Here is a 57,671-nt window from a genome sequence, read left to right on the forward strand (position 1 = left end):
CGTACAAAAGTCCGGCGCCGGCATGTACGCCGACGGCTTGAAGCATTCGCTGGAGCTGCCCTACCAAACCTTCGAAGACCAACGCAGTGGCGAGACGCTCGGCATCTTACAAAAGGTGCGCATCGATTCCGAAAAGTTCATCACCTCGTTCATCAACGTATTGTTCTCGGCGATGGTGGCCATGGTCTTTGTCGTGATCTACTCGCTTACCGTGAGCGTAAAAGTGACACTGGTATATTTCGCCGCCATTCCCATCATTGCCCTCACCAGCTGGGCACTGAGCCGCAAGATCAAAGCCGTGCAAAAAGACATCGTCAAGGAAACCACGGCGCTGGCCGGCTCCACCACGGAGTCGCTGCGGAACATCGAGCTCGTGAAGAGCCTCGGGCTCGCCAAGCAGGAGATCGAGCGGCTCAACAACACCACCTTCAAGATCCTCGGCCTGGAGCTTAAAAAAGTAAAGTACGTGCGTGGCATGGCGTTCCTGCAGGGCACGACGGTAAACTTTGTGCGGAGTGTGATGGTCGTGATCCTGCTTATCCTCATCTTCGACAGCGAGCTGTCGGCGGGTAAATATTTTACCTTCCTGTTCTATTCCTTCTTCCTCTTCAACCCGCTGCAAGAGTTGGGCAACGTCATCATGGCGTACCGCGAGGCCGAAGTATCCATGGCGAACTTCCACCGCATCCTCACGCTGCCGAAGGAAGCCAAGCCGCAAAACCCCGTGGAAGTAGGAACGATCCATACGCTGCGGTTTGACAACGTCAGCTTCCAGCACCTTTCCGCCAGTACCCCCGCGTTGAAGAACATATCGTTTGCGGCACACGCCGGCGAGACCATCGCCTTTGTCGGCCCCTCGGGGTCGGGTAAGACGACCCTGGTAAAATTGTTGGTAGGCCTCTATCCGCCGAAAGACGGGGCGATCCTGTACAACACCGTCTCGGGCAAGGACATCAACCTGGACGCGCTGCGCGAGAAGATCGGTTTCGTGACGCAGGACACTCAACTGTTCTCGGGCACCATTCGCGAGAACCTGCAGTTCGTACGCCCCGGCGCCACCGACGCCGAGTGTATGGATGTGCTGCACAAAGCAGCCTGCCAGTCACTGCTGGCCCGCGCCGACAAGGGCCTCGATACCGTGATCGGTGAAGGCGGCGTGAAAGTTTCCGGCGGCGAGAAGCAACGCCTCTCCATCGCACGGGCCCTGCTGCGCCAGCCGGACATCCTGGTATTCGACGAAGCGACCTCGTCGCTCGACTCGATCACCGAAGAGGAGATCACCGAAACGATCCGCGACGTGTCTACCGTGCGCGACCATATCACGATCCTGATCGCCCACCGCCTGTCGACCATCATGCACGCCGACAAGATCTTTGTACTCGAGCGGGGCAACATCATCGAATCCGGACGGCACGAAGCGCTCTTACGGGAAAAGGGATTATACTACGCAATGTGGCGCCAGCAGATCGGCGAGAAAGATTCCGTCATCGCCGCCGCGCAGGCTTCCTAACCAAAGAGGGCCACCGTTACCGGTGACCCTCCCCTGAATCGAAACACTACTTTCTATGATCAGGGAGTTTTCTTTTTGAGCTTGACGATGATCACACCGTTCTCGCCCCACTTGCCGTACACCGAGGTAGCCGATTCTCCTTTCAACACCTCGATACTTTCGATATCGTCGGGGTTGATATCGGCCGGCATGTCATCGGCCGTCTTCCGGGTATCACCCCGTACGATCACATACAGCGGCTTCGTTGAGCCCGCCTCCGGCCCCGGGCGTACCCGCACCACCACGCGTTGATTGTCGTTCAGGGAGGTGGTGATGGCGCTCTCGGGAATCGGCTCGTCCTTGTGCGCATCGAGCTTGGATTGCTGAGACGGTGTCAGCAGATTTTTGATGGAGATGAGCATCGACAGCCGCATCTTTTTGATCTCCGTTTCCAGCGCCAGGCATTTCTCCAACTGGGCGTTGGCCGCTTTGGTGTCGACGTTGGGCACAGCGATCAACTGCTCCAGCTTGACCATGGCCGCATCGAGATCCCATTTCTTGTTGTTATACCCGGTAAGCACACCGTTGTAGAGTGTCTTGATCTTCTCCACCTGGTCGCTGGAGAGGCCCGCCTCATCCCGGTATTTTAATACCAGCTCGGGCGCATAGAGCTTCTGTTGGAATATATCCTGCGCCGGTACGGATTGAATCGCCGCCAACAGGATGAGCACGATGAACATGTGTTTTTTCATAATTTCTTTTAATCTTTCTGTTTAAAAATCTTCTGACAAATAGCGCGTAGGCGATGTCCACTCCGACAAGCTCTGTTCGGAGGTGTTTACCAGGGAACCCGTGCGTGTCGCCTCCGGTCCGACGACGATCACGATGTCTTTGGGTGGTGTGGTTTGTTCGCTTCCCTTTTGCCGCACCCGGTACAGCACGGCCACCATCGCGATCGTCACTGCAGCCGCCGCGGCATAGCGCAGCGCCGGGGGCCACAAGCGCCTGACCGGCCGGGGCTTCCTGAACGGCGGAACCGGGCGCTGCGCATCGACTTGTTTCATGCCGTCAAAAAAGGATTCGAGTATCTTATCGTCTTCCATGGTCTTGTACCGGGTTGAGTGCAATCAATTCTTTCAGCTGCTTTTTACCGCGATCGTAATGCGTGCGAACGGTACCGAGGCTGATGTCCATCACCGTGCTGATCGCTTCCAGGGTCATGCCGTGGTAGAAGGCCAGCAGCAGCACCTGGGCTTGTCGCGCGGGCAGCTGTCGCAACAGCGCCTCGTAGTCGACGGGCTCGTCGGGCGGCTCGTCGGCGGGTAGTGCCGGGTGGTCGTTGTCACCCGGCTCGTCGACGATGACAAGGTGCTTTTCGCGCAGGATGTCCAGCGCGGTGTACCGGATGACCGCAAACAGCCACGTGCGGAAGCTGGACAGGTTGTTATAGCGGGCCCGCCCCTCCAGGATCTTCACGTATACCTCTTGCAATACGTCCTTGGCCTGCTCGTCGTCATACCGGCAGCACTGCCGCGCCCACAGGTAGGCTTCGCGGTGGTGATCGGCCAGGGATTGCTCAAGCAGCTGTCTTTCCATATAATTTTGTCTGTTAGTCGGCCAACGGGGTGGCTTATATGACACCGGCAACAATTATTTTTTTCCCTGCCGGGAATGAAAATTGCACCGCGAGGATAAAGACCTTTCGCCATGGCCGCGACAAAAGCACCGAAGATAAAGGTAAAGCCCGTCGACAAAAACACCTGGAAGGATTTTGAGGCATTCTTCGAATCCAAAGGCGCCCCCAGCTGGTGCTGGTGCATGGTATGGCGCATGACGAACGAGGAGCTGAAACACAACCATTCCCCTGACCGCAAAGAGTACCTCCGGAAACGCGTCACCGCCAAAACACCCATCGGCCTGCTGGGCTACATCGGCACGGAACCCGTAGCCTGGTGCTCGGTAGCGCCCCGTGCCAGCCACCTCCGCCTCGGCGGTGACGACCGTTTGGAAGACGAAGACGTATGGTCCATCACGTGCTTCTTCGTCAAAAAAGAATATCGGGAACAACGCCTCGTTCCCCAGTTGATCGAACACGCGCGAAAATATGCCCGAAAGCATGGCGCGAAATACATGGAAGCGTATCCTGTAAAACCCAGCTCGCCGAGCTACCGGTTTATGGGCTTTACCAAAACATTTGAAAAGGCTGATTTCGAATTTGTAAAGAAAGCGGGATCGCGCAGGAGTGTGATGGTGCGCAAGGCATAACCATCACTTCCACTCGATCAGCATAAGATAGATCAGTACGCTGATCAACAATACATTATACTCCATACCATTGCGCCCGCCGCCCACAACAAACCAACCTTCGGGGTAGTGCACCAGTATAATGCCCATTACCAGAATAACAATTGTAATAATAGCCGCTATGGCTACATACCGACGAAATAACAACGCCACTGCACACACCACATGTGAAAGCTTGATCGCCCACGCCAGCGGAACGCCTACAGGTGCAAAGCCGATCGCATTAAGATAGTCATTGCCGAAAGATTGCACGCCGCCGTTGAGCATCCCCGGTATGCTGTGCGTAATTAAAATGATGAAGAGCGTGACGCGAAGGATCAGCGTTGAATCGAGGAAGCGTTTGGAAGTCATGGCCGAGGGTTAAGATTGGTAGGCATACTAATATACATCCTCCCGGAACGAATATAAAATTCGATTGTGATTATTGTCGTGAAGACATCGTAATATACCGCATGATACGGCAGGTGATCGCGCCGACAAGCAGGCCCGGCGCCCTACCCTGGCGCCGGTGCTAGTCCGGCAGGCAGGGCTCTGCGAAGCGCAGGCATGCCTGCGGTAGCCAGGAGTAGGCCGGCGCCAGAGGCGTTTCCCAAAAAGTGCGAAACACGCGATGATCGCCCACTAAAATCGGAACCAGCCGCCACCCACAAAGCACTACATAAGCGGTGCACCTCGACATTTCCCGTCTTTACCGACAGTACCATAAAAGTCCCCTGAAAAATCCGGTAAAGTGCCCTTCAACTATGAGAATATCCAATATATATCCAATAGTTTATCAAATATTAACCAATAGATATCCAATAATTATATAGCTATTGGATATCCCTGATAAATAACTTTTTCCTTAAAATTTAAATTATTTAAAAGATAGACAGTATACAGTCTTTTCGTAAATTCGATCTGGACACCGTTACAATTTTGATCGTTGTCTAAAACCCTCTCGTTACTTTGAAAACCAATCGATTATGCCCTTTCTTGAAGGACCATTCGCCTTTACAGGCACACTGGACATGTTCAGCGCCTACCGCATGCGCAACGTCGACGGGATCGTCGTTCGTCGTAAAGGCGGCCCGAGCGGAGAAAAAGTAAAAACCGCCGACAGCTTTAAAAATACGCGTCGTACGATGTCGGAGTTCGGCGGTTGCTCGCGGCACGGCAGTTATGTGCGGAGGGCGTTGCTCCAGATCCGGCACCTGTCGGATTACAATTTTGGTAGCGATATCAACAGCCTCATGCACCAGATCCAGTTGCGCGACGACACCGGCGAATGGGGCCGGCGGCGGATCACACTCTCCGAACATGCGCGCCTGCTGGAAGGTTTCTCCACCACACGAAAAGCCCCGAGCTTCGACTCCATTGTGCGCGCTCCGATATACTATACATTGGACCGGCAAAAACGTTCCGCCCGCGTGAATCTCCCCGAGCTCCTCCGTGATATTAATTATTTTCCGCAGAACAATCACGCCATGTTCCGCCTGATCGTTACGTTAGGCATTGTGCCCGACGTAACATTCGACGTGCCGTCTAAAGAATACCTGCCGCCGACATGGTATAGCCCGGCGTACAACTCCATCAGCGCTTCGACGGATTGGAACCCTTCCCTGGAAGGAATGGCGGGCGCCACGCTGGAGCTCGCCATGAATGTGCTCCCGCCGGACGATTCGTGGACGTTGATGTTATCGATCGGAATTGAATACGGGTCTTTACGCCAGTATGGCACGATCGAAGAAGTGACACGGTTTGGCGCGGCCAGGATCATGGCCTTGCAGGGGAAAGACGGGGCGTCTGAAAAAAGGAACGATGGCGATGATCGACTCGGAAAACGCGAGGGACTTCTGGAGGATGTGGTATCGCCGGCCGACGGTGAACATGCTGCAGAATGTAAAAGCGCACCAGACGATCCGGGCGTGCCCGTCACAGCGTTGCTGCCGGCGGATGAAGCTGCGACACAGTATGTCTATACGTTGAAGGAAGCATCAACCGAAACGCGAGCGGCCAGTACCTATCGGTATGTTGTTCCGGCAGATGGGCGGGAGAACATTGCCTGTATCACCACAACGCAAAATGCCGTATCTTTGTGTGAACCACCTACCGACGTGCCCGCTGCCGCGTACATACCGTGCGACGTGTTAAAACCTTACGTTGCTTCTTTCATGATCTCGGAAGAAGCAGAGACGAAGGAGTATAAAGTATTGCCGGGAACGAATCTTGTCATCGGCTTTCAATACCGGGGGCAGCTGGTCCGTATCCAGGATGCAGCGGTCAACCCACTTTCCACCGCAGGCATTACCGGGTTGCACGATACCCCGCGGATATTCCGGAACGCTGCGCACACAGGCACGGTGCTGGTATATTTCAAAGAGGCAGGCGCCGCGCCGTTCTTTAACATGCCGCTGCACGAGCTGTTTGACGAAAGCGTCTCGCTCGACAATTTTATGCTTCGTTCGGAGCTATTGGTCTTTGAGGAACAACTCGCCGAAGCCAACACAGATCAGGACCGCATCGCGCTGACAGAACGGTTTCTGATCGGCCGCCTGCGCGACACGACGCCCGATAAGCTTGTACTGGCAGCCCTGGCACTTATTCATCAGCACCAGGGAAACTTGCGGATAACAGACCTGGCGGCCCAGCTCAATATCAGCCAGGGCCCGCTGGAGAAACGCTTCCGGCAGGCGGTCGGTACGTCGCCAAAAAAGTTCGCAGCACTGGTGCGCTTCCGGCACGTGTTGAAGAGCTACCACGCGCGGCAGTCGCTTACACACCTGGCGCATGCGGCCGGTTTTTATGACCAGGCCCATTTCATCAAAACCTTCAAATCGTTTACGGGCGAGACGCCCGATACATTCTTCACAGTAGCCAACTAAGAAAAACGATTTTTTACAATCCGCGGACCTTCGCCGCGACGACCTTTACATCGTAAAAAATCAAACATCTATGTTTACGCTCGAACAGATCAACGCCGCGCATGCGAAGGTTAAAAGCGGTGCGGATTTCCCGCGCTACTTTGAAGAACTCAAAGGTATGGGTATAGCCTGGTACGAAACGTCCGTTGCCGACGGTCATACCGTGTACCACGGCGCCGACGGCTATAAAACAACGTCACCGGCGCGCTATGCCTTACGGGCTATTGCCGGGGTCGCCAACCCACGGCAATTCCAGACCGACCTGCGGGCACACCAGCAAGGCAAAACCGATTACTTCACCTTTTGTGGCCAATGTGCCGCCCAGGGCGTGGGCCAGTGGATCGTGCGCATGGACCTGCACACATGCACGTACTACGACCGTCATGCCAATGAGGTTCTGACCGAAGAGATTCCTCGTGTGTAATGCTGTGCGGGATTATCCGCCACGCTTCTCACCGTCCGCCCATCACGGAGTGAAGCCATCCCGCCAACCGTTTCAGACGCGGCGGTGACGGTCTCTGCGATTTCGTTTTGCATACTCCTCGCCCAGGTCGGGCTCTTTGCCGAAGCGAAGGTTTACGAACGGTACGATGCGATTGCCGATGCGGTTGAATAATCCGATCTGCACGACCTTGCCGGTGCGGCAGTTGTTGATGAGTCCTATTTGCAGACCGTGGGCACGCGTGGCATGGTTTACCAGGCCGGCAATGGAAACACCCTTGGTTTGGTATGATTCGTTGAGGAGACCGCTGATCTGTACGCCGCTCATGGTATAGCTAAATCCGGAGAGGCCGTTTATGATGAGGCCTTTGGAAAAGTCTTCGGTGAGTCCGCCGAGGCTGATGGAAACGCCGTGGATATGCGTGCCGTAGCGGGGGTATTGCATCTCCCGGGCAGCCTTGAAGCCATGTCTGGCGAAGAACCCTACGCGACGATTTTTGTCATCCCGGCCTCCGGCGAAGCCAAACATGGTACCCCATAACCCACCGATTATCCCCATCGGGCCAATTTCCAGGTTGAGGCCGTCTACGCGGGTGTACAGCGTATCGGTCAATTCCAGGGAGTGCGCAGATATACCGATCGTGATACCTCTGACGTGCAGGTGATGTTTTTGGGGAGTGAGCGAAAAGCGTCTAACAACTGTTCTGGGAGACTCCTGGGATTGTGCAAGCAGCGGCATTGAGCCCAGCAGCAGGATTACGGCCATAAGTATATGTTTCATGCTATCGATTTGTGTTAAGATACAAAAAAGAGTCGGGACTATTTATCCCGACTCTCTTTCCGCGATCGACGCCGTTATTTTTACCCTGTTATTCGGTCACGGCTTTCCTTCTACTAACAGTTGCCGCATTTTTTCGATCAACGGGTAGGCGGTGCTGGCATTGGTGAAGATGGCGTAGCCCATGTTGGCATCTTTGTATACTTCGAACTGGCAGCGGAAGTCGCCGTTGTTGCCGCCGTGGCCGAAAACCTGACCGAAGGGGGATTCGCGCACTTCCAGGCTCTCGCCCATGTAGACTTTATACTTGCGTGGTTCTTCGCCTTTCTCCAACGGGTAGGGTGAGCGCTCGCTGAGCATGTTTGTGTAGGTGGCGGGTGACAGGCCTTTCTGATTCAGGAGCTGCAGCATGAAGTGGGTGAACTCCAACGCTTCGGTGTGCATGCTGAAGGCCATGCCGGGATGTTCGGGCGGCAGGTCGGACGAGGGTATGTTGTCGAAGTGGCCCGTGGCCACCAGCCGCATCAGGCGGTCGTTGTTGGCGAAGAAGGTGTGGTGCATGTCCAGCGGGTTCAGCACTTCTTCGGTCAGCATCTGTATCGTGCTTTTGCCCGTGATGCTTTTTACAACCATTTGAAGGTATTGAAAGCCTTCGCCGGAATAACCGAATTGGGTGCCGGGGGTAAAGTTGATGATCAGTTTGCCATTGCGCCAGTTGGGGAAACCCGTGCGGTGGGTAATGACATGGCGCGCGGTAATGAGCTTGTACCGGTCGTCGTCCTCGATGTCTTTGAAGGGTAAATATTGATAGAGGGGTTTGTCGAGGTCGATCACGCCGCGCTCGGCGAGGCGTTGTACGGCATAGGCAAAGACGGGTTTGGTGATGGAGGCGGCTTCAAACAGCGTGCTGTCGTTTACGGGCTCGTGTGTCATGCTGTTTTTGGTGCCGTAGATTTTGTGGTATACTACCTTTCCATCTTTTATCAGCGCCAGCGACACGCCGGGGATCTTATAGTACTGCTGGTAGGTTTCGATAAAGTTATCGATCGCCTGGGGTGACTGACTGTCGAAGGTCGTCAACACGCCTTTGGCGGGGATCAGGTCGGGGGCCTCGGCCACGGTGGCACTGATGGGCGGGATCTTTACGGCGCCGTTGGGTTTTACTTTTATATTGGGTTGCGAGGGGATCGTGATGGTGTATACGTGAGACTCTTTGGGAACGTACTTGTCGGCCAGGGCCACGGTGTAGCTCCCCCCTGGCAGTTGGGTGCTGTAGTTCCCGAGGGAGTCGACCGAGGCGGTAATCCAGGTCTGCGCCGACGCGGTGGATGTGAACTTCAATCGTGCCGGTATCTTTATGTTGGCGGCGTTTATCATTTTTACCCGGCCTGATACGGTACCCCCGCGCTCATTCTCCTTCATGAAGATGATATCGCCCAGCGCATGGGAGTTCTGGTATTTTCCGTCGCCTGCGCCCCAGGCATTCCAGCCGAACCCGTCGGCATCTTTATCGAATGCCAGCAGGTCAAACCCCATGGAGCGGCCCGGCTGAATTGCGTCGCCCATGTAAATCCTGAACTCATACATGCGCTTGCTGCCCTTTCGGGTCATCTTTATCTCCGACTTGTCCCAGGCAACTTGCTTCGTGGCAGCATCCCATTTGTTGGCATCGAGATGTTTGAAGGTCTCCGAATAGATATAGGCGTTTACGCCAGAGCCCGTGGCAAGATGATTGACATCGAAACATAGCTGCAGCGCGTCTTGTGTGTTCCAGCCCACCCGGCGTGTCGTGTCTACGACATAGTCGCTGTCGGTGATCTCGATGGCTATATAGAGCGATCTTTCACCCAGGTTGTAGCCGATCATGAAATAACCGGAGAAGTCCTCGGCGTTCTGGGGCTTTACGTCTGCTTGCGCCAGGGCAAGCACATACTGCCTGGTGTCTTTCCAGTCGGCCAAGTCGCCGTCAACCCGGATGTTTTTGAGGGGATATACCAGGGCGCTGGCGCCATTGTGGGCCAGCGTTACACGTGTGCCGACAAGCATGAGCAACAGGCAGCAACCCAGCTGTGCCATTTTTTTCAGGGGGATATAGTTTTTCTCCATGGTGATTAGACCGGTATTTTGTGGAATGGTTACAAATACCCGACCAATAAATTACACGTATACTATCTCATAGAATTTGATCTATAGCATAAGACCGTGTTACAACGACTGTTCAGCGATGGACATTTTTTGTCCGTTTATGGCATGCAAAAGGGCATGACATAAGTGTATAATTATAGGTTTCCCGAATGTATTTCCGGGAAAAATACCGTTTCGTTCCGGACCACTTGCAATTGCACGGGTAATTCCGGAATTTCATATACTTATTAACAAGCCCATCTTTCTGCCATCACCGGTAGATGGATGGGCTTTCTATATTTTAACCCCTACATGTATGGTCAAAAAAACCTCCTCCTCTGCTAAGGGCTCGGCATCCGGCAATGGTGCTGCTGTGGCTCATCCTAAGTATTGTACACTTGTAAACGTACCTCCGAGAACATTCGACGCGGACGTAAGCGCGTTCCGGGCGGCGATGATCCTGGTATCGGACCGCAAATGGGTCAACGGCACCAAGCTGCGGTATTATTTCTTTACCGGCGGCGACGGCTCTCCGGCTTCGTGGAAGGGCGACGCGACGCAAAAGAATGTTGTCAAGGACGCGTTTGCGGTGTGGAAGAAGCAAGGCATCGGCCTGGAGTTCGAAGAGGTCAGTAACAAGGAAGATGCAGAGATCCGCATCGGCTTTATGCGTGGCGACGGTGCGTGGTCGTATGTGGGCCGCGACATCATCGATGTGGCCGGCTCTCCCAACGAGCGAACGATGAACTTCGGCTGGAGCCTTGTCAACGATATCGACACGGCCATTCATGAGATCGGCCACACGCTGGGTGCTCCGCACGAGCACCAAAATCCCAACGCCGGCATCGTGTGGGACGAAGAAGCGGTATATGCCGCCCTTGCTGCGCCGCCCAACAACTGGAGTCGTGAGACGACGTATCACAACATCATCCGCAAATTGCCGGCGAGCGAAGTGGAAGGTTCTACACACGATCCGAATTCGATCATGCACTATCCGTTTGAAGCGGGGTTGATCAAAGAGCCGGTGGCATTCCGGAACGGGATCTTCCCGGCGGGTGGTCTTTCGGCAAAGGATAAGGAGTTCGTGAAAAAGTTTTACCCGCCCCTGGTACCCACCGACTATACGAAGCTGACGGTGGGCAAATCGGCACCGCTCGATATCAAGCCGGGTGAGCAGAAGAATTTTGTTTTTAAACCGACGGTGAACCGGAAGTATAAGATCCAGACGTTTGGCGCGCTGGATACCGTGATGGTATTGTTCGAGCGACAGGGAGGCGAAGAAGTTTATATCGCGGGAGACGACGATAGCGGAACAAACTTAAACTCCAGGCTCCATTTACGCTTGATCAAAGGGCGCGAGTATGTCGTGCGCGTCAGATTATTCTATTCGAGCAGTGAAGGAATGGGATCGTTGATGGTGATCTGATCTATCCCCGGCGCGAGTCTCATCGGTCCTCCATATTGGGGGAGATCGACTCGCGCCAACTAAACATCCTGACTCGTGCGCGTGCACGTTTTGATATTTTTTTTCATGCATCATCTTGCTGATTATCAACGCCCCGGGATCGGTGTCGCTTTATTTATTAATCCATAAGTTTGGTAGGCATTAGAAATGTAATACTTTTGTCTGACCCATTTACCCACCACCTGGGCTCCTAACCCTATTTTTTAAAACGTAACACTCTTTACTTAAAGCAAGTGCAATGGAAAAATTTGTACGAAGGATTTGTATTGTCTTTTTTTTACTCGTGACGACCTATGCCTGGGCACAGGACAGAACAGTGGAAGGGACTGTCGTTGGCAGTGACGGCACACCGTTACCGGGCGCCAACGTTATTGTGAAAGGTACTACCCGCGGTGTTCAAACCGACGCCGACGGTAAGTTTGTCCTGCAAGTGGCCGCGTCGGATGTATTGCTGTTTTCCTATATCGGTTATAAAAGTATCGAAGTGCCGGTCGGAAGTCAATCGACGATCACGGCGACGTTAGAAGATGACGAGGGCAAGCTCGAGGAGATCGTCGTGACGGCCCTGGGTATCAGCAAGGAGAAGAAGTCGCTTGGGTATACCGTGCAAGAGGTAAAATCCAACCAGCTGAGCGAAGCACGCGAGAACAACCTGGTGAATGCGCTCTCGGGCAAAGTGGCCGGGGTGCGTGTCACGAACAGCCAGGGCAACCTGGGCTCATCGCGCATTGTGATCCGGGGTGAGACCTCTATCGCCGGTAACAACCAGCCGTTGTTTGTGGTCGATGGTCTGCCGGTGGATAACTCACAGCTCACCAAGTCCGACGCTTCGCGCGATTTTCCGAATGCCATTTCCGATATCAATACAGAAGACATCGAGTCCATCAGTGTATTGAAAGGCCCCAATGCCGCGGCCCTGTACGGTTCGCGTGCGGCCAACGGCGTGATCATTATCAACACTAAAAAAGGACGCGCGGGCAAACGCGGTCTGGGTATAGCGGTTACTTCGGGCGTTACGTTCGAGCGCCTGCTGGTGCTGCCCGACTATCAGAATGTATACGGCCAGGGAGCCGGCGGCGAGTTCTCGTATGTGGACGGCAAAGGCGGTGGTGTAAACGACGGTGTCGATGAAAGCTGGGGACCGAAAATGGACGGCAGGCTGATCCCGCAATTCTATTCCAACGGTGAGGCTGTACCGTTCTTACCGCACCCCGATAACGTAAAGGATTTCTTTGTCACCGGGCATACGATCAACAACGGTGTCGCTATTTCGGGGGCCAAAGAAGGTTTCGACTATCGTTTCTCGTATAACAACTCCAGGCAGAAAGGCGTTGTGCCCAATACCGATCAGACCAAGAACTCGTTCAGCGTCAATGCCAGCTATACACTGCATCCGAAGGTGACCCTGTCGACGAGCGCAAACTTTATCCGCACGGAGTCGGATAACCTGCCCGGCACGTTTGGCAAGCGGTCTACCAGCACCATGCTGCAGTTCACCTGGTTCGGGCGGCAGGTGGATATCAACCGCCTGAAAGATTATAAGGATGCCGACGGCAACACGTTCAACTGGAACAACAGTTATTACAGCAACCCGTATTGGGTGGCGTATGAAAATACCGTGGGGCAGCGCCGCGATCGGTTCTTTGGCAATGTCAACCTGAACTATAAGATCGTGGAAGGCCTTACCGCCAACTTCCGCACGGGCAACGACCTGTACAACGACCGTCGCAAGATCAGGATAGCCTATGGCACCAACGGTACGCCGTTCGGTTCGTACCAGGAGATCGGCTATGCGGTCAACGAGAACAACACGCAGTTTACCTTAAACTATAAGAAAGACATTACACCCGACTTTAACGTGGATGTGCTGGGTGGTGCCAACTACCAATACCGGTTCCAGGAGGAGAACAACCAGTTCGCGCCACGCCTGGCGGTGAAAGGTGTCTATACGCTAAACAACTCGCGCGACCCGCTGCAGTCTACCAACTTCTACAGCCGCCAAAAGATCTATAGCTTGTTTGCCTCCGGCCAGGTGGGTTTCCGCAATTATGCGTTCCTGAACCTGACGGCCCGCAACGACTGGTCCAGTACGTTGCCCTCTAACAACAACTCCTACTTCTACCCGTCTGTCAACGCCAGCGTTGTGCTGTCGGAAGCACTGGGCTTTGCCAGCAACACGGTGTCGTTTGTAAAAGTACGTGCCGGCTGGTCTAAGGTGGGTAAGGATGCCGATCCGTACCAGCTCATCAATACATATCCTTTTAGCGTTCCCTTTGGCAGCAGTCCGCGCCTGACGGTTTCAGACAAATACCTGAATGCCGACCTGAAGCCCGAAACGACCACCTCGACGGAGGCGGGTGTTGAAGCGAGCTTCCTGGACGATCGGATCAACGTTGACGCCAGTTATTATTTCACGCGCAGTAAGGATCAGATCCTGAACGTAGACGTCAGCCCCAGCACGGGCTATACTTCCAAGCTGATCAACGCCGGCGAGATCGAGAACCGCGGTGTTGAACTGCAGCTTACCGGTGTGCCGGTCATTACGCCCGCGGGCTTCCGCTGGGAGGTGAGTGTAAACTGGGCGAAGAACGTGAGCAAGGTGGTGGAGCTGGATAAAGAAGGATTTTTACAGTCGTATCGCCTGGGCTCTGACGGTGTGGAAGTACGCGCGGGTGTAGGCGAGCCGTACGGTGTGCTGTTCGGTTCGGGCTTCCTGCGCAATGCACAAGGTCAGATCGTGGTGAGCGCCGATGGTACGCCGGCGATCGATCCGAGCAATAAAGTCCTGGGCCGGTTTACACCGAATTGGATCGGCGGGATCAACAACGCCGTGTCGTACAAAGGTGTTAGCCTGAGCTTCCTGGTGGATGTGCGCATGGGTGGCCAGATCTACTCGGGCACACGCTCGACGGGTCTCCAGACCGGCGTGCTGGCCGAAACGTTGAACGGCCGTGATGCCGAACACGGCGGCCTGCCCTACTACTTTGCGGGCGACGATACCGGCACAACCCCCGTGGCGCTGGCCGATCACAACGCTTCCGCGCCGAACGGTGAAATCGTGTATCACGACGGGATCTTGTTTAACGGCGTGACGGCCGACGGCAGCCCCAACACGACGATCGCGCCGGCACCGCTCTATTACAAAACGTTAGCGGTCAACGGTGAGTACAATACGTTTGATGCCACCTTTGTGAAGTTGCGCGAGGTAAAGCTTGGCTATACCATACCGTCTTCGCTCACGCAGCGCGTGGGGCTGCAGTCGGCGACGGTGTCGCTCGTCGGCCGCAACCTGTGGATCATTCACAAAGACGCGCCGCACATCGATCCGGAAACAGCGCTGAGCACCAGCAACGCGCAAGGCCTGGAAGACTTACAGCTGCCGACTACCCGCAGCTATGGCTTTAACATTACGTTGAATTTCTAATTGACGATCTATATGAATACCCGATATATCAAAAAGCTTGTATCCCTTGTCGTTGTCGCGGCACTGGCCGTGGCGTGTGGCGACGATCTGACGGACACCAACGTCAACCCCAACGAGGCCTTGCACCCTCAACCCGACTATTTGCTGACGAATGCGATCAAGGCGTCGGTGGACACGTACTGGGGTGTTGACAACAATATGAACAGCACGTTACTCTTTGTGCAGCACCTGGCCAAGATCCAGTATACCGACCCAGACCGGTATCGGTACACGAACACCAGCTTTGAATCGACCTGGAAGGGTTTCTATTCTGTGGGCCTTGCCGACCTGGCGGAGATCACGACGCTGGCGGAAGAATCCGGTAACGATAACTACAAAGGCGTGGCGCTTATTTTGCGGTCGTGGCTGTTCGCCAGCCTTACAGACCTGTACGGCGCGGTTCCGTACCGGTATGCTATTCAAATCACAGATCAACTGGCACCGGCGTACGATGGTCAGGACGTTGTGTACGGGGGCATCCTGGACGATCTGAAGACTGCGGTGGAACTTCTCGATCCGGAGGGAGACGCTATTGCCGGTGATATTTTATACAACGGAAACATTGCCAACTGGATCAAGTTCGGCAATGCCTTACGCCTGCGGTACGCCTTGCGCATTGCCGACCAGGCGGAAGATAAAGCACGCGAGGTGATCACCGACCTGCAAGGTGAACCGATCATCAGCAGCAACGACGAGCTTGCCCGCCTGGTATATGCCAGCTCGCCGAACCAAAACCCCATCGCGCTGAACTTTGAAACGCGTAACGATTACCGCGTCAGCCGCACGATGGTAGAGACCCTGCGGACGCTGAGCGATCCGCGCCTGCCGGTATTCGCCAGTCCAACGGAGGCCACAACCCCCGAAGTTTATATCGGTGTGCCGAACGGGTTGACGAACGACGCCGCCAGTGACCTCGGGCTGACCAAAACATCGAAGCCGGGTTCTTATTTCCTGCGATCAGACGCTCCGGGCGTCGTGCTGAGCTATTCGGAAGTATTATTCAACCTGGCCGAAGCGGTAGAACGTGAGTTTATGACCGGCGATGCCGAAGCGTTGTACGAACAAGCTATTACGGCGTCGTTGCAACAGTTTGGTGTTACCAACACAACGGTCATCGACGATTACCTGGACCAACCGGCGGTACAATACAACGCGGCGAACTACCGCGAATCGATCGGCACGCAGAAGTGGATTGCGCTGTTCGGTCAGGGCCCGGAGGCCTTCAGCGAGTGGCGTCGCCTGGATTATCCGCAGTTAACGCCCGCGGTGAATGGTGTGCTGGCGGGCAAGATCCCTGTACGGTTTATTTACCCGGGCAGCGAGCAGTCGTTGAATGGGAAGAGCTATCGCGATGCGGTGAATGTGCAGGGCACGGATGCGTTGACTACGCGGTTGTGGTTTGATAAGCAGTAGGAATATAGTCAAGTATAAAAGCCTGGGGTCATGGACTCCAGGCTTTTTTATTGCTGGCGCGGTAAGGCTCATTTCAGCGTTCGCAGCTTCGCGATATCTTCATCCGTTCGGTTGCCATGGATCTCGATCTTTGCGAGCTCATCTTCCATGGCGGTGTATTCCGCCGCCGTCAGCGTAATGGCGGCTGCGCCGAGGTTCTCTTCGATGCGCGCTGCGTTGCGGGAGCCGGGGATGGGTACGATACAATCGCTCTTGTGCAGCATCCAGGCCAGGGAGATCTGTGCCGGGGTGGCGTGCTTGTCTGCTGCAACCTGGCGGATCACTTCCAGCAGGGGCTGGTTGGCGATCATGTTATCCTTGTCGAACCGGGTGATCACGCGGCGGGCGTCCATGCCGGTATATTGTACTTCGGGGTTGACTTTGCCGGATAAAAATCCGTTGGCCAGGGGTGAGAAGGGTACAAAGCCTATGCCCAGTTCTTCGCACACCGGCAGTACATCGTTTTCAAACCTGCGCTCCATGATGGAGTATTCGCTTTGTATGGCCGTGAGCGGTGTGACCGTGTGGGCACGGCGTATCTCTTCGGCGGTTGCCTGCGACTGTCCCCAGCCGAGGATCTTTCCTTCGCGGATGAGCTCGCCCATGCAATACGCCATGTCTTCCACGGGGATGTCTTTGTTCACCCGGTGCTGATAGTACAATTCGACGTGGTCGGTGCCCAGCCGTTTCAGGGAGTTTTCCAGGCGGCTTCTGAGCTCCTGCATCAGTCGTCCGGGGGTGTTATACTCACTGCCTTTTTCTGTCAGCAGGAATTTCGTGGCGATCACCACCTTGTCGCGAATGTCTAGTACCGCCTCTCCTACCAGCTGCTCGTTGGCGCCCATGCCGTATAGTTCTGCGGTGTCGAAGAATGTGCAGCCCAGGTCGTGGGCGCGATGCATCAGGCGGATAGCGTCGTCTTTATCGGGCGCGGTGCCGTAGCCCATGCTGAGGCCCATGCACCCGTAGCCTATGGCGGATACTTCCAGCCCGTTTAGTTTTCTCTTCTTCATATTCTTTGTATGATGTTTATGCATACAAAGCTGCCGCAAAAGGAAAGGTCGCGGGTAAAGAGAATCAAACCAACAAGTATGATTTTCAAACCTTGCCGGTACGAAAGGCCTTGGGCGTTGTGCCGGTCATGCGTTTGAAGTAGTTGTTAAAATAGGTAGGATAATCGAAGCCCAGGCTGTAGGCAATGTCGGCTATGCCCGAGTCGGTGTGCTGGAGGAGTGCCTTGGCTTCGGCGGTGATCCGCTCGGCGATCAGAGCGGACGTGGGCTTGCCGGTCACTTCCTTGATGGAGCGGTTCAGGTAGTTGACGTGTACGGAAAGGCCCTCGGCAAAGTCCTGTGGCGTTCTGCGCTTGAGGGGGGCATCGGCACTTTCGATGGGAAACTGCCTTTCCAGCATTTCCATAAATAAATGCGTGATGCGGGTGGCGGCATTTCCCGGTGTGGGCGGGTGCGGCAAGGGTTGGATCGTGAGCGCTTCGTGTACGATCAGCTCGATGCAGGTCTTTAACAACTCGGACCTTTGTGGGTATTCGCCACGGTAGACGGCCAGCATGCGTTCATAGACGCCCGATATAAATGCAGCCTGCTCGGCGTTGAGGTATACCACCGGCACGGCGCCGGAGCGCATGAGTGGTGAGCCCTGCAATAATCGCTTGCGTTCCCGGCCGGCAATAAAGGCTTCGGAAAAAACACAGGCGTAACCTCTGCGCTCCGCGCGGTGAACGACGGAATGGGGCACGCGCGGGTTGAGCAGGATCAGGCACGTGTCGTTTACCTCGATCGTCTGGTCGCCGTAGGAAATGGTCATGCTGCCGGTGACCAGCACGATCTTGTAAAAATCGCGTCGGCCATGGTTGTGCTGCGGGCTCCTGCCGCCGGAAAACTTATAGACCTTAAAGCCCTTTGTGTTTAAGTCCGACATGTCCAGCGCTGCTCCCGACGATACCGTGCCTTTCGTCATACTACAAAAGTAATAAAATCAAACCTTATTTACCGGCTGATCTTTTACCCGGGACGAACCGGCATCTGTTTCTTTGTCCGTGTAGTCGACGGTAAAAGCCGTCCGTCCTTTGCCAATGCAGGGTGGCTGTTTTGGATGGGAGCGCCGGGTACACGATATGTTACCTGCCGGAATTTAATTACCTTGCCCGGCATGTTTATAACGGCTCACCTGCACGTTGATCGTATAGCACCGGCCGGCTCGTTATGTACAAAACCATAAAAAGACATTTTCCCTATGAGTAACCCTCTGCTACTACCCTACGAAGCACTACGGGCACGCATCGATGCCAAGCTATATAACGACATCGACGTGCTGAGCCACGACCATGTGCTTTTCTTTGAAGGTGATACGCGGCTCACCGAAACGCTGGACAAAGACTGGGCACAATCGCTTCTCCAAACACTGGACGCCGAGGCTTCTGCCGACGACCTGCTCATCGTCGTGAACGGCAATCTCACGGTCGAAGGCGACATCGCCATCGGGGACTACCATCCTTGTTTGCTCGTTATCGGCAACGTGGCCTGCGAAGTGCTTGTCAGCGGCGACGACACGATCTTTATTACCGGCGATGCCCATATTACGCATGCATTTTATGGCTATTACAACGATGGCTCTATCCAGATCGACGGAACCACCCACGTTCCTTATGTGATCAATTCCGATCACAGCTCGGGTATTACGCCTTCGGGGGCTATTCTGATCAACGCTTACAGCGATCATCACGATTTCTTCGACTATGATTATTTGAGCGGGGCTTTACCCGAGGTCGTTGTGCCGGAGGCGCTGAACAAAGGCACGTTTGACGCGTGGAAGTTCATCGAATGGGTCCGTGCGGGGCAATCGCCGTTTGTGGAAGGTGCCAAGCCCATGCGGATAGCAAATGCGGAAGCGCTGGAGAAGCTCGTGTCGGGTACGATCAAAGCGGTGCAGGAACTGGACTGGTCTGACCGGAACGAACGGAAATTTCCCGATGCGATCTTACGGTTACGCTATCTGCGGAAGCTGGATCTTTCGAAGAACCCGATCACGGAACTGCCCGCGGATCTTGACCGGCTCGAAAACCTGGAGGAGCTGCATCTGGAGAGCTGCCGTCTTACGCACCTGCCGGACAGCATCGGCAACCTGAAGAAGCTCCGCGTTCTGACGATGAGTGGCAATCACGATATGACCACCCTGCCCGAGACACTGGCGAACCTGGAGCAGTTAACGGTGCTGAAGGTAAACTATATGCCGTTAAACTTCCCTGCGAGCTTCGCTCGCCTGGATCGGCTGGAGGAGATCAGCCTGTATCAATGTTATACGGACAAGACCCAGCCGGCGCCGTTTCCGGAGTTCATTACGCGGCTGAAGAATTTAAAGCGCCTGGATCTGCGGGAGAACTGGCTTGCCTCCATACCCGAAAGTTTTTTACAGGTTCAGACGTTGGAAGAATTTGTTTGGACCGGTGGACGAACAAAAGCCCCCAACCTCATCGACTACGCGCAGTTCAAAAATCTGAAGAAATTGGTGATCAGCCGGAAATTCGCCGCCTGGAAAGATATTGTCTTTACCATTACATCGCTCGAGCATCTCTCGATCGACCGGAATAAAGAAGATAAACAATACTTCGGCCAGGACATGTTAGACCTCTGGATCGAGATGATGCCCGAACAAGACGAAGAATCACGAAAACATCTCGAGTGGATGCTTGCCCATAAGCAGGCAGAGCCCGACGGCCGTTTCTCCGTTCTCCTCAATCCCGGTATGAAACCGGAAGAGCTGCGCGGCATTTCCAAGCTGGAGAAACTAAAAAGCCTGGATCTTTCCTTTAACCATCTTACCGGGTTGCCGGAGGAGTTTTTTCAGCTGAAGAATCTCGAGTACATCGACTTGCAATACAACAAGTTTACCGATGACGTAAAGGAGCGGATCACCCGTACATTTCCGACGGCAAACATCGTATGGCAATAACGCCTATCGACAGCGCTCCTTAAAACAGGAAAGCCCGTGCATAACGCGGGCAATCCCTTTCATCAACCTGTAAAGTAGAAGTCGGAGCTCAATTCACATTCGGCAATACCAGCAAGGGTACGCGTGTCCGCAAGGCCATTTCGCGGGTGGCGCTGCCTTTCAGGAACAATTCCCAAAAGCCGGCTTTATGGGGTACCATGACCAGCAGGTCGGCGTTCCACGCCTTCAGGCCTTGCGTGATGCCGTTCCCCACGCTGGTGTTTTCGATCACGCTATAGGTGTGGTCCACATCTTCCAGCAGCGTATCCATGACCATGATCTGTTCGCCTACTGCGGCCAGGGCGGGTTCCTTTTTTGTCTCTACGTGGAGGATCTGCAGCTTGGCTTCGAATTTCCGGGTGATTACTTTCAGCAGCTCCAGGTGGTTGTCTTCGCTCAGGTAGGTGTACTCGCAGGCGTATACAATCCTCTTAATGCCTTTGAAGGGAATGTCGTTGGGTACGACCAGTAGCGGGAACTTCAGGCTTCGGATGGCGGCCGTTGTGGTGTTGCCAAACAGCTTGTATTCCAGCAGGCTACTGTCCATGCCCATGACGACGAGGTCTACGGGATGGGTGTCTACATAGTCCTCCAGGGCTTCGACGGTGTCGGCGGTCTTGCTCACGGTGTTAACCTTGATCTGATATTGTAAGCCTGTGACCAGGGCGAGCTCGCGCAAGCGATTTTCATTGTTTCGAATGATGTGGTCGATTGCATCGGGCGTTACCAGGGAATTGCTAACATGTACACTGGGGTGAAAGACATTGAGCAGTACCAGTTCAGCGTTGAATACCCGCGCCAGGCTGGCACCGAACTGGAGCGCATTGTTGGCGGTGGCAGAATAATCGGTGGCGACTACAATCGTTTTCATGGCGAATTGATTTAATGCTTAAATAAACCACCGATCCGCGGGATTGTCCATGACGCTCCTCAGCCTTCCGCCTGACTTTTGTCGGGTTCTTCGCGGAATCCGTAAAAAGCATACAACTTCCCCGAATTCGTGTTACCGGCGGGCACCCGGCGGGCGCCAGATTTGCATCGTAATCAATCACAAAAGAACATGAGCAAGACAATTTTAATCACCGGTGCAAGCAGTGGTATTGGAAAGGCAACTGTCAACCTGTTTCAATCAAAAGGATGGAATGTCATCGCTACCATGCGGAAACCCGAGGCCGACACGGAACTAAATACGTTGCCCCACGTGTTGCTGACCAGGCTCGACGTGCTGGACCTGCAGTCCATCCATAACGCCGTCGCCGAGGGCATCCGGAAGTTTGGAAGGATCGACGCTATATTAAACAACGCCGGGTATGGTGCTTTTGGTACGATCGAATCTTTTTCCCGGGAGAAGATCGTTCGTCAGTTTGATACCAATGTCATCGGGCTTTTAGACGTTACCAAGGCATTACTGCCCCATTTCCGTCAAAACAAAGGTGGCGTGATCATCAATATTTCTTCTATCGGCGGCAAGATGACATTCCCGCTCGGCGCGTTGTACCACGGAACTAAATTCGCTGTGGAGGGGATCTCTGAAGCGTTGAGCTATGAGGTAGCCGAGTTTAACGGCAAAGTAAAGATCATCGAGCCGGGTGCGATCGCCACCGACTTTGCCGGTCGTTCGCTGGATTTCAGCCACGACGAAACACACACCGAGTACCAGCGCATCGTCGGCAACGTATTAACGGGCATGCCGGCATTCTTTGCCAACGCTTCGCCTGCCGGCGTGGTGGCCGAGGTTATTTATACGGCTGCCACCGACGGCTCCAACCGGCTGCGCTACACGGCGGGAGAGGATGCTAAGGCGATCCTGGCGGGCCGCCGGCAAGCCGACGATGAATCTTTTATTCAGGGGATCAAGACGCAATTCGGACTTTAATTTCATGGCGCTATGTCCTGCTAAACCTGGAGGAAAGTTGTTTATCTTTAAGTATAGGGTCGTGGCGCAGGTCACGGCCCGGCTCTTTACAAAGACCAATCCGGATCTATGAGTGTCTTTATTCACATGCCGACGATCTCTGATATGTACAAGTTCTTTCAGCTGGATCGTCCCGTTCTCCATCCGCTTATCGCTGTGGTGGACTTCAGCCAGGTAAACGAGCAGATCGCCGGTGACACCAAGGTATCGACCGATTTCTACGCGCTGATCTGTAAGAACTATAACCGGAACAACGTAAAGTACGGCCGCAAACCGGTTGACTTTCAAAACGGCAGCCTGATCTGCCTGGCGCCCAACCAGGTGCTGGAAATGGATGACGACGAGGAAGAGACGCCGGAGCTGCGAGGCTGGGGATTATTTTTTCATCCTGATCTGATCCGTCCCACTTCGCTGAACGATAAAATGAAGGACTATAATTTCTTTTCGTACGAAGTATCGGAGGCCCTTCATTTGTCAGACAAAGAAAAAAGCACGTTGTACGATTGTATCGTAAAGATCCAAAACGAATTACAGGAGAACATCGATACCCATAGTCAGAATATCATTGTTTCCAACATCGAGCTGCTGCTGAACTACTGTACCCGGTTCTATGGGCGGCAGTTCATCACGCGAAAAAGCTCCCATAATTCCATTGTGGCGCAGGTGGAGAAATTCTTACGTGCGTATTTCAAAAGAGACGACATCCGGGAGCTGGGGTTGCCTACTGTGAAGTATTTAGCCGAACAGGTTCACCTGTCGCCGGGCTACCTGAGCGACCTGCTCAAAAAGGAGACGGGCAAGAATACGCAGGATCACATTCATTTTTATCTGATCGAGGAAGCCAAAAGCATTCTGCTGAGCACCGATAAATCGGTCGGGGAAATAGCCTATTTGTTGGGGTTTGAGTATCCGCAATATTTTAACAAGCTTTTTAAGCAAAAGACAGGTAAGACACCGATGGAATTTCGGAGCATGAATTAGGGGAACTTCGGAAAAATCTATAATTATACGCTCCGAAGACACGTCTATCTCCGTATGAACAATTCATTCACACGATACCAGGTCTGGGTAATCCACACATCATCCGAGGCGTTTCTCTATACCTGGGAGAACTGGGAACGGTTGCTGCCCTTCATCGATACGATCGTCAACTTATCCAAGCGCCCTGCATTCATCCGGACAAATCAAGGTTATGAGCAAGAGAACCGGTGGCTGGGTTTTGGGCGAATGAAATGGAGTGAAGAAAACAATCGCAAGTGGACCACGAAATATCGGGATAATCCTATACCGGGCAAGAAATTACTTTTCTATGACACCGAAATATGGGCACCGGACTGGAACGAATGTGTTAGCACGCATCCCGACATTTTCATTCGTCTATTTCATTATGGGGAGATCGACCTGCTCCGTGAGGGAATAACGATCGCGCTTCCGCGGCGGATCGTCAAAAAAAATACATCGGTCATAGCGTCGGCGTTGGCGGGCTTGCAGCGCAACATCCCGGGCGCAAGCATTTCGACCGTGACCCGATTCTGGACGCCCTGGTTCACGTTCAAGAATCACATACAGGACATGAACACCTGGGAGCTGAATAAAATTATCACGGAAAAAACGGCCAATCCTGTATGAGGTATATCAAAATATTTCACCAGGACGGATTGATCTACTTCGACCAGGTCCGGGTGGCCGACCTGGTGCTGTTAGACCATCGATATCGCCAGTTTCGAGGGGTGGTACAACGATCGTGAAAAGGCCGCCCTTGAAAAACAGCTGGGCACCCTGCTGCAGGTGCATGAGGACCTTGCGTCAGAACTTTCCAAATTTAAGAGTAACGTTTCCCGACACGTTGCTCAGGTCGCTATCGCCCAGGCCTTTGGCATCGCTGCCGATGGTTTGGCGATAGGATATACCGGGGCTCACGCGCATCCACCGGGTGAGATTGACCTCTACCTGTGCGCCGGGTTCCAGTACGACAAAGAAATCGGTGTCGTGGCTGTAATTCTTATACCGTCTTTCGTCTCTTTCGCGATCGAGGTATTGCGCGGTGAAGCCGGCACCCGACAGCAGGTTGAAAGCAAAGTGTACTTTCTTATTGGAGTTCATGACGTATTCGGTCATCAGTCCGAAGTGCCCGTATTGGTAGCGCAGGTCGGCACCGGCTATGGTTTTATGGGCTTCGGGTACGCGGAGCGACGTGTTGGTGGCGGCACCGGCTATACCGACGAACAGTTTTTGGTTGACAAAATATCCGAAGTAAAGGCCGTTGAGGTTTGCGTACTCGCCGTTTATCGATGTCGAAGCGTTGGTCACGGCGCCGTAAAATCCAGACGACTGAACGGACTTAAATGAAAATACGGTCTGCGGTTGCTCTTCCGTCGTTTCCTGCTGTGCAAAAAGGTTTCCGGCTGCTGCCAACAGCAGCATGATTATATAGTGCTTCTTCATGGTTTTGATGTTTGCAGGTATGACAACGATCGTACCGGGTCCCCCTATTCGTCGGTTACATTTTTTTAATTCGCGGTCAGGGGCCGGTCTGATTAAATCCATAAAATCATTCCGTTTTTACAAGATTTTAGTTTAAAATCGGGAAATAACAAGGTTGACAGCATGACCCTGGAAGAGATAAAAAGCGAAGCCCTGAACTTTGTCCCGAAAGATGTAAACGCGCTACGCAACAAAGTTATGGAGCTTAGGACCAGGGGCGTTTCCTTTCTGGGCTGTGTGGCATTTGTCCAGGCTAATCAAAATCTTTCTTTGTCGGATGCACGACAACAGACACTCGACCTGGACGTTTGGACCGACGACGAGCAACATAAGATCGATCTCTACCACAATCTGATGATGCGTGAGCTCGATGATCCCGATGAATGAAGGACAAGCGTGATACGAATCAGCACTTCCATGGACGTTACAAAGACCACGTATTCGACGATCGCCCGTCTGAGAACAGAGTTTCTCCGGGAAAACAACATTCAGTTTGTGCTCGATAAATGCTATCGCTACGACTGGGCTGATGCCTATGCTTTCCGGATCGACGGCCGCCTGGTGGGATATGGAGCGGTGTGGGGAAAGGAAAAGCGGGAAGATCGCGATGCGATCTTTGAGTTCTACCTGGAGGAAGACGACCGCGCGTTGGCAGAGCCATTTTTTAGGGCTTTCTGCCATGCGTCTCAAGCATCGTACGTGGAATGTCAGAGTAACGACAGATCTCTTTATCCGATGTTTGAACGGTTTACGGAGAATGTGGAGACGGATGCGATCTTGTTTGCCGACCACCATGAGACGCATTTTCAGATCGAAAACACCGCGCTTCTTCCGCGCCAGCAGCCAAACCCCGATGACTGTCACTATGTATTGGCGAGCCAGGGTGAAGAGATCGGCGAAGGCGGATTCATGCTCAACTACAATTTTCCTTATGCGGATATCTACTATAACATCCACGAGGCGCACCGCCGTAAAGGGTTTGGAAGTTTTTTTGTGCAGGAATTAAAGAAAGAGATTTACGCGCTCGGGCGCGTGCCCGCCGCCCGGTGCAATACATCCAATGTAATTTCAAAAGCGACATTGTCAAAGGCGGGGATGGTCGTTTGCGGGCTGCGTTTGAGCGCGGATCTGCGAAGGCAGCCCGAAGAGTAATATCGGTACCCTATGGCTACGTCGATAACGGTGCGTCATCAGTCGATCCGGCATGGATGAATCCTGTGAAGAGCCTGAAGTCGGAATAGGGTGTCTTTATTCGAAGCGGGTGTCGCGATAGAATGCCGGACATGGAATCAGCTTGTTCTTGCTGAGCTTCTTTTTCGCCGGCAACTCATACATGATCGAGAGCTCGTGTGCGCCTCCGGTCCCCGCGCCCAGCGATGAAATTGTAAAGTCGTAGCTGTAGCCGGCCGTCAGTGTCTTGACATGCAGGCCGAGGAAAAGAATCAGCGCATCCTGATCGATTGCATCTGTTATGTTCTTTGTCAGCGGTTTACCGCGATACCAGACTCCGAGCGAAACGGGTTCTGTGTGAAAGTTGACACCCGCGTCCAGCTGAGAGAACGTTTTGCCCTGCCGGCGATAAATAAACGAAGGCGTGAGGTATATCTGGCGCGCCGCATAGGCCTTGCTGAGCGGCATTTTAATACCTGCATGGACAGTCGTCCTTATATCGAGCCGGTCGTTTTCTCCTAACGGCGATAAAAACGGCCTGTTGAGATGCGACATCGACATACCCAGCCATATTTTTTTGGTGTACAACAAAAAGCCCGATCCAAAGTCCATGTAGCGGGAGGTAGACAGTCTGTTCACTGCCGGATCGATGGTGGCGCCACCGTATTGCAGCACATCGCCCATGATCAGCTTCGAACGATCGAGCCCGTTGCTGCCATAACCGAAGGAAATTCCGGGAGAAAAGATCAACGCTTCGTTCAGCCGTACCTTGTATGAATACAAGATGTGAACGGTATTCGAGCGCCAGTTCATGGATCCCATTTTATCGGAGCTCATCATCACGCCCACGCCACTGGCAATTCTCGGAAAGTATATATCGTACGAAAACGCATACGTGGAGTATGCCTGCGGCAATCCCGGCCACTGGATGCGGTGGTTGACGACAAACCTTTGCCGTGCGGTGAGGCCGGTGAAGCCCGGATTTAAGAATAGCGGTGCCTGGTAATATTGAGAGAACAACGGGTCCTGGGCAAAGACGCTGCCGCCACCAGACATACAGATCAGTACAAACAATAGTCTCCTCATGGCACATTCTGGTTAATGGATCAACCCAACGTCTCCCATCCGTGTGTCTTGCTCGCCATTGGACAGGGTCATTTCGATCTTATAGACATAGACGCCGGCGCGCATCAGCTCACCGGCGGGGCTGTAACCGTCCCAGCCCACTTCGGGATCCTCCGTTTCAAATATCTTCGTTCCCCAGCGATTGAATATCTGCATTCTATACGTTTTGACACCCCTAACGATAGGCCGAAACACATCGTTGATCCCCGCGCCGGAGGGCTGACCGCCGGTGGGGCCGCTTTCATCCGGCGTAAATGCATTCGGGATCTGTATATATCCGCCCTCCCGTACCGTTACCTGGGTCGCGGCCGTATCGGAGCAGATCAACGGGCCGTCTACAGTACCGTCGCCGTCCACATCCTGGCTGCCGTGGTCTATACCGGCCTGCAGCGTAACGAGGTACATGCCCTCTTTTTGATAGGTGTGCACAGGCTCAAAGAGCGACGATGTTTCGCCATCGCCGAAAGACCATTGGTACGTTTCCGCTCTCGAAGAAAAGTTTAAAAGCTTTAGTTCCGTATCCGGTGCGTAGATCACGTTGTTATTTACTGTGAAGGCGGCATAGGGCACGTCCAGCACCTTGATCTCTGACACCCGGAGCTGATCCGACTCTCCGGTGGTTGAGTGTGTTGCGATCAGCTGAAGCTGGTATACGCCGGGACTTGAAATATTAAATCGGGGGTCGATCAGATTGGAGACAGCGACAATATCGCCCTCGTTGTATAGGGTCCAACTGTACGTATCGGCTCCCGTCGACAGGTTCTGAACCTCTATCGTCGTGGGGAAACAGGACGCCATCGGGGTAACGGCGAATGAAGCGAGCAGGTCTTCGGGGGGTGGACGTTTCTTTACAGCGATCGTCTTGCTGGCAGTTTCACTCGCACACATGGCGTTATTTTCCCGCACCGACAGGACGATGTCTTCTGTCAGCACATTCACCAGGATGTTGCCGGTAGCCTGTCCCTCGACGATATATGCGCCGCCAAAAGAGTTATCGGACAACCTCCTGATCTCCCAATTATAGGTCGATGACGGATAGTTGTTCGGGTTTACCGAAAACGGTATACCTTTGGTGTCTTCAAATACCTCCGATGCGCCGACGATGGTGGGCTTTACGGGTGCTGCATCGACGCGGATGCGTTTCTGTACCGCGGGACCGATGCAGCCGTTCAATTCAGGTCTTACGGTTATCGTGCCGGTGAGTACATTCGGAAACTGCAGGAACAGGTAAAAGTCGCTTTCCTCGCCGCCGCCAAAGATCCTAAATCCGTTTACACCTTGCGGCACCTCCCAGTGGTACGTGGCTCCCGGTATGGGTGTAACCTGGTAGGTCTCAAACAGCAGCTCGCCCTCGGGTACGGAGGAATGCCCCTGGCAAACAGACTCGCGACCATAGATCGCGCTTATGGCGGGGACGGGATTCACCACGATCGCCACTTTTGCCACGCTGAAACAGAACGGCGACGTGTTCGCTGTTACCCGCGCATAGACATCCCGCCGCCGTGTGACGTCAATCCTTGTATTGATCGCGTTGAGGTCCTGTTGTGCCTCTTCCAGGGATGCATACCAGTTGATGATTACAGCAGACTCCTGGGTGACCGCATTTCTGAACCGTGCTTCTGACAGGTCGATACCCGAAACGGAGAGGCCTCCCGTGGTTTCGTCACAAAGCGTTACCAGACCGTCCATTACCCTAGGGGCGGGCGGTACGCGGACGGTGAGCTTTGCCTGGTTGGAACAGCCGGTCCTTGCATCGGTTACACGTGCAAAGAAAAGCTCTCCGTCCACGATCCCCGACTGCATGGTGCTTGCATTCACCGGGGTCATGGCCGTGCCCCGGTACCAATTTATTTCCCGTTGTCCGGCCGGTATCGCGGTGACGGAATTTTCGAAAAGGGCCAAATTGATTTGCGTCGTTCCGTTGGCTATTTCACACTGACTTACCGTGACATCGCTTACACCGGGGAGGGCGACGCGGCTTACCGTTACGGTGGATGGCTTCGACACGCATCGCCCACTGGCGCTGGTCACCGTCCACGTCAACCGGACGCTTGCCGGCGGAGGGGGTAATTGTGTCACCGCCGTATGTGGATCTGTCTCATCGGCAAAAAGTACCGCGGCGTCCGTGGTGCTCCAGCGGCCCGTGGCTCCGTACATGGGTACGTCGGCGCGCAGCGTGACCTCGGCCGAGCAGGCGAAGGGAATGTCAGCACCGGCGTTTGCCACGGGCGTCCGGTCTATCTGAATCGTCACGGCGCGCTCTACCGCAGCGCATACACTCGTCGGCAGCGGGACGGCCACCAGCTTGACGCGAATCGGTGTGCCCGCCGTATAATCGTCCAGGGTTGGGGTATATGATGCCGTGATGGTTCCGGACACCGCACTGCTACCCGACATACTTCCATAGCCGTTTACATTCGCCCAATAGGCATCGCCAAAATTTCCCTCCACGCGCCCGGAGAGAGCGATGGGCAGCAATCCTTCGGGGTCGATGCAAAGTACGTCCGTATCATTGGCCGTAACGCGTAGCGGTTGATCGAACCGTATCGTAACATCGTCGGTCTTTAAGAAACAGTTATTGCCGCCACTGCTGATCGACCACCGCAGGGTATACGTGCCATAGCCCGTTTCATCCGACAGCTTGATGGACGAAGTCGGTGACAGCGGATTCGCGATCGTTATCCGGCAGGTGTTGTTGTCCTGGCAATTTTGCGGGCCGCTGACCAGTGTCCATCGACCTACACCTTTTTGCGGTGTGTTGCCGGCGAGGGTGGTCTCGTTTCCGCAGAGCGCCTGATCCGGTCCGGCAGCGGCATCGGAGGGGACGGTGCCAAAGTCGACCACGACATCGTCGGACCGCTCGCAGATGTTATTGGACACGGTCCAACGCACTGTGTACGCGCCGGCGTTCTCCCGTAAGATCGACAGCGTCGCATCCGGGTCGTTCACGTTGCTGAACAGGGGTGCCGGCAGGTTGGCCGGAATGCTGGCCACATACGACCATCGCCCGACGCCCACGACGGGCCTGGTTGCCCCGAGCGGCTCCGAGACCAGGGACGAACAATGAAACTGATCGGACCCTGCATACACCGGCGTCGGTACGGCAAAAACCTGCAGGGTGCTTTCCGTGCTGTATGCTTTGGCACAGTTTCCATTTCCCACGACGGCCCTGAACGTATAGGTGCCCGGGGTAAGCGCGCCCGATACAAGGTAGTTGTTGCCGGATATCCCGGTGAACGGTGTGAACGCAGCGAGGTCTTTCCTGACCTCCCACTGCCTGCTTGCGCCCACCGCGTTTGCCAGCAGCAGCGTGTCTATGAGGTCCCCTTCGCATACATCTTTTGCCGACGACACTACTCCGCCGGCCGGCGCCCGGTATACGCGAAAAGTATACTGCCTGGTGACAGCACATGCCGGGGAGCTGGTATAGGACGTGGAAACAGTAATCGTGCGGTCTACCGACAACTGTCCCTGAAAATCTTTCACATCAATGGCAAAATTCCCGGTCGAGCCCGAACCCGGCAGCACACTGACGCCGTCGGATCCCGTCCACGTGTATTTTGTAGGACCACCCGTGGGCAGCACGGGCGCTGTCGGCAGCACTACCGACAACGTACTGCCGTTGCAGATCTCGGCGGGAACGGGCGGCGTCGGTTCGCTTATTTCGAGGCCTTCGCGTATGGTGCGGGTCACCATCGTTTTCGGGCTTTCGCATGTAACGATACCGGTATTGGGTTGCTGACTGGCCCATACTTTATATACCCCGGGGGTTGTGTTGGAGATCCACGCGGGGTGTGCGGTCACGGCGAGGGTTCTTCCGGTACCCAGCAACCTTCCGGGACGATCGGGGCCGGGAATATTTTCATACCACCGGATCGTATTTGCGATGGGCACGCCTGTGACAGAAAAAGCTTTCGGGGTGGTCCCGCTGCAGACAACCTCGCCCGACGGGCCCGGTGCGACGGGGGGAGCGATGACCCGGATGGTCGACGTTCTTTCGATCGGTTCATGATCTCCGTTTGCAGGATCTGCCGGGGGGCCCGGTATATTGGGATCATCGTATGGGTTGCAGAAATTCCAATACCGCAGGGTGATTGTGAAGACGTCCCCCGGTTTGGGAAAGCCCGCGCCGAAGCCGCCGGGCGCGGTGATCTCGAGCGATGGCGTGCGTCGGGGGTCGTCCTTCTGCACGGGTGATGTCAGGTGCAGAATGCCCCGAGGGTCGGCGTAGTCGAGTATCACGTCTGCTCCACCGGCCGATGTCACCAATGTTCCGTTTACCGATACATTGGGGATCTTGTTGCCCGCTACCGGTCTGTTGTAAATAATCTGCCGCCAGCGGTCTTCCACGTTCGGCGACTCGATCGCGTCCGGCGGAAGCTCGATGTACCCGGGATTACAGTTAAAAACACTCTCGTCGTCGAATATAGCGCGAAGGTCACTCCCTTCGCATACAAGATGCTCCGCCTTGTCTGTTACCCGGGAGATCAGGGCAATGTCTCCGCCGTTAAATGCGTCTGTTCGCCAGGATGAGATTTTCTGAACCTGACGCGTGTTGGAGCACACCGTGCCGTTGTAGCGGATCGTCATGGTCACAATGTATTCGCAACCGCTCTCGCGTGGAAAGTCGTGTATCCGTTCTTCATGATAACTGCGGGAACCCGGCACCAATGCTACTGTTTCAGAAGGACTTCCATCGCCCCAATCGTACACTAATTCCAACTGCCCGGCCGGCACCGGAGAGGCAAACTGTATGGTATAAATAAGGTTGGCGCTCACGGGTGCGCAGAGTCCGGCGGGAACTTTGTTACTACCCAACGCTGCGACCGCGGGTAAGCCAATGCATTGTGCATAGGCACTCCGCCACCCCGACAAAAGCACGACGGCAAAAAAGATCAGAACAGATATTTTTTTACAAAAACCCTCCATGATCGTTTGACAACATTATAAAGTTGTACTAACAAGTTAACAAGGCAAGACGTTTCTCACAAATAAATTGGCGTGTACCCTACACCGTGATATCTGTAGAATAAAATACACTAAGCAGATTTATACTTCGTGTATACATTACACTATTACCACAATACTCACCATACATCTTTTTGCGTTGATCTGCTTAAAAAAATGTTCCACAGCATTTCATTTATTAGTACGGTGTGGAATGTGTTAGGACGGCGTGGTATGATCAGAAAACAAGTGTCACTACTACCTGTATAGTGCAGTAAATGAGAGCATCGACAAGACCGACGTTTCGCCGCTGGGGAGTTTCAGGGATTCGTATAGCGAAAGGGGTACGTAAAGGAGGTTTGCGCTTATAATTTTTGCCTAAAGAAACTTTGTCGTCTTCCTTTATCACCAACGCCTAAGAATAAAATATTTGCGCTCTCATCCCAGGTGTTATCTATGATCAAATCCCCTTCCGTGGTGAGTACCATCCTTATTCTGTTGACATTGTATCTACCATAAATGATCGAAAAAAATGGAGGGATTTCTTTCTTGTCATTTCTTAAAAATACTTCGTAATAACCTTTCTTTGTAAAAGAACCTTTGAGCTTGTCCTTCTTCCATTCGCCGTCATTGTCCGTATACGCCAACTCCAACGCTCCCGATCCATCAAACGCTACCGATACGCTATCTGTTCTTACCTGATAAATTTCAAATAAGTCAAGCAACGTGGGAGAACCGTATCTACACCCGTTCACTTTGAACGCGTTGTTATCAAAAGTACCGGATAATTGACCATCCAGATATTTAACTTTTGATTTTCGTACGCTCACCCCGGTTCCGCATGCGTACAGAAAAAGAGCTGCCAGTATTATTATAAGCCTTGCCATTATCTTTACCGGGTGGCATTGCACCTATTTGACCAATGGATTTATCTTTTTGCTTTGTGATCCCAAACCAGGTGGAATCCACTCTCCTAAATGTGTCAAATCAGCACAAAAACCAGCCAATCGGATCACGAAAGATAGATAAAGAGCGGAGCCTGTCAAATCCTAACATCTGTTATGCAAATCTTTGTGGGGCGACGGCTGCTGTAAAAAAATATTTCCGGCACCGGGTAGGGGGTTTTCCTATTCGCGAGTCATATACCTGATCGAATGGAAAAAATAGCTGAATTCAGGAAATTGTTTGAATGCCACTTTACGCCCCTGGTAAAGTATTCTTATGCTATCACCAAAGACAAGGAACAGTCCAAAGACATTGTTCAGAATTTCTTTGCGGATATCTGGAAGAACGGGATGATCGATCGCATCGAATCATTTGAATCCTTTGCATTCCATGCTATAAAGAACAAATCGCTTACATACCTGAGAAGCATTAAAAAATTCGAGTCGCTGGTTCCTGAACTGTCGATCGACCAGGATCCGGGCGTTCATGACCAGCATTTTCCAGGCTATTTACTGGAGGCTGCCATTCTGGGGCTGCCCGACAAATGCCGCGAAGTCTTTATGCTGAGCAAGATGGATGGCCTTACGTATGAAGAAATAGCCGATACCCTTAACGTGTCAGTGAAAACGGTAGAAAAGCATATCCACAATGGTCTGCAAAAGATTAAAGAAAAGCTGGCTCCTTATAAAGCGTTGTTCCTGGAGTCGGTAAAATAAAAACAATCAGGCGCTATGAATACTGATCACGAAGACCTTGAGTTCGAAAAAAAAATACGCGAGATGAAAATACCGCTTGCAAATTTCATTTCCGAGGAAGAGAAAGAAACCTCGTGGAAAGAGATTCTCCTTCAGGTTGAGAAACCCTCTTCCGGCAGACCGGCTATAACACCTGTTCGATGGCTGGCAGCAGCGGCCGTGCTGTTCATCCTTGGGCTATCGTTAACCCTGATCGTCCGTCTCGACAAGGTCTTCAAAACAGATGATCATGAAAAACTAAACGTCAGCCTTGCCGATGGCTCTAACGTGACCCTGAATCGTCAGACCCGCCTGACATTGTCCGGCGGCTTTGGTGAGAAAAACCGGAAAGTATCCCTGGAGGGCGAGGCTTTTTTTAATATCCGGCGAGACGAGTCCAGCCCTTTCGTGATCGGCGTGGGAGGTTATGAAGTGATGGTGGGAGGGACCTCCTTTAACGTGAGCTTCCGAAACCAGGTAACCGAGGTTACGGTCCGATCGGGGATAGTAAGACTTCGGTCGGGGACCAATTCTTTGAATCTGAAGGCAGGTGAGAAGGGTCGGATCTCTCCTACCGGTGGATTGTCTGTGCTGCCATGGGACCTCAATGACTTTTCGTGGTACTCCGGCTCATTGACGCTGAAGGAAAAATCGTTAAAGGAGGTCGCCGTAATGCTTTCAAAATTATTCGACAGGAAAGTGGAAGTCGATGCTGCCATCGCTTCCTGCACGTTGTCGGCCAAAATTGAATACGAGACCCTGGAGGACATTCTCAATATCATAAACGAGACGCTCGGCACGAAATGGAGAACCGATTCAAATACACTATACATCTATGGCAAAGGTTGTTAGGTATTTGTTTTATTGCTGGGTCATCGTAAGCGTAGTACCGGCCACGGCTCAAGACAGGTATCCGAAAATTCAAACGTTCGGTGATCTGATCTCTTACCTCGACGCGCATACAACTTCCAGGTTCTCTTACGCTGACGCCCTGACCGGAGTTAAAATAACGGTGGATGACGGAGTGGATCTGACCGACCGGCAGGTGCTCACAAAGATCTTACACGCTGCCGGCATTGAAGTTGTCGTCAAAGGAGCGCTATTGGTTTTCCGGAAGATCAACCACGCTGGCAGGACGCTGACCGGTTATGTCCGTGATGCCGAATCGGGTGAAAGCCTCATCGGCGCTTACGTCGTCGATCCTGCTACCGGTACAGGTGTAACGACCAATACGTTCGGTTTCTTCAGCCTTACGACAGGCAGCGACTCGGTTGTGGTCAGCTTCATCGGGTATGGCAATCAAAAGCTCAGCATCAGCGGGTTTCGTGGCGAATTACAGATCGCCATGCAACGAAAAGAAAGCCAGTTGTCGGAAGTCGTCATATCGGGATCCAACGCATTTGATCTTCCTGAGATGAGTAACATCCGGCTTTCACCGGAGCGTATCAAGAGCCTCCCTGTATTGATGGGAGAAACCGATATTCTAAAAACACTGCAACTGCTTCCCGGAGTTCAGTCCGGTATGGAAGGATCAGCCGGTTTTCATGTTCGGGGCGGCGGGCCCGATCAAAACCTGGTGCTGCTGGATGGTGTGCCGGTCTACAACACCAGTCACCTCTTCGGGTTCTTTTCTGTTTTTAATGCGGATGCGATCAATACGGTTGATCTGATCAAAGGCGGTTTTCCCGCCCGATACGGTGGGCGCCTCTCTTCTATTGTAGATATTCAAATGAAGGAGGGCAACCTGAATAAAGTTGAAGGTGAGGGCGCGGTAGGACTGGTGGCTTCAAAATTCACAGTAAGCGGCCCCATCTCGAAAGGGAAAACGTCGTTCATGCTGTCCGGCAGGCGCACGTATCTCGACCTGTTAACTGTTCCGATCGCTAAAGCCGCGGGGAGCAACCAGATCATTGGCGGAAATTTCTGGGACCTGAATGCAAAGATCAATCACATCATTTCTCCCAAAGATCGCATTTACCTGAGCTTTTATTCCGGCCGGGATAACCTGTACGATCGATACACGCTCGAGGAAGAATCCGACCTCACGGGAAAAGAAACCACCGATATCCGCTGGGGCAATTTAACATCGGCCTTCCGCTGGAATCACAAGTACAACGACCGGCTTTTTGGAAACCTGACAGCCCTTTACAGTCGGTATCAATTTGACCTGGCCACTACTGTGCACTATCAAAATTCCGGGAACCAGGTCATTCCGGATATTAACAGGCACAATGAATACTACTCGAACATCAGAGACCTCGGCTTCAAAGCTGATTTTGATTATTCCTTCAACAACGATCACCAGGTGAAGTTCGGAGCAAACTTCGTCAGCCATACATTGACCCCGGGCATGTCACGCTTTCAGTCGCACATAACAAGGGACACCACCTTCGGGTCGCCTGAAATAAAACTCCATGAATTGTATGGTTACGCAGAAGACGAAATATCCATTACCCGCTCAACAAGTGCCAACCTCGGCATCCATTATTCGATGGCCTTTGCCGACACAAAAACTTACACTTCTCTGCAGCCACGGGTGATCCTGAGCCAAAAGATCGGCCCGCAGTTCTCCGTAAAGGGATCTTACGCACGCATGGCGCAATATATACACCTGCTTGTGAATTCCGGGATCGGTCTGCCTACCGACCTCTGGGTTCCTTCAACCGACCGGGTCAAACCGCAGCTATCAGACCAGGTGGCGTTTGGGATCGCGACCACGCGCAAAGGGATTGAACTGTCTGTGGAGGGATATTATAAGTGGATGAAAAACCTGATCGAGTATAAGGACGGGGTGGGCTTCCTGGATATCGACAGCCGGTGGGAGAACAAGATCGAATCGGGCCGTGGCAAAAGTTATGGGGCCGAGGTGTTTATTGAAAAGAAAATGGGTCGGTCTACCGGCTGGATCTCGTATACGTGGTCGAAGTCAACGCGTACATTTGCCAACCTGAATTTCGGCAACACCTTTCCTTACCGGTATGACAGGAGGCATACCATCGCGCTGGTATATGCCATAGCGGTCAACGAGCGTGTCGATTTCAGCGCCGTGTGGGTCTACAATACGGGCAATGCGATCACCCTGCCCACGTCCACTTATCCCAAAGCCAGCTAGGATTCCAATAACGCCGGTTACGATGATTTTGTAAAACACTTTCCGGGAAGAAATTCGTCGCGAATGAAAGACTACCACCGGCTGGACGTCAGCATCAGCTTTAAAAGGACTACCCGGTGGGGGCAGCGCAAATGGGGGTTGGGGTTGTATAATGCGTATAGCCGGCTTAATCCCATTTACATTGAATTGAATGACGAGAACGCGCTGAACAGGAAATTCAAGCAACTGAGCATCTTCCCCATCATTCCAAACATCAGTTATCAATTCAAATTTTAACCATGAAGCAACTGAGATTCATTTTAGCCGCGCTGCTTTTCTCATGCGAAACGACCGTCGATCCCCGGCTTCCGGAGAACGGTTCGGGTGTTGTCATCTATTCATTCTTCCGGCCTGGAAGTCCGCTCACGATCCATGCGTTCAACACCGTACCGATCCTTGACGCCGAAACTATTCAACGGAACTCCGCCTTGCGTATCCGCCTGTCGGAAAACGGTCAATTCATGGAAGACGTTACGGCCAACGCGCAGGGCATCTACATCAGTACCATCGTGCCCGCTGAAAACAATACATACAGCTTCGAGACTATTGCCGGCAGCACCCCACTTTCGTCAACCAGTTTTATTCCTCCGCAAGTCGGAATATCGAATGCTGAGCTTTCAAAAACACTCCAGTATACGAACACGGGAGAATATGGGTATCCCGCGCAGATAACGTTAACGGATCCGGAGGAGTCGGCAAACTTCTATTCGCTGGAAGTTTTGGTGGAAAACTGTACGGGCGAGTGTGCGGCGGAAACACTTACCGGGAAATTAAATGAACTGCTTGTCGAAGAGCTTAAAGTAAACACGAGCGGGAATGTCGATGTCGAGATCGGGGGACCCCAGCAGGTCCAGGGTGTGAAGTATATCGCTTTCAATGATAACAGTTTTAACGGACATTCGGTCACGCTCAAATTTTTTATCATTCCTGCGTTCGTCGATTTTCAAAAGCCGCAGAACATAAAGTTCGTGCTCAAATCCATCACCCAGGAATATTACAACTACCTGAGGACCTCCGATTTTCAGCAAGAGCTCGAAGAGCGCGAAAATGTTTCCGAACCGGTTCAGATCGCCACCAACATTCGCAACGGTCTCGGGACTTTCTCAGGATATAATTATTCGCTCTACACCGTCAAACATTAGCATTCACCATAATTGAGTCATACCATGAAAAAGTTAGCAACGCTTGTGCTGGCCGTATGCTTCTTCGGCTGCCGTGAAAATGAATCTCCATCGCTCAAAGAACAGATCTCGGAGAAGATGACGGGTTATGAAAAAAAAGGATTTTCAGGCACGCTGCTGGTCGTGCACCGCGGAGAAGTATTGATCCGGGAAGGCTATGGATTTGCCAACAAGCTTGAAGGAATAAGGAATACTCCTAACACGATCTTCGATTTCGGCTCACTCACTAAACAATTCACCGGCGCTGCCATCGTAAAAGCAGAAGCCATGGGCCTGCTCACCGTGGAACAAAGACTGATCGACTTTTTTCCGCAGGTGCCCGATGACAAGGCCAATATAACGTTACATCAACTACTGACGCATTCATCGGGATTCAAGAGCGCTTTGGGAGACGACTACGACCTTGTAACGAAAGACGAATTCCTTGATCTCGCATTCCAATCAACGCTGGTTTTTACCCCTGGCACTGCGTACGAATATTCCAACGTGGGATACAGCCTGTTGGGGGTCATTCTCGAAAAGGTGAGTGGCCAATCGTACGAATCTTTTTTAAAGACATACCTGTTCACACCATCTGGAATGGAGGACACGGGATATAGCGTATTGCAGGCGGATTCGTTTAAGGATCGCATTGCTGTCGGTTATCGGAAAGGTGAGCCTGATGGCAAACCGACCGAGAAGCCGTGGCTGGCAGATGGACCCGGCTGGCACCTGAAGGCCAACGGAGGCATCCTTACAACTGCAGACGATATGTATAGCTGGGTCAATGATTTAACCGGTAAAAAGGTGCTTGACGATAAGGCCCTCGCGAAATATCTCACACCCTACGTGCAGGAAGGTGAAGAATCGAGTTATTATTGTTATGGATGGGTTGCTGACGAGAACGGCCTTGGCCGCGTATTCTGGCATGACGGTGGCAATGACATCTTTTCGGCCATCGTGAGCTTCTTTCCGGATACTGAAACGGTGATCATCATGGCCTCAAACGACTCGACGCTGGACATGTTTGATGTGGCGGATGAGTTGATGGAGCTGGTTGTCCAACGCTGAAAGTAGACTGGAGGAAGGAACAGGGGTGCCTGTTGAATAAAACTTCGCCCCAACAGGGAGGGGCTGTCGGAAATAAGGTAATTTTGCCGGCGCTTCGGACGGTTCGGAGCAACGGAGAGGCCAGCCACGTGTGCTGCGGTCAATTAACAACCAAAATGATCATGGAACTAACCACAGAATTACAAAAATTAAGTTATAGCCTGGGTGTGCTGATGGCCTCCAGCGTACGTTCGCAGGGAGCGGATTCCCTGGATATAGAGGCTGTCGCTGCTGCCTTCCGCGATGTATACGAAAACAACGATCTTACGATCAGCCTGCAAGATGCTAACAGCACCGTACAGGCCTATATGCAAGCAGCTGCCAACAAGAAACACGCCGGTGCCAAAGAGGAAGGCGAGAAATTTCTCGCCGCCAACAAGCTCAAGGGAGGTGTTACCACCACGGCCAGCGGCCTGCAATACAGTGCGCTGAAGCTGGGCAACGGCAAAACCCCAAAGGCTACATCGAGGGTAACGGTGCATTATACCGGAAAACTGATCAATGGCAGGGTGTTCGATAGCTCTGTACAGCGTGGGCAGCCCGCAACCTTTGGCGTCAATGAGGTTATTGGCGGTTGGACCGAAGCCCTGCAGCTGATGCGCGAAGGCGACAAGTGGTTACTTTACATTCCCTACTACCTGGCCTACGGCGAAAATGGCGCGGGGGGTGATATTCCGCCCTTTGCTACGTTGATCTTTGAGGTGGAGCTGCTCCATGTAAAATAGCAGCGCACGAATATCCATTGCGGATTTCGCCGTAACTCACTCGGTAGCCGTTACCTGGCTAATCGATAGGTTATCTCGCGGTCGTTGTCAACGGATCAATTCTTGTACAGGAACAAAGAAACCATTCGTTTCCACGGCTCTCCTCGCCTTTCTCTTAATTGCATGGAGAAGGGTAATCTCTCCATTCAGGATATGCAGAATATCCTGTCCATCCATTCCAATAATGCTTGTTCTTTTTCCGCGTGAAAACGCTTGTAGTCCCTCTTCAGAGAATCCCGCGTAGCTTATAAAGATACCCCGGGCCCAGGTTGACTTCCCCTCCACCTTTCCATTAAAAACCAACAGGTCAGCCTGCCCGCAGGGTTTGGTTTGCCATTTCGCTTCGAGCAAATAAATCTGAGATTCAATTTCAAAGCTGCCATCTATTTCCTCACCGGTTGTGCGAAATGCGGTTCGTGAAGAAAAGTTATGCGCATCGAAAAACCTATTCAAAAAATCCTGAAAGGCATATCCTCTCTTTTGCGGCTCCAAGGTTGAAATTGCTATGAAATCCCGTTTAAGTTCTTCGATGTTTATAGAGCTGTCCGGTAGGATCACCGATTGTGAAGTATCTCCCCTAGTCGGCTTCTGAAGCCACACATGATTTATCGCAAGTCCGGCTGAAGGCGTGGTATTATCGGATTGAGGCATGCCGGCTACGTTCTTTTGCCGCATTCGCAAAATCCACCTCGCCAAAGGACCGGCAAGAAGGAGAGGAATTCCTATCACTATAAGTCCATTAGATCCCGGACCTGCTGTGTCGTCTCCGGAAAGCATAACCGCAAAAATCACCAGAAAGAAGCCTATACTGCGCGCGACGCCGATCAATACTTTAATATCCTGTGAAAATCCTTCCTTGGGGTTATCTCTGAAACTATCGAAGATAATTCCGTCTAGCGGCGAAAAAATGGCTATACCCGCAATATATATCGATATCACCTGAGAGGTGAACCCATTGTCGGAGAGCAAACTGACAGCGGACATCACAAATAAAAACCCGACAGACCATCGCACAAAGGCCATTACGTTTTTTGGAGTCAAATGCGATAGGAACGTCGACGCGGGAAGTACCTTAGCGCGCCCCTTGATAAAAGGAACGAAGTAGATCATATCTACGCCCCAGGCTATAATGGACAATAACCCGGTATAAAATTCTGTATGCACGAAAGCGCCAACGCCGAAGGATACAATAAAAATATTGGCAAGCAGGTGGAGAAAAAAAACGATATTGACCATAACTGCAGGATCATGCAAAGGCACGCCATCTATGGCGCCCGACCCACTAATATAACAGATTTGCAAATAAAAGAGCAAACCCTGAAAAGTTTGCTCTTAAAAGTTGTGTTAAATCACTTCTGCGGACGGTGTTCCGCTGTTCGTTGGAAGGAATAGTGCCGAGTCCTATATTCTGCCATTAAAAATAGTGCGGTGATACGTCCGCTCAAAAATGTTTTTTGATTAAACAAACTTCCTTTAATACGATATTGAAAAATGGAAGTCAGGACTGAATCTTTCGTTGCTTCCACATATCCCGAAAAAACCGGATATACATCAACACTCCGAAAGAAAATCCGAACCAATAAACGATGTACATACCCCAGCGTGTGTAATCGGCACGTACCGTCTCCCACCACACGATAGTCTCTACGGCGGACCAGGCAAAAGCGGGCATACCGCCGATCACGAATCCATATAAAAGACACGCCGACGAGTATCTGGAGATCAGTAGAATGAAGGAAATGTCGCTATCACTTATAAAAAATCAAATGATCACCGTTTAAAAAACCGATGCCATTGGCCGTCGTTAAGAAAACCAACGATCCGTTCTTGGTGAACTGAATCTTCGTTACATTCATTCCATACCCTACTGCCATAGATTGGCCGTAGCGCCATAACAAGCGGGGTTTCCAATACGACACTGAACAAAATAGCCCGTCCTCGTAAGAGGCATATGAAAAGCCGAGATTAGAATAGTATAACACCTGCTTGTTCTTCTCATTAAATGCACCGGGTCCAATATACTCGCCGACATTAGTGATGTCATTTTCAGAAACGTTCCACGCGAACTTGTCGTAAATCAGCTTGGCTTTAAAATTTTCGATGGCAAAAATCCCTCCGGCGATGTCAAAATGCATTAAGCCACTGGTTGCATAGATCACTCCATTTTTCCCTTCGAATAAACTCATTATTGGCGCTGATGAGGGGCGAAGGGTGTCAAACTCGATCATCTTAAATTGCTCAGTCTTCGTATCAAAGACCACAATATTACCTCCCCATTCACCATAATTAAACCCCACCCAGAGGTTATCGTCGCTATCAACAAACGCGCAACGGGGTTTATTCCAGAAATCATCTATCGTGAAGGGCGAATTCTGCAATGAATCGGGAAAGAAAAGCTTTGAGCTACTTAAGGAAATGATCCCTCGATCGGTAACCGCGTATCCCACATTTTTGGAATTAAACCTCAAGATGTGAACAGTCGAGTCGATCGATGTAACCCTGGCGGTGCCCATACGGGTTAGCCGATCCACTGATCCGTTTTCTCTGGATGCACAAATACTTCCGTCCGCACTGGCCGTAAATGCGGTGACGCTATCCAACAGAAACTCGGGGGAGGTCCCTAACGCATCCATGGGTACACGGAACAGTTTTCCGCTATCAGTCAAAAGTAGCACCGTACTATCAATGATATGAAAGTCGGTAAATGTTCCCAGGGAGTGATTCACAGAATCGACATCTATCGAATCCAAAGGAACGATAGTGGACAGCCCACACGCCCGTTCTCTGCATCCACTCGACAGGAACACTACTATCGCCATAAGCAATACCAATCTGGTCATGTATTATACTTTCGTAAAAGAACGAAAATAATATCCGGTTCTTATTAGAACGTGTCGGCTATAGTAAATATAAGTTTAAGAGCATGGGAACGGAGGCCTTTCTGATATGAGAAAAAGTCGAAATCCGTAGGACCTACGGATTGTGCGAGGGCAAAATCGGTAAAATGGCGATTCTAGTTTACATGCTATTAAACACACCTTGGTACGTTACCGGATAGGTAACTTCATACCAGAAATCGTCCTCTGAAATCATGATTCGTTTTGCAATCAATACATGATCCCGCAGCTGTTCTTCTGTTAAAATTGCCAGTACTTTTGCCTGGGCGGCGTCCCAGTCGTTTACAGAGAACAACATATTAGCACCCGCTCCCATGTCTCCCCCAATCCACTCACCAATATTTTCAACCTGCAGCGATGTATGAATTTTGTCTTCCATTCGTTGCCGCAAATTCAGGAAACCGAAGTATTGCAATTCACTCATAGCCGAATCGGGAGCAATTTGAACAAACAAAATCACCGGTGTGTTCGCAATGCCCGATACAAACCCCTGGCTTTGATATGCATCAGACAACGAGTCAAGCACCTTTTTTTCATACCGTAACTCCGCCAAAATATTGAGACGCTGGTATCCCATCGCATATTGGCCTGTAAATAGTTGACCATGTTGAACAATGATTTTCGGCCCGTCTTTTAATATCCTCCTGAATTCGATCGTGTCTCTACCCATCCTATACGATGATGAAAGAATTATTACGCCGTTATTATCCTGGAAGTTGGCTAATGGCTTTTCTTTCGGATAATAAGAACAGCTGAATAAAATGAGAGTTATAACAATACCAATCCAGAGGCGGAATGATCCCATCAAAACATACATGGCCGACATACGTTTAAGTTTAACGTCCTAAAAAACAAAAAAGACAAGATCTCTGTTTTTGACCACCCTTTGCTATTTTCTAAATTGGATGATCGCATCTCGAAAAACATTGTTACTATTTAGAAATTCTTCAAGGATGACAATTCCTTCGGATGCTTGACAGGTTTCTTCCCACTTGGTTAATCTCGTGTCGACTGAATCCATCTTCTCATCTGCTTTTTTTTGAACAAACCTAAATTTGATAGTCTGGATTTGTTCGTCATACCACACACGCAACGTATAGAAATAATTTACCTTGTTGTCTATTGGAACCGAGATAAGTAACGTATATAGCGAACTGCTGGGCACAAACACTTGGTCATATCCCTGACTGATAATATGGCTTATTATCGCTTTTATAGGCTTCGGCATGCCACCAAGAGCAAACACAGAGAGGCTGTCTTTCCATGCTATTCGTAACCTTTCAACAACTATGGTCTCTCCTTCATGCATTTGTAAGCGGTATGAAGCTTTAAAAACCACAAGTAAACAAATCGAGAGCCAAAACAAAAAAAGCAAACTCCGAAAAGTTTGCTCTTAAATCGAAAATGTAGACCGGTGGGTGTTGCATTCATGCTCAATGAACCGTGATCTGCAAACGCTTCAAAGATTGACTGGGTGATTAAAGCATGTAAATAGTTCATTTTTAGCGATTTACATTTTCGAAACATAGTCAAAACACTAACACGAGTTAGTGTATGTATTTGGCCAGTTCGTCTTATGCGGCTTCTCGCGCAGTCATCGTCGTCCACAGTGAACAGCCTCCATGGATGCTGCGATCAGGGTGCTCAGACCGTCCGCTAGTTTAAAGAGCGATACCCAACAGGGGTCAGCCCAGTACTTTTCTTGAAAGCTCGTGTAAAATGGGCTGGGTACTGAAACCCTAACTCATACGCTATTTCGTTGACCGTCTTTTTTCCATCCGATAGCTTTTGCTTCGCTAAACCCATTATTTTCAACTGAATGTATTCTAAAGCCGTTTTACCTGTTTCTTTCTTTATCAAATCACACGTTGGAAGCCCGCCATGCTACACGGCAAAAATGTAAAGAGTTGTTTTGTTCAACCCATCAATTTTCGATTGACCGATCAATAGCACCGTTGTCGTGCTTCGTGATGACTTGGTAGATAATGCTGAGACCTTGTTGACGTTTAAGCTTTTCAAGCCAGTTACAGGTTTGGAGCAGGTGATTTGACTTGCGTAGCACTCAAAGTCTACGAAAACAGGTTCGACTCCTCTCCAGTCGGACAAAAAAAAGCCTTCCAATTCCACAATTAGAAGGCTTTTTTGTAGTAGACCGAAGGGTGCTGCATTCGTGCTTACTGAATCTGGATCGCCAAATTCTTCAAAGACCAGTTCTCAAAGCAAGGTAGAAAAATCTGAAGATGCTGAATTTCAAGCCGCCAGTTTCCGCTTCCCATCTGCTGAAGAGCTTGCTAAAAGGTTGATTACCATGGTTCAATAAATCTCATAAGGCGATCAAACCGATGACGACGAACCCATTTACAGCAGATATGAGAAAAATTGGCTCTAATAATCCCGATATTGGCATCGACGACAAGGACATGATAGTCCTAAAAAATCCTGCGACCGGAAACACCGTAAAACCGGCGTGCCACTTGAAGCTTTTAGTTTAGAATGACGGACTGCACCATACAATGCCTGCTGATGGGCGAGGCGTTCAGCCCCGCCCATCTGGCCAACCTCACCAGCCTCCTGCTTACCGCGCAGGAAGAGCCAGGTTCTATCGGCACGATCGGCCGCTACAAGGGTAAGCCCGTACCCGGCGGCAGCGCCCTGCTAGAGGGGAGAGACCTGGAGACCGTTGTGATAGCCCTACACCAGCACTTTGACATCCTGCGACAGGTGGGGGTCACCGACATCAACCTCACCGTCACACTGGCCTATACGAACCAATGTAACTGGGAATTTGCGCCAGAACCGCTTCGTCTGCTGGGTGAAATGAGAATCACCCTAGGCGTGACCTGCTATGAGGACTCGTCGGCACTATGATATCGATATTTAGACGGGATGATAAGAGGTCATCTGTATATTTGTTCTCAGTAGCCTTCAACGTACTTCAGTTATGGAACGTGATTCAAATGATATCACCCTAAAGAATAAACTCAAAGAAAAACAACTCTTCAAGATTTCCCGTTTCAAGGAAGTAGTCAAGCGCACCAAACCACACAAACACGATGCGTACTTTGAACTGATCTACTTATCTCAAGGCGCAGGTTTTCACTGGATTGATGCTGATAAATTTCAAATCGCACCTCCCGTTGTCTTCTTTCTTTCTGGTCAGCTACACTATTGGGAAATGACGGAGATTCCTAAAGGTTATGTGATGCTGTTCCGCGAAGGTTTCTTCGATAAGAAAGATCTGATGAATCTTGTACGTTCACTGGAAGATACCGTCTACGTCAACCCCTCGGAAGATGATAACCTTGATTTCATCTTTGGCGAGATGGAGCAAGAGTATCGTAATCCTTCAAAAAATTCTACTGAACTTTTACAAGGTTATCTTCAGGTCGCACTTGTTAAATTATTACGTCATAAGGATCAGACCAGTGTTACTGTCATTTCTAAAGGCCAGGAAGTTTTTAGAAAATTTCAGTACTTTATTCAACAGGCAAATCCAGTTTCCAATCTCAAGGTTAATCAGGTTGCCGATCATATCGGTCTTTCACCTCAAAACCTGAATGCCATCTGCCGCAAAGTTTCAGGGAAGTCAGCAAGCGAGTTGATTACTGAACAGGTGATACTGGAAGCAAAACGGTTTCTGATTCATTCCGATAAGACCATCAGCGAGATTGCTTTTGCTCTCAATTTCACCGACCCGTCGCACTTCATCAAGTACTTCAAAAAGACCGTGGGAAAAACCCCACAAGCCTTCCGGTCCAGGTATTTTCAATAATACTATAATAAAATCGAATTATACCGCAAAAACCGCCGGGATCAGGTCTTAATTCGCATTATCATCTTCCAGCAGGTTGGTGATTTGTTTTCAAATCGTCCATTCTAATGACTTTTAAAAAGATCGCGTCAACCGATACTGCATCAACAACGATATTAATCCGGTTCATGGTGGGTGCTGTTTTCCTTTCGGAGGGAATTCAGAAGTTTCTCTTTGCAGGCAAGCTCAGCTCTGGCCGCTTCGCCAAAACTGGTTTGCCCAATCCCGACTTTCTCGGACCTTTCGTGGGGTCGTTCGAATTCCCGCTTTTATCGCGGCCATTGTTGGCGCTTATCTAAAAGTTATTCAAAATATCGTCACTGTCATGTTATTCGTTCTCTCCATTGCCATCGGCTTAGGTATCGTATAATTATGAAAAGATATACACTCATTATTAGTCTGATTTTCATCACACATTTCTGTCATGGTCAGGCTTTACAAGAGATACTGAAGCAAGCGGAAGCCAATTATCCACTGCTCAAGGCAAAAGGATACGAAGTTCAGGCACGAAAAGATCAGGTGGCGTTTGCGAAAAGCACAGCACTTCCATCTCTTGATGCCGCGTATCAATTGAACTATGCCACGTACAACAACATCACCGGCATGGCAGTTGGTCATGGATTCGTTCCTATCAGCGGACCTCCGTCAACCACCAATACATACGATGCAGTCTTTGGTAGTGTTGGAGGACTACTGTTGAATTGGGAGCCTTTTACTTTCGGCCAACGTAAGTCAAGGATCAATTCGGCTCGAGCTTACCAGGAATATCAGCAAGCTGATCAGGCTCAGGAAGTATTTCAGCACCAGGTTAAAACTGCAAATGCCTATCTCGACCTGGTGTTGACACATAAACTGGTGAACGTATATTCCAAAAATCTGGAGCGCGCGCAAGACAATGTGCGCATCGTGAAGTCGTTGACACGAAGTGGCCTTCGTCCAGGAACAGACACAGCCTTGTTCAAAGCGGAACTATCACGAGCAAGAATTGAATTACTTGAATATGAGAAACTGAAACAGTCACAGCAACTAATACTATCCGAATTGCTGGGCGGTGAACAGGCTAATTATTCGATTGATAGCAGCTATTTTAAGTTACTGCCTTTCATCACCGTTGACACACTTCCACAACAGCATCCATTGATCCGCCTTTCAATGAGTCGTGTGTTAATCAATCAATACGAAAAAAAGTACGTACAAACATCAATGTATCCAACGTTGTCGTTTTGGGGAGCAGCTTATGCAAGGGGATCAGGCATTCGATACGACGGCCAGTTAAATTCGGAAGACGGACTCTCGTTCAGCCGATATAACTATGGAGTAGGACTGATATTGAGCGTTCCGTTACTTCGATTCGCCAATGTCCGTCACCAGGTAAATGCACGGGAGTCGGAGATCAAAGCGGAGCAAGAGAAATTGAACACGGTAAATCTGCAATTAAGAAAGCAGAATGATGTGGCTGACGTCACGCTTGCGAATGCATTGAAGATCGCGCACGAAAGTCCGTCATTCTATGAGTCGGCTGAATTCTCCTACCGCACGTTGATAAGCCGATACAATTCCGGCCTCGTGAACTATGCCGATCTGATACAAGCACAATATGTACTGATTAAATCAGAAGCCGATCTGAAACGGGCATACCTGAATGCATGGAAAGCATTGCTTTACAAGGCAGCAGTACAGGGTGACATTCATATTTTCCTGAACCAGTTCAACTAACTATATGAATCTACTACAAGGCGCTTTGCGAAAACCGATAACGGTATTAGTGGCCGTGCTGGCGATTGTGTTCTTCTCTGTATTGGCCGCGCGAAACATGAAGATCGACATTTTCCCCACACTCGGTCTGCCTACCGTCTATGTGGCACAGCCCTATGGCGGACTGTCGCCTGAGCAAATGGAGGGATTGATTACATCGTATTATGAATATCACTTCCTCTATGTAACAGGTGTGAAGTTTGTCGAATCGAAATCGATACAGGGGGCGACCATCATTAAGATACAATTTCAGGAAGACACCGACATGAGCCAGGCGATGGCGGAAGTAGTCGGTTATGTGAATCGTTCACGCGCCTTCATGCCTCCGGGTACAGTGCCTCCGTTTATCACACGGTTCGATGCGGGCAGCGTTCCGGTCGGACAGTTGGTCTTTACATCCGATGCTAAATCACTTTCAGAAATCTCCGACTTGGCATTATTCCGCGTTCGTCCGATGTTCTCTACGTTGCCAGGCGTCTCTGCTCCGCCGCCCTTTGGGGGAAACCAGAAAACGGTTATCATCAAAGTTGATCCGGATAAAATAAAAAACTATAAACTCACGCCCGACCAAGTAGTACAAGCCATCGCCAAATCAAATACGATCACACCTGCTGGAAATGTTCGCATTGGCGATGAAACCTTACTCACGCCATTGAATACGCAGGTAGAGAACTACAAAGAATTGGAACGGGTGCCGCTCACACTCGGGTCAGGTGCAGCCATCTATGTACGCGACATTGCTCAGGTGCAGTTGGGGGCAGATGTTACCACAAGTTATGCGCTGATTAACGGAAAACGGTCGGTGTACATTCCGGTTACCAAGCGTGCCACTGCTTCAACATGGGAAGTGGTGAAACGAGTGAAGGCGGCATTACCTGAAATGCAGGCAGCTATTCCCGACGACATAAAGGTGACGTACGAGTTCGACCAGTCCGGCTATGTCATCAACTCACTCAAAAACCTATTATTTGAAGGAGGACTCGGAGCATTACTTACGGGCTTGATGGTGTTGCTATTCCTGGGTGATAGAAGGAGTGCATTGATCATTGTGCTCACCATTCCTTTGGCGTTGCTTACAGGAGTTACATTTCTGTTTCTGGCCGGTCAGAGCATCAACATCATGACTCTTGGTGGACTTGCTCTTGCGGTAGGAATTCTGGTGGATGAAGGAACCGTGACCATTGAAAACATTCATCGTCACCAGGAAACGGGCAAATCAAAGTCACGCGCGATACTCGATGCGTGTAAAGAGATTGTGTGGCCAAAGCTGTTGATCCTGCTTTGCATTCTTGCTGTGTTTGTTCCGTCCATCTTTATGAGTGGTGTGCCGCGAGGGATGTTCCTGCCTCTCGCATTGTCAGTAGGTTTTGCCATGATCGGGTCCTTCTTTCTCTCAAATACTTTTGTTCCGGTCATGGCCAACTGGTTGTTGAGCGATTCCCTGCCTGAACATTCAACAGCGAAGTTTGACCGGTTCAGAGAACGCTACTTAGCAACCCTGGACAAGCTTAAATCAAAATCCGGATTTGCACTAAGTGCTTACGCAGTATTGAGTATTGCAATGATCGCAGTGCTGGTCATGATTATTGGGACAGAGATTTTTCCGAAGACCGACGCAGGGCAAGCAGTTGTCCGCGTGAAACTCCCGGTAGGCACACGACTTGAACGCACTGAACAAGTTGCGAAACGTGTTCTTCAATTGGCTGATAGCGTATCGGGTGGCGAAGTTGAAATCACTTCAGCATTTGTGGGAACGCAGCCATCGAGTTATCCGGTGAATTTGATTCACTTATGGACAAGCGGGCCGCATGAAGCCGTCATCCGGATCAACCTGCAAGAGGGCGCATCGACTGGCATTGAATCTTTTAAAGAAAGCTTGCGCGGAGTAGTTGAAAAGAAGTTATCAAATGTCACCATCTCATTCGAGCCCGGAGACCTCGTCGATCAGGTGATCAATCTTGGTTCAAGCAATCCAGTGGAGTTGGCTATTCAAGGTCGTGACTTTAATCAGACGCGGAAGATTGCAGATAAACTTCTATCAAAGTTAAAAACGATTCCTTACCTGCGCGATGCACAGATTGCTACACCGCTTGATTATCCCGGAGTGAAGATTGAAATTGATCGCGTGAAAGCCGGCCAACTTTCACTCAGTGTAGATGACATTGGAAAGTCGATGGTCGCAGCAACGTCATCGAGCCGTTTTACGCAACCCAACTACTGGCTTGATAAAAATACCGGTACTGCTTATCAGGTGCAGGTGGAATATCCCCAGTTCATTATGAACTCCACGGATGATATTGAAGGCGTACCTGTGCTGAACGATCCTCCCGTGTATTTGCGTGATATCGCCAGTTGGCGCATGACATCAACACCGGGTGAGTACGACAGGCTAAACCAGCAACGGTTTATCACGATCACAGCGAACATCTTCAATCAGGATTTGGGAAGTGCTGTACGTGATGTAAACACTGCCGTTGCATCATTGGGCGAGCTGCCGAAAGGTGTTAAGATCATGGTGAAGGGACAGGCCGATTTGCTCAACGAAACTATGAGCGAACTGCAAACCGGATTACTCATCGCCATCGTAGTGATCTTTTTATTACTCGCTACGAACTTCCAGTCATTCCGGTTATCACTCGTGGTACTCTCCATCGTCCCGGCTGTTATCGCAGGATCTTTTCTGTTGTTATTGCTTACCGGAAAGACACTGAACATACAGTCATACATGGGTACGATCATGGGCGTTGGTGTGGCCATTGCCAATGCCATTCTCTTCGTCACTAATGCTGAACAATTTCGAAAGGAAGGAAACCCCAATGCTTACCGCGAAGGAGCATTTAATCGCCTACGCCCTATTGTAATGACGAGCCTGGCGATGATTGCGGGGATGATCCCGATGTCGCTTGGGTTAGGCGAAGGTGGTGACCAGATTGCACCACTCGGTATTGCCGTGATCGGTGGCCTGATGTTCTCACTGATCAGCACATTGCTTTTTCTTCCACTGATTTATAATTCCATCGAAGGCAATCGTAGTTATCAAAGTGCATCACTCGATCCTGAAGACGAAACCAGCAAGTATTACCATGCACAATAACATTATGAAAAATAGATTCGTTATCGCCACTGCACTATCATTACTTATCTGGTCGTGCGGCACAAAAAAAAGCGAAACTACTTCCGCTCAGGCGGCCGACTCGGTCCAGGTTTTTGCATTAAAAAAAGAATCTATTAGCAAGACGTTGTCGCTTCCTGCCGAACTGCTGCCTTGGAAAAAAGCGGAAGTATTTGCCAAGGTGCAAGGCTATGTGCGCGAACTGAAAGTGGACATTGGTGATCGCGTACGCAAGAACGATGTGCTCATCATTCTCGATGCACCGGAAGTCACCGCCAACTATGCAATCTCGGTGGCGAATCTTCAGGCTGCTAAATCAAAATACCGCACAGGCCAGGATGTGTATAAAAGAACACTGTTAGCATCACGTGAGAAAGGTGCTATATCCGACAGCGAATTGGAGCGAATCAAAAACCAGATGCTCACCGATAGTGCGTCTTACGAAGCAGCACGGGCTGGCGCGGAGGCAAATGCACAACTGAAGAACTACCTGGTTATTCGTGCTGCTTTTGATGGAGTAGTCACCAAGCGCAATGTTTATCCCGGCACCTTGGTAGGGAAAGACCAAACGCCTATAATTGTGTTGGAGAATTTGACGAAGCTTCGTTTACGCATGGCAGTACCCGAAGTATACACCTCGGCCCTTCCTGAATCCAACATTATCATATTCTCAGTAGATGCACAACCGACAAAGAAATATTCCGCTACACTGGCCCGCAAATCCAACGAAATCGATGAAAAGACGAGAACGGAACTGTGGGAGTTCGAAGTATCCAATGGCAACCGCGAATTAAAATCCGGGATGTACGGCAATGCCAGTTTCAACGTAAAGCGTGACAGTCCAAGTTTCGTTGTCCCCTACGCTGCCGTGGTAACAACATTGGAACGAAAATTTATCATTCGTGTACGCGAAGGCAAAACCGAATGGGTGGATGTGCGCACGGGTATTAACACCAGCGACAAAGTTGAAGTTTTTGGTGACTTGCAAGAGGGTGACTTCCTGCTCACTAAGGCTACCGATGAGGTAAGGGAAGGTCAAACCGTTGTAGTGAAGAAAAAGTGAGTACCAGAATTAAAGTTACATCTCCGGTTAATTGATATGTGTTAATTCGTACGCTATAACTAGAATTGAAAGTTACCCATTGTCAGGACGATGACCTTACCACAGGAACCTGTTGTATTTCGATTCCCTTTCGGTCAGGCATAAAAAAGCCTTCTATTTTTCACAATTAGAAGGATTTTAGTAGATCGGAGGGTGCTGCGTTCGTGCTTGCTGAACCAAGGCTTTCAAAAAATGGCGGAACTATCCAAATAACTGCCTTTATGGCCGCCTTAAATAGACGGCTCATTAAAATCAGGAGCCGAGGTATCGCGTTGTTCGCATAATGCAATTCGCTGTTTCATTAGGTCTATCGCCTTATCCGCGAAAAATTGAACCATCGGCATATGTAACGAATCGTTTTCTGAGTCGATCAATGCTTTAAAATAAACTAACCGCTCTTCCTCCCTAATGATAATGGGAGGCAATTGATGCTTTAATAAGAGAAGGGTTGTCAGCAACCTGGTTAGCCTGCCGTTCCCATCTGAAAACGGATGAATTTGTAAAAACTTGTAGTAAAAACCGGCAATGACAGAAAGTGGATGCTTGGAATAGTTTTGTTCAGCCTTCCATGCTGGCCCTTGATCCAATTGCTGTTGAGTCTCCTCGATCAACGCTCTAACAGCCTCAGGTACTTTTGAGTACTCGAGGTACATGTGATATTGGTTATTGGGGCGTAATGTGAAGTTATCCTCTGTCTTATAGTGACCCGCTGGAGCCAGCAGGGCGTCCTGAACCTCCCATTGCGCATCGTCCTTCATCAGTTCCCCATGGAGACTTTTAATGGTCTGTTCAGTCAGACTTGTTTCTTCAAAAGCGGAGAAAATCTTGTCAAGAACACCGCGATGATTTTTGAGATCATAAACATACTTCATTCCCATCCCAACTCTGACGATGTTGTCCTTCAAAAATTTTATTGTCTGCCCATAATTCAGCGTAAGGCCTTCGATTTTTGTCGAATGATAAGTGAAATTGTTTCTGATGGCTTCTTTCTCCTGTTCACCCCAGTGCGAAAAGGGCCCGGCATTGAGATAAGTTTTATGAAGCGCAACGAATTGGGCAATTTCAGCGTCTCACCATAAAGAAAAAATATCCGCTATTGCGTATATTCGCGCGTTGGCCGCAATTTTTATATATGAGATTAAGACTAATAATTATTTGTTCTTTTTTGGCTTGTTGCAAATCAACGGACATTTCGGTTGAAGAACGACTGGAGAGAGTTGACCGGTTTAAACAAGAAAGAAACTGGAACAAAATGATTAATGAACTGGACGAAATCATAAAGGCAACACCAAATAATGCCGACCTTTACTTTCAAAGGGGTTATGCAAAAGAAATGGATTTGAGGTATGAAGACTGTATTCATGACTTCACGAAAGTCATTGAGCTTGATTCAAATAAATCATTAGCAAGAACAAATCGCGGATTTGCTTATCGAAAACTCGGTGAGTATGAAAAAGCTATTAGGGATTTTACTGATGAATTACGGATTAATCCTAACCCATATTCTTACGAGCACCGGGGCTTGGTAAAGTATCTGTTAAAGGACAATGAGGCTGCGTACGCTGACATCAGTAAATCAATTGAGTTAGATCCTCAAAATTCAATTGCCTATAAAAGCCGATCCTTAGTTCTTGTTGCAATGAATAGGCATAAAGATGCATGTGTAGATGTTATCAAAGCAATCGAACTGGGAATTAAAACAAAGTATCCAGATTACACTGAGGAGATTGAAAAATTGGAAATTAATTGTAAATAAGTAAGATCAGTTATAAAAATACCGCCAACACAAGCTATAAGTCATTGCCGGGTTTAGTATAGCGAAATTTATTATCTTTCAAAATATGTTTGGTCACGTGGGATAGACCCGGCAGGTCGGGCTAACATTCCGCTTCGCTGCATTTTTTAGCACTCCAATTCCCGTAAGCTTTTCCTGAGAGCTACGTAGGAATATAATATCGGCACAACCCACAAGAGGTGTGCGAACTCAAACCGCAAAAATTGAAAAGATTACAAAATAAAAAAGCAAACTCCGAAAAATTTGCTTCTAAATCGAAAGTAGCCCCGACAGGAATCGAACCTGCATCAAAAGTTTAGGAAACTCCTATTCTATCCATTGAACTACGGGGCCAGTTTGTCGTTAAACCGCTCAATTTTCACCACGACAAGGGCGCAAAGATAAAAAATAATGCATCCCGCAGACCTTTTTTGTTAAATCTGTACCTCTCCCAGGGCCCTACCCGAAGAGAACCAACTAACCACTGACCACCAGTTGGTTACCCAAAAGCCATCACAAGCCTCCCAACAATCACCTCCGCACCTCAATTCCGAAAACAGGGTTTTACCCGTATCAAAGCCCTATCATACCCGTATCAAAGCCCTACTTCACCTATACCATAGCTATACCAAGGCCACCCGATACAACCCATGAACCACTGCTAACCTTTGTTCCATGAGTTTCTAAGACGCCTGATACACCAAATCCCACGCCTCCAGATCCTTTACACAAAGTCCTAACAAAACAACCAGCGTATCCACCCCACCCGTGTCGATCTCCCCGTTCGAAACACTCAGATAATCGTAAGCCTGCCCTGGACGACGCACAGGCACCTCCGGCTTATAAACAATCCGATACTTTTCATCCTGAAGCGACGTATCTGCGCCGGCATCAAAATCCAGCATCAGCATGAGGTTCAGGCTATCGCCCCAGATTTTCAGCGCGGTCTTTTTAGAGGATAAAAAACCGCGGGCCAGCCGGATCTCGCCGACCTCGCGTCCACCGCCAAGGATCTGATACTTGCGTCCGACAAAAGGCATTCTCCTGGGCTGAAACTTATACTCGACTCCCCGCCACATAAACTTACCCGTCATCGTATGGCTGTCGATGCGTGTAAGGAATTGCTCGCCGTCAAAGAAGTCCAGCCGGGTGGGCTCATAGCCCGTGTTGTGCCCGGCACCGATCGTCGTCCTGGTATAGCGGAGTATGCTCATACAACGGAATCCTTATACCGACTCGACCGGCCACGGCGAGAACTCGTAGCCGTCCTTCAGGAAGTTGGGGAAGATCTGGATGTGCCGTTCTTTTACCTTTTCGAAGATCATTTGCTTCAGGCCATTGACGTTTTCATTGGCGGTGGCCGACACGAACACGACGTTTTCGAAGCCCTTCTGACGGTAGAAGCCGCGCATCTCTTCGAGGTTTATGTCGGGGTTCTTCTGGCGGAAGAGGTCGATCTTGTTCAGGACCAGGATGGTGGGGATGTTGGCGGCGCCGATCTCTTCGAGGGTCTTGGTGACCACCTCGATCTGGTTGTCGTGGTAGGGGTGCGCCAGGTCTACGACGTGCAGCAGCAGGTCGGCTTCGCGCACTTCGTCGAGGGTGGATTTAAACGACTCGATCAGGTGGTGCGGTAATTTGCGGATGAACCCTACGGTGTCGGACAGCAGGAACGGGATGTTGCCGAACACTACTTTGCGCACGGTGGAGTCGACGGTGGCGAAGAGCTTGTCTTCGGCCAGCACGCCGGAACCCGATAACAAATTCATGAGCGTGGACTTGCCGACGTTGGTGTATCCCACCAGGGCTACACGCACAACGCTGCCGCGCGACTTGCGCTGGGTGGCGCGTTGTTTTTCGATCTTTTCGAGACGCTCTTTCAGGATGGTGATCTGGTGGCGAATGTTCCGACGGTCGGTCTCGATCTCTTTTTCACCCGCACCACCGCGTGTACCCGTGCCGCCGCGCTGGCGTTCCAGGTGCGTCCACATGCGGGTGAGGCGGGGCAGCAGGTATTGGTTCATGGCCAGCTCGACCTGTGTCCTGGCCTGCGCGGTCTGTGCACGCCACAGGAAAATATCCAGGATCAGCAAGCTTCGGTCATAGATGCGGACTTTAAAGTCTTCCTGTTCTTTGGGGTTGAACTCCCGCTCGAGGTTGCGCAGCTGCGAGGGGCTGAGGTCTTCGTCGAAGATAATGTGTCGCACTTTGTTCTGCACCACGAACTGCTTGAGCTCGGCCAGCTTGCCTTTTCCCAGAAAGGTGCGGGAGTCGGGGTGCGGCAAATTCTGCACCACCTGGTGAATGGTCTTAATGCCCGATGTCTCAGCCAGAAAAGCCAGCTCGTCGAGATGCTCCTGGGTTTCCTCCTGGGTGCGGGTGCTACTGAGTGCAACTAAAACGGCTGTATTTTCTGCTTCCTTCATATCTTTTACAAAAGTGAACAATTCTTAACGTATATTTTTTTCCGCTTGTTGCATGGTTGGGTTACTTTTTCCTAATTTTGACAATACACCGAAACCCGAATTCAGCTGGAATTTCCTCACATACAGCCGAATTTTCTACCCTTTACCGGATTCAGGATAATTTCAATTTTCTCAACCAGAGCCCATGAGAATTGCTATCGTCCTCAACACGTCCTGGAACATTTACAATTTCCGGATGAACTTTGTTCGCGCCCTGCTTGAAGAGGGGCATGAGGTGCACACTGTTGCACCCGAAGATGAGTACACTAATCTCCTTGTGGCGGCCGGTTGCGTGCACCACAGGGTGCGGATGGACAGCCGGGGAGCCAACCCTGTCAAGGATTCGGCTTTAATTGTCGAGCTGTACGCCATTTACAAGAAGATGCGCCCCGACGTCATTTTACACTACACGATCAAACCGAATGTGTACGGCACCCTGGCGGCGTCGATGCTGAAGATCCCGGTCGTAAACAACGTCTGCGGCCTGGGCACGGTGTTCCTGAAGGACAACCTGGTGTCTGCCGTGGCGATCATGCTGTACAAGATCAGCTTCCGCTTTGCCCGGAAGGTCTTCTTCCAGAACCCCGACGATTTAAAGCTGTTTGTGACACGTAAACTCGTGCCGGAGCGTGCCGTGGACCTGGTGCCCGGCTCGGGCATCGATCTGCAGAAGTTCCTGCCGATGGATTTCCGTCGCAACGACACTTTTACGTTCCTGATGATCTCCCGCCTCATTACCGACAAGGGTGTGCTGGAATATATCGAGGCCGTGAAGAAATTACGGGCGGCGGGTGTGAACGCCCGCTTCCAGGTACTGGGCGCG

Annotated in this window: 50 protein-coding genes and 1 tRNA gene (2 of these 51 cut by a window edge); 29 read left to right on the forward strand and 22 right to left on the reverse strand. The window is 51.0% G+C overall.

The features are described 5' to 3' along the window. A protein-coding gene (locus KK078_RS09635; RefSeq protein ID WP_254090056.1) for an ABC transporter ATP-binding protein crosses the window boundary here: on the forward strand, nt 1-1,510 show its 3' portion. Its footprint begins 260 nt before the window's first position; the window shows 1,510 of its 1,770 coding nt (coding positions 261-1,770); the start codon falls outside the window, past its left edge; the stop codon is at nt 1,508-1,510. Between the two features lie 59 nt (nt 1,511-1,569). On the opposite strand, the gene KK078_RS09640 is transcribed toward KK078_RS09635, so the two are convergent. From KK078_RS09640 to KK078_RS09650, 3 genes are read right to left on the reverse strand one after another with little or no spacing between them, the layout of a single operon-like run. Next, nucleotides 1,570-2,241, reverse strand: coding sequence for a Spy/CpxP family protein refolding chaperone (locus tag KK078_RS09640; protein ID WP_254090057.1), 672 nt, complete (start codon nt 2,239-2,241; stop codon nt 1,570-1,572). 21 nt (nt 2,242-2,262) lie between these two features. Further along, nucleotides 2,263-2,592 (reverse strand): hypothetical protein, encoded by a 330-nt coding sequence (locus KK078_RS09645; protein ID WP_254090058.1) that lies wholly within the window; start codon nt 2,590-2,592, stop codon nt 2,263-2,265. Then, nucleotides 2,579-3,085, reverse strand: a complete 507-nt coding sequence (locus tag KK078_RS09650; RefSeq protein WP_254090059.1) for an RNA polymerase sigma factor — start codon at nt 3,083-3,085, stop codon at nt 2,579-2,581. Before KK078_RS09650 ends, KK078_RS09645 begins: the two co-directional genes overlap by 14 nt. Nucleotides 3,086-3,196: 111 nt before the next feature. Between KK078_RS09650 and KK078_RS09655 the strand changes: the two genes are divergently transcribed. Further along, complete coding sequence (locus KK078_RS09655) at nt 3,197-3,754, forward strand: GNAT family N-acetyltransferase (RefSeq protein ID WP_254090060.1); 558 nt, start codon at nt 3,197-3,199, stop codon at nt 3,752-3,754. A 3-nt stretch (nt 3,755-3,757) separates the two neighbouring features. On the opposite strand, the gene KK078_RS09660 is transcribed toward KK078_RS09655, so the two are convergent. Beyond that, nucleotides 3,758-4,144 (reverse strand): DoxX family protein, encoded by a 387-nt coding sequence (locus KK078_RS09660; RefSeq protein WP_254090061.1) that lies wholly within the window; start codon nt 4,142-4,144, stop codon nt 3,758-3,760. A gap of 614 nt (nt 4,145-4,758) precedes the next feature. On the opposite strand from KK078_RS09660, the gene KK078_RS09665 reads away from it, so the two are divergent. Next, entirely contained in the window at nt 4,759-6,657 is a 1,899-nt protein-coding gene (locus tag KK078_RS09665) for a helix-turn-helix domain-containing protein (RefSeq protein ID WP_254090062.1), read from the forward strand. A gap of 70 nt (nt 6,658-6,727) precedes the next feature. Next, nucleotides 6,728-7,120, forward strand: coding sequence for a DUF1398 domain-containing protein (locus tag KK078_RS09670; RefSeq protein WP_254090063.1), 393 nt, complete (start codon nt 6,728-6,730; stop codon nt 7,118-7,120). A 72-nt stretch (nt 7,121-7,192) separates the two neighbouring features. Here the strand turns inward: KK078_RS09670 and KK078_RS09675 are convergent, their stop codons facing one another. Further along, nucleotides 7,193-7,918 carry a hypothetical protein gene (locus KK078_RS09675; protein WP_254090064.1) on the reverse strand — a complete coding sequence of 242 codons (726 nt, stop codon included), beginning with the start codon at nt 7,916-7,918 and terminating at the stop codon, nt 7,193-7,195. A 96-nt stretch (nt 7,919-8,014) separates the two neighbouring features. Continuing rightward, complete coding sequence (locus KK078_RS09680; RefSeq protein WP_254090065.1) at nt 8,015-10,021, reverse strand: serine hydrolase; 2,007 nt, start codon at nt 10,019-10,021, stop codon at nt 8,015-8,017. A gap of 334 nt (nt 10,022-10,355) precedes the next feature. On the opposite strand from KK078_RS09680, the gene KK078_RS09685 reads away from it, so the two are divergent. The 3 genes from KK078_RS09685 (at nt 10,356) to KK078_RS09695 (ending at nt 16,380) form a co-directional block, all read left to right on the forward strand. After that, the gene (locus KK078_RS09685; RefSeq protein WP_254090066.1) at nt 10,356-11,465 is read left to right on the forward strand and encodes a M12 family metallopeptidase; all 1,110 of its coding nucleotides are present in this window, start codon (nt 10,356-10,358) and stop codon (nt 11,463-11,465) included. Nucleotides 11,466-11,742: 277 nt separating this feature from the next. After that, complete coding sequence (locus KK078_RS09690) at nt 11,743-14,928, forward strand: SusC/RagA family TonB-linked outer membrane protein (RefSeq protein WP_254090067.1); 3,186 nt, start codon at nt 11,743-11,745, stop codon at nt 14,926-14,928. 12 nt (nt 14,929-14,940) lie between these two features. Continuing rightward, on the forward strand, nt 14,941-16,380 hold the full coding sequence (locus tag KK078_RS09695) for a SusD/RagB family nutrient-binding outer membrane lipoprotein (RefSeq protein ID WP_254090068.1): 1,440 nt from the start codon (nt 14,941-14,943) through the stop codon (nt 16,378-16,380). 68 nt (nt 16,381-16,448) lie between these two features. On the opposite strand, the gene KK078_RS09700 is transcribed toward KK078_RS09695, so the two are convergent. Both KK078_RS09700 and KK078_RS09705 read right to left on the reverse strand, forming a co-directional pair. Beyond that, nucleotides 16,449-17,432 (reverse strand): aldo/keto reductase, encoded by a 984-nt coding sequence (locus KK078_RS09700; RefSeq protein WP_254090069.1) that lies wholly within the window; start codon nt 17,430-17,432, stop codon nt 16,449-16,451. 85 nt (nt 17,433-17,517) lie between these two features. Next, nucleotides 17,518-18,396, reverse strand: coding sequence for a helix-turn-helix domain-containing protein (locus KK078_RS09705; RefSeq protein WP_254090070.1), 879 nt, complete (start codon nt 18,394-18,396; stop codon nt 17,518-17,520). A 276-nt stretch (nt 18,397-18,672) separates the two neighbouring features. Here KK078_RS09705 and KK078_RS09710 point away from each other — a divergent pair, with 276 nt between their 5' ends. Then, on the forward strand, nt 18,673-20,388 hold the full coding sequence (locus tag KK078_RS09710; protein ID WP_254090071.1) for a leucine-rich repeat domain-containing protein: 1,716 nt from the start codon (nt 18,673-18,675) through the stop codon (nt 20,386-20,388). Between the two features lie 88 nt (nt 20,389-20,476). Here KK078_RS09710 and KK078_RS09715 read toward each other — a convergent pair whose 3' ends face one another. Continuing rightward, nucleotides 20,477-21,298, reverse strand: a complete 822-nt coding sequence (locus KK078_RS09715; protein ID WP_254090072.1) for a universal stress protein — start codon at nt 21,296-21,298, stop codon at nt 20,477-20,479. A gap of 189 nt (nt 21,299-21,487) precedes the next feature. On the opposite strand from KK078_RS09715, the gene KK078_RS09720 reads away from it, so the two are divergent. From KK078_RS09720 to KK078_RS30420, 4 genes are all read left to right on the forward strand, one after another. Then, nucleotides 21,488-22,303 carry an SDR family oxidoreductase gene (locus KK078_RS09720; protein ID WP_254090073.1) on the forward strand — a complete coding sequence of 272 codons (816 nt, stop codon included), beginning with the start codon at nt 21,488-21,490 and terminating at the stop codon, nt 22,301-22,303. 108 nt (nt 22,304-22,411) lie between these two features. Beyond that, a complete protein-coding gene (locus KK078_RS09725) occupies nt 22,412-23,323 on the forward strand; it encodes a helix-turn-helix domain-containing protein (protein ID WP_254090074.1) in 912 nt (303 codons plus the stop codon). Between the two features lie 54 nt (nt 23,324-23,377). Beyond that, nucleotides 23,378-23,971, forward strand: a complete 594-nt coding sequence (locus tag KK078_RS09730) for a hypothetical protein (RefSeq protein WP_254090075.1) — start codon at nt 23,378-23,380, stop codon at nt 23,969-23,971. After that, nucleotides 23,968-24,090: a hypothetical protein gene (locus KK078_RS30420; protein ID WP_262898634.1), complete on the forward strand. Its 123-nt coding sequence runs from the start codon at nt 23,968-23,970 to the stop codon at nt 24,088-24,090. Before KK078_RS09730 ends, KK078_RS30420 begins: the two co-directional genes overlap by 4 nt. A 58-nt stretch (nt 24,091-24,148) precedes the next feature. Here the strand turns inward: KK078_RS30420 and KK078_RS09735 are convergent, their stop codons facing one another. Continuing rightward, entirely contained in the window at nt 24,149-24,787 is a 639-nt protein-coding gene (locus KK078_RS09735) for a hypothetical protein (RefSeq protein ID WP_254090076.1), read from the reverse strand. 162 nt (nt 24,788-24,949) lie between these two features. On the opposite strand from KK078_RS09735, the gene KK078_RS09740 reads away from it, so the two are divergent. Both KK078_RS09740 and KK078_RS09745 read left to right on the forward strand, forming a co-directional pair. After that, on the forward strand, nt 24,950-25,213 hold the full coding sequence (locus KK078_RS09740; protein WP_254090077.1) for a hypothetical protein: 264 nt from the start codon (nt 24,950-24,952) through the stop codon (nt 25,211-25,213). Nucleotides 25,214-25,243: 30 nt separating this feature from the next. Then, nucleotides 25,244-25,978, forward strand: coding sequence for a GNAT family N-acetyltransferase (locus KK078_RS09745; RefSeq protein ID WP_254090078.1), 735 nt, complete (start codon nt 25,244-25,246; stop codon nt 25,976-25,978). Nucleotides 25,979-26,074: 96 nt separating this feature from the next. Here KK078_RS09745 and KK078_RS09750 read toward each other — a convergent pair whose 3' ends face one another. The 3 genes from KK078_RS09750 to KK078_RS09760 form a co-directional block, all read right to left on the reverse strand. After that, nucleotides 26,075-27,082 (reverse strand): PorP/SprF family type IX secretion system membrane protein, encoded by a 1,008-nt coding sequence (locus KK078_RS09750; RefSeq protein WP_254090079.1) that lies wholly within the window; start codon nt 27,080-27,082, stop codon nt 26,075-26,077. A gap of 12 nt (nt 27,083-27,094) precedes the next feature. Continuing rightward, nucleotides 27,095-32,050, reverse strand: coding sequence for a PKD domain-containing protein (locus KK078_RS09755; protein WP_254090080.1), 4,956 nt, complete (start codon nt 32,048-32,050; stop codon nt 27,095-27,097). A gap of 383 nt (nt 32,051-32,433) precedes the next feature. Beyond that, entirely contained in the window at nt 32,434-32,955 is a 522-nt protein-coding gene (locus tag KK078_RS09760; protein WP_254090081.1) for a hypothetical protein, read from the reverse strand. A gap of 267 nt (nt 32,956-33,222) precedes the next feature. Here KK078_RS09760 and KK078_RS09765 point away from each other — a divergent pair, with 267 nt between their 5' ends. The 7 genes from KK078_RS09765 to KK078_RS30425 all read left to right on the forward strand — a co-directional run bounded on the left by KK078_RS09765 (nt 33,223) and on the right by KK078_RS30425 (nt 39,893). Continuing rightward, complete coding sequence (locus KK078_RS09765) at nt 33,223-33,729, forward strand: RNA polymerase sigma factor (RefSeq protein WP_254090082.1); 507 nt, start codon at nt 33,223-33,225, stop codon at nt 33,727-33,729. 15 nt (nt 33,730-33,744) lie between these two features. Next, nucleotides 33,745-34,599 (forward strand): FecR family protein, encoded by an 855-nt coding sequence (locus tag KK078_RS09770; RefSeq protein WP_254090083.1) that lies wholly within the window; start codon nt 33,745-33,747, stop codon nt 34,597-34,599. Then, complete coding sequence (locus KK078_RS09775; RefSeq protein WP_254090084.1) at nt 34,583-36,859, forward strand: TonB-dependent receptor; 2,277 nt, start codon at nt 34,583-34,585, stop codon at nt 36,857-36,859. Before KK078_RS09770 ends, KK078_RS09775 begins: the two co-directional genes overlap by 17 nt. 63 nt (nt 36,860-36,922) lie before the next feature. After that, nucleotides 36,923-37,135, forward strand: coding sequence for a hypothetical protein (locus KK078_RS09780; protein ID WP_254090085.1), 213 nt, complete (start codon nt 36,923-36,925; stop codon nt 37,133-37,135). Between the two features lie 2 nt (nt 37,136-37,137). Beyond that, nucleotides 37,138-38,040, forward strand: a complete 903-nt coding sequence (locus KK078_RS09785) for a DUF4249 domain-containing protein (RefSeq protein WP_254090086.1) — start codon at nt 37,138-37,140, stop codon at nt 38,038-38,040. 24 nt (nt 38,041-38,064) lie between these two features. Continuing rightward, the gene (locus KK078_RS09790) at nt 38,065-39,129 is read left to right on the forward strand and encodes a serine hydrolase domain-containing protein (RefSeq protein ID WP_254090087.1); all 1,065 of its coding nucleotides are present in this window, start codon (nt 38,065-38,067) and stop codon (nt 39,127-39,129) included. Between the two features lie 161 nt (nt 39,130-39,290). Further along, nucleotides 39,291-39,893, forward strand: coding sequence for an FKBP-type peptidyl-prolyl cis-trans isomerase (locus KK078_RS30425; protein WP_262898635.1), 603 nt, complete (start codon nt 39,291-39,293; stop codon nt 39,891-39,893). A gap of 87 nt (nt 39,894-39,980) precedes the next feature. Here KK078_RS30425 and KK078_RS09805 read toward each other — a convergent pair whose 3' ends face one another. The 5 genes from KK078_RS09805 to KK078_RS09825 all read right to left on the reverse strand — a co-directional run bounded on the left by KK078_RS09805 (nt 39,981) and on the right by KK078_RS09825 (nt 44,689). Beyond that, complete coding sequence (locus tag KK078_RS09805) at nt 39,981-41,168, reverse strand: restriction endonuclease (protein WP_254090088.1); 1,188 nt, start codon at nt 41,166-41,168, stop codon at nt 39,981-39,983. Nucleotides 41,169-41,680: 512 nt separating this feature from the next. Beyond that, nucleotides 41,681-42,772, reverse strand: coding sequence for an NHL repeat-containing protein (locus tag KK078_RS09810; protein WP_254090089.1), 1,092 nt, complete (start codon nt 42,770-42,772; stop codon nt 41,681-41,683). A gap of 178 nt (nt 42,773-42,950) precedes the next feature. Continuing rightward, nucleotides 42,951-43,655 (reverse strand): hypothetical protein, encoded by a 705-nt coding sequence (locus KK078_RS09815; protein WP_254090090.1) that lies wholly within the window; start codon nt 43,653-43,655, stop codon nt 42,951-42,953. Nucleotides 43,656-43,718: 63 nt separating this feature from the next. After that, nucleotides 43,719-44,138 carry a hypothetical protein gene (locus KK078_RS09820; protein ID WP_254090091.1) on the reverse strand — a complete coding sequence of 140 codons (420 nt, stop codon included), beginning with the start codon at nt 44,136-44,138 and terminating at the stop codon, nt 43,719-43,721. Nucleotides 44,139-44,485: 347 nt separating this feature from the next. Next, a complete protein-coding gene (locus KK078_RS09825; RefSeq protein ID WP_317195885.1) occupies nt 44,486-44,689 on the reverse strand; it encodes a helix-turn-helix domain-containing protein in 204 nt (67 codons plus the stop codon). A gap of 633 nt (nt 44,690-45,322) precedes the next feature. On the opposite strand from KK078_RS09825, the gene KK078_RS09830 reads away from it, so the two are divergent. The 6 genes from KK078_RS09830 (at nt 45,323) to KK078_RS09855 (ending at nt 52,570) form a co-directional block, all read left to right on the forward strand. Continuing rightward, nucleotides 45,323-45,697 carry a hypothetical protein gene (locus tag KK078_RS09830; protein WP_254090092.1) on the forward strand — a complete coding sequence of 125 codons (375 nt, stop codon included), beginning with the start codon at nt 45,323-45,325 and terminating at the stop codon, nt 45,695-45,697. Nucleotides 45,698-45,770: 73 nt separating this feature from the next. After that, entirely contained in the window at nt 45,771-46,601 is an 831-nt protein-coding gene (locus KK078_RS09835; RefSeq protein WP_254090093.1) for an AraC family transcriptional regulator, read from the forward strand. Nucleotides 46,602-46,708: 107 nt separating this feature from the next. After that, the gene (locus KK078_RS09840) at nt 46,709-46,939 is read left to right on the forward strand and encodes a DoxX family membrane protein (protein WP_262898636.1); all 231 of its coding nucleotides are present in this window, start codon (nt 46,709-46,711) and stop codon (nt 46,937-46,939) included. Nucleotides 46,940-47,012: 73 nt separating this feature from the next. After that, the gene (locus KK078_RS09845; RefSeq protein ID WP_254090094.1) at nt 47,013-48,356 is read left to right on the forward strand and encodes a TolC family protein; all 1,344 of its coding nucleotides are present in this window, start codon (nt 47,013-47,015) and stop codon (nt 48,354-48,356) included. Nucleotides 48,357-48,360: 4 nt separating this feature from the next. After that, nucleotides 48,361-51,489 carry an efflux RND transporter permease subunit gene (locus KK078_RS09850; protein ID WP_254090095.1) on the forward strand — a complete coding sequence of 1,043 codons (3,129 nt, stop codon included), beginning with the start codon at nt 48,361-48,363 and terminating at the stop codon, nt 51,487-51,489. 4 nt (nt 51,490-51,493) lie between these two features. Then, the gene (locus KK078_RS09855) at nt 51,494-52,570 is read left to right on the forward strand and encodes an efflux RND transporter periplasmic adaptor subunit (RefSeq protein ID WP_254090096.1); all 1,077 of its coding nucleotides are present in this window, start codon (nt 51,494-51,496) and stop codon (nt 52,568-52,570) included. 269 nt (nt 52,571-52,839) lie between these two features. On the opposite strand, the gene KK078_RS09860 is transcribed toward KK078_RS09855, so the two are convergent. Next, nucleotides 52,840-53,514, reverse strand: a complete 675-nt coding sequence (locus tag KK078_RS09860; protein WP_254090097.1) for a Fic family protein — start codon at nt 53,512-53,514, stop codon at nt 52,840-52,842. 347 nt (nt 53,515-53,861) lie between these two features. Here KK078_RS09860 and KK078_RS09865 point away from each other — a divergent pair, with 347 nt between their 5' ends. Further along, complete coding sequence (locus tag KK078_RS09865) at nt 53,862-54,365, forward strand: tetratricopeptide repeat protein (protein ID WP_254090098.1); 504 nt, start codon at nt 53,862-53,864, stop codon at nt 54,363-54,365. Nucleotides 54,366-54,665: 300 nt separating this feature from the next. Here the strand turns inward: KK078_RS09865 and KK078_RS09870 are convergent. From KK078_RS09870 to hflX, 3 genes are all read right to left on the reverse strand, one after another. Then, nucleotides 54,666-54,737, reverse strand: a tRNA-Arg gene (locus KK078_RS09870). A gap of 329 nt (nt 54,738-55,066) precedes the next feature. Then, nucleotides 55,067-55,597, reverse strand: a complete 531-nt coding sequence (locus KK078_RS09875) for a hypothetical protein (RefSeq protein ID WP_254090099.1) — start codon at nt 55,595-55,597, stop codon at nt 55,067-55,069. Nucleotides 55,598-55,609: 12 nt separating this feature from the next. Next, on the reverse strand, nt 55,610-56,809 hold the full coding sequence (hflX, locus tag KK078_RS09880) for a GTPase HflX (RefSeq protein ID WP_254090100.1): 1,200 nt from the start codon (nt 56,807-56,809) through the stop codon (nt 55,610-55,612). A 184-nt stretch (nt 56,810-56,993) separates the two neighbouring features. Here hflX and KK078_RS09885 point away from each other — a divergent pair, with 184 nt between their 5' ends. Continuing rightward, nucleotides 56,994-57,671: the 5' portion of a glycosyltransferase family 4 protein gene (locus KK078_RS09885; RefSeq protein ID WP_254090101.1), read on the forward strand. The gene runs 435 nt beyond the window's last position; only the first 678 of its 1,113 coding nucleotides appear in the window; the start codon lies at nt 56,994-56,996; the stop codon falls past the right edge of the window.

The sequence above is a fragment of the Dawidia soli genome, assembly GCF_018598185.1.
GTDB lineage: Bacteria > Bacteroidota > Bacteroidia > Cytophagales > Cyclobacteriaceae > Ohtaekwangia > Ohtaekwangia soli.

What these genes read in the sequence shown, in the direction of transcription:
- KK078_RS09640 (WP_254090057.1), bottom strand. Translation starts at nt 2,241, where the DNA reads ATGAAAAAACACATGTTCATCGTGCTCATCCTGTTGGCGGCGATTCAA.
- KK078_RS09645 (WP_254090058.1), bottom strand. Translation starts at nt 2,592, where the DNA reads ATGGAAGACGATAAGATACTCGAATCCTTTTTTGACGGCATGAAACAA.
- KK078_RS09650 (WP_254090059.1), bottom strand. Translation starts at nt 3,085, where the DNA reads ATGGAAAGACAGCTGCTTGAGCAATCCCTGGCCGATCACCACCGCGAA.
- KK078_RS09655 (WP_254090060.1), top strand. Translation starts at nt 3,197, where the DNA reads ATGGCCGCGACAAAAGCACCGAAGATAAAGGTAAAGCCCGTCGACAAA.
- KK078_RS09660 (WP_254090061.1), bottom strand. Translation starts at nt 4,144, where the DNA reads ATGACTTCCAAACGCTTCCTCGATTCAACGCTGATCCTTCGCGTCACG.
- KK078_RS09665 (WP_254090062.1), top strand. Translation starts at nt 4,759, where the DNA reads ATGCCCTTTCTTGAAGGACCATTCGCCTTTACAGGCACACTGGACATG.
- KK078_RS09670 (WP_254090063.1), top strand. Translation starts at nt 6,728, where the DNA reads ATGTTTACGCTCGAACAGATCAACGCCGCGCATGCGAAGGTTAAAAGC.
- KK078_RS09675 (WP_254090064.1), bottom strand. Translation starts at nt 7,918, where the DNA reads ATGAAACATATACTTATGGCCGTAATCCTGCTGCTGGGCTCAATGCCG.
- KK078_RS09680 (WP_254090065.1), bottom strand. Translation starts at nt 10,021, where the DNA reads ATGGAGAAAAACTATATCCCCCTGAAAAAAATGGCACAGCTGGGTTGC.
- KK078_RS09685 (WP_254090066.1), top strand. Translation starts at nt 10,356, where the DNA reads ATGGTCAAAAAAACCTCCTCCTCTGCTAAGGGCTCGGCATCCGGCAAT.
- KK078_RS09690 (WP_254090067.1), top strand. Translation starts at nt 11,743, where the DNA reads ATGGAAAAATTTGTACGAAGGATTTGTATTGTCTTTTTTTTACTCGTG.
- KK078_RS09695 (WP_254090068.1), top strand. Translation starts at nt 14,941, where the DNA reads ATGAATACCCGATATATCAAAAAGCTTGTATCCCTTGTCGTTGTCGCG.
- KK078_RS09700 (WP_254090069.1), bottom strand. Translation starts at nt 17,432, where the DNA reads ATGAAGAAGAGAAAACTAAACGGGCTGGAAGTATCCGCCATAGGCTAC.
- KK078_RS09705 (WP_254090070.1), bottom strand. Translation starts at nt 18,396, where the DNA reads ATGACGAAAGGCACGGTATCGTCGGGAGCAGCGCTGGACATGTCGGAC.
- KK078_RS09710 (WP_254090071.1), top strand. Translation starts at nt 18,673, where the DNA reads ATGAGTAACCCTCTGCTACTACCCTACGAAGCACTACGGGCACGCATC.
- KK078_RS09715 (WP_254090072.1), bottom strand. Translation starts at nt 21,298, where the DNA reads ATGAAAACGATTGTAGTCGCCACCGATTATTCTGCCACCGCCAACAAT.
- KK078_RS09720 (WP_254090073.1), top strand. Translation starts at nt 21,488, where the DNA reads ATGAGCAAGACAATTTTAATCACCGGTGCAAGCAGTGGTATTGGAAAG.
- KK078_RS09725 (WP_254090074.1), top strand. Translation starts at nt 22,412, where the DNA reads ATGAGTGTCTTTATTCACATGCCGACGATCTCTGATATGTACAAGTTC.
- KK078_RS09730 (WP_254090075.1), top strand. Translation starts at nt 23,378, where the DNA reads ATGAACAATTCATTCACACGATACCAGGTCTGGGTAATCCACACATCA.
- KK078_RS30420 (WP_262898634.1), top strand. Translation starts at nt 23,968, where the DNA reads ATGAGGTATATCAAAATATTTCACCAGGACGGATTGATCTACTTCGAC.
- KK078_RS09735 (WP_254090076.1), bottom strand. Translation starts at nt 24,787, where the DNA reads ATGAAGAAGCACTATATAATCATGCTGCTGTTGGCAGCAGCCGGAAAC.
- KK078_RS09740 (WP_254090077.1), top strand. Translation starts at nt 24,950, where the DNA reads ATGACCCTGGAAGAGATAAAAAGCGAAGCCCTGAACTTTGTCCCGAAA.
- KK078_RS09745 (WP_254090078.1), top strand. Translation starts at nt 25,244, where the DNA reads ATGGACGTTACAAAGACCACGTATTCGACGATCGCCCGTCTGAGAACA.
- KK078_RS09750 (WP_254090079.1), bottom strand. Translation starts at nt 27,082, where the DNA reads ATGAGGAGACTATTGTTTGTACTGATCTGTATGTCTGGTGGCGGCAGC.
- KK078_RS09755 (WP_254090080.1), bottom strand. Translation starts at nt 32,050, where the DNA reads ATGGAGGGTTTTTGTAAAAAAATATCTGTTCTGATCTTTTTTGCCGTC.
- KK078_RS09760 (WP_254090081.1), bottom strand. Translation starts at nt 32,955, where the DNA reads ATGGCAAGGCTTATAATAATACTGGCAGCTCTTTTTCTGTACGCATGC.
- KK078_RS09765 (WP_254090082.1), top strand. Translation starts at nt 33,223, where the DNA reads ATGGAAAAAATAGCTGAATTCAGGAAATTGTTTGAATGCCACTTTACG.
- KK078_RS09770 (WP_254090083.1), top strand. Translation starts at nt 33,745, where the DNA reads ATGAATACTGATCACGAAGACCTTGAGTTCGAAAAAAAAATACGCGAG.
- KK078_RS09775 (WP_254090084.1), top strand. Translation starts at nt 34,583, where the DNA reads ATGGCAAAGGTTGTTAGGTATTTGTTTTATTGCTGGGTCATCGTAAGC.
- KK078_RS09780 (WP_254090085.1), top strand. Translation starts at nt 36,923, where the DNA reads ATGAAAGACTACCACCGGCTGGACGTCAGCATCAGCTTTAAAAGGACT.
- KK078_RS09785 (WP_254090086.1), top strand. Translation starts at nt 37,138, where the DNA reads ATGAAGCAACTGAGATTCATTTTAGCCGCGCTGCTTTTCTCATGCGAA.
- KK078_RS09790 (WP_254090087.1), top strand. Translation starts at nt 38,065, where the DNA reads ATGAAAAAGTTAGCAACGCTTGTGCTGGCCGTATGCTTCTTCGGCTGC.
- KK078_RS30425 (WP_262898635.1), top strand. Translation starts at nt 39,291, where the DNA reads ATGGAACTAACCACAGAATTACAAAAATTAAGTTATAGCCTGGGTGTG.
- KK078_RS09805 (WP_254090088.1), bottom strand. Translation starts at nt 41,168, where the DNA reads ATGGTCAATATCGTTTTTTTTCTCCACCTGCTTGCCAATATTTTTATT.
- KK078_RS09810 (WP_254090089.1), bottom strand. Translation starts at nt 42,772, where the DNA reads ATGACCAGATTGGTATTGCTTATGGCGATAGTAGTGTTCCTGTCGAGT.
- KK078_RS09815 (WP_254090090.1), bottom strand. Translation starts at nt 43,655, where the DNA reads ATGTCGGCCATGTATGTTTTGATGGGATCATTCCGCCTCTGGATTGGT.
- KK078_RS09820 (WP_254090091.1), bottom strand. Translation starts at nt 44,138, where the DNA reads ATGCATGAAGGAGAGACCATAGTTGTTGAAAGGTTACGAATAGCATGG.
- KK078_RS09830 (WP_254090092.1), top strand. Translation starts at nt 45,323, where the DNA reads ATGACGGACTGCACCATACAATGCCTGCTGATGGGCGAGGCGTTCAGC.
- KK078_RS09835 (WP_254090093.1), top strand. Translation starts at nt 45,771, where the DNA reads ATGGAACGTGATTCAAATGATATCACCCTAAAGAATAAACTCAAAGAA.
- KK078_RS09840 (WP_262898636.1), top strand. Translation starts at nt 46,709, where the DNA reads ATGACTTTTAAAAAGATCGCGTCAACCGATACTGCATCAACAACGATA.
- KK078_RS09845 (WP_254090094.1), top strand. Translation starts at nt 47,013, where the DNA reads ATGAAAAGATATACACTCATTATTAGTCTGATTTTCATCACACATTTC.
- KK078_RS09850 (WP_254090095.1), top strand. Translation starts at nt 48,361, where the DNA reads ATGAATCTACTACAAGGCGCTTTGCGAAAACCGATAACGGTATTAGTG.
- KK078_RS09855 (WP_254090096.1), top strand. Translation starts at nt 51,494, where the DNA reads ATGAAAAATAGATTCGTTATCGCCACTGCACTATCATTACTTATCTGG.
- KK078_RS09865 (WP_254090098.1), top strand. Translation starts at nt 53,862, where the DNA reads ATGATTAATGAACTGGACGAAATCATAAAGGCAACACCAAATAATGCC.
- KK078_RS09875 (WP_254090099.1), bottom strand. Translation starts at nt 55,597, where the DNA reads ATGAGCATACTCCGCTATACCAGGACGACGATCGGTGCCGGGCACAAC.
- hflX (WP_254090100.1), bottom strand. Translation starts at nt 56,809, where the DNA reads ATGAAGGAAGCAGAAAATACAGCCGTTTTAGTTGCACTCAGTAGCACC.